The organism is Bradyrhizobium sp. Leo114, from assembly GCF_055229415.2.
This window is the reverse complement of record NZ_JBUYEN020000041.1, coordinates 1-57122: the sequence shown is the minus strand read 5'-3', so window position 1 is coordinate 57122 and position 57122 is coordinate 1. Positions and strand designations below refer to the sequence as shown.

The following is a 57122-nucleotide window of genomic DNA, read 5'->3' as shown; positions in this document are numbered from 1 at the left end:
CGAAACAGGCGGGGGGTCACGACGACTGCGGCCGGTGATGCCCTGATCCGCCATGCCCGTTTGATCCTGGACCAAGTGGAGCAGATGCGCGGAGAACTGCGCACCTATGGCGCTGGCCTGAAAGGGCGCATCAGGCTCTTGTCCAACACGGCTGGGTTGGCCGCTTTTCTACCGCCGCGACTCCGCCGATTTTTGGTCGCTTATCCGGACCTTTCCATTGATCTCTATGAACGCCCGAGCACCGAGATTGTCCGGGCCATCCTGGAAGGTCGGGCTGATCTCGGTGTTGTAACCTACATGGCTGATCTGGCAGCGTTGCAGACCCGCGTTATTGCGCAAGACCAGCTCGTCGTTGTGGCGAGCGAAACACACCGCATCAGCGATCAACAATCGATAGCTTTTGCGGACGTCGTGGGTGAGCCGTTCGTCGGTCTGGCCGACACTGCACTGGAAGCTTATCTGGGAGAACGGGCTGCCCGCCTGGGCCGCCAGATTTACTACCGCATTCAACTCAGGCGGATTGAGTACATCGCAATGTTGGTCGAGTCTGGCGTTGGGATCGCCATTTTGCCCGAGGTTTCCGCCAAAGAGTTGGGGCACCTCGGCTTGGCGATCGTGCCGCTGCAAGACCGCTGGGCGCTGAGGCAACTTCATCTTTGTGCGCGTGATTTCTCAGCGCTCACGCCGCACGCCGGCTTGCTCGCGCAACAGCTTATGGAGCCGAAGGTCGCTATCCCTTAAGTGCTTCCGGGCGTCGCTCGGTCGGGTTCAAGGCGGCGATGGCCGCCTCGAGATTGAGGCGGCCGATCCGCGCCTCGCCCGATGGCGCCGAGAAGAGTGGCTCCGGCGCCAAGAGCTGTCGTGGCGGTGTCAGGCGGGCTTTCGCAATACCGTCCCTTGATTGTTATCGATTATGAACCGCCAGCGCCCATCCGCGCCGCGGCGCACGATATCGCACGCCGTGCCTTTGAGGTGCACCTCCTTGCCGTCGCGACCCGTGCCATCGATCCACCAGTCATACACGAGCTGGGCGATATCGTCGGCGACGAAAATATGGCGCACCTTTGTCACGAGCGGCACGCCGGGCTCGACAAAGCGCTCGAGTCGGACGGTGATGTCTGCGTGACCAGTGACGGTTCGCCCGTCATCCTCGACGAACACGCACTTCGGGTCGAACATTTCAATCAACGCGCTGACCTTGCCGGAGTTGAGTCGCTCGATCAGCGACGGGACAACGCCTTCGGGTTCAGTAGGGAGTGGAAAGGACTCAGACATCATTGATCTCCTGTTCGTGCTGGTTGAAACGGTTTTTGATAGTAGGTGCTCGGCTGGCGCATATGTCAGGCGGGCTTTCGCACTGCCGTCCCTTGATTATTATCGATTATGAACCGCCAAAATCCGTCCGCACCGCGGCGCACGACATCGCATGCCGTGCCCCCGAGGTGCACGTGCTTGCCGTCGGGCCCTGTGCCATCAATTGACCAGTCCACCACGAGCTGGGCGATCTCGTTGCCGGCGAACACATGGCGCACTACGGTCTTCACCGGCAGGCCGAGCATGATATCGCGCTCGAGTTTGGCGGCGATCTCTGCGTGACCAGTGATGGTTCGCCCGTCATTCTCGACGAACACAGACTTCGGTTCGAACAAGGCCATTACCTCGCTGACCCTATCGGATTTAAACCGCTCAATCAGCGACGGGACAACGTCTTCGGGCTTAGTAGGGAGTGGAAAGGACTCAGACATCATTGATCTCCTCTTCGGGTTGTTGAACCACAATGCGGGACGAAATTTTCCAATTGCCGTATGTATGGTTCCGATTGCAGCTTCGGCGAATATGCCGTCGCACGTCGCAAGTAAGCTCGCCGGCTAGACGCCACAATTGGTCATTTCCGATGGGTGGGTTCGACAGGACCGAAGGAAAAGAATTGCGCCGCGTCGATGGCAATCGATTCAATAACCGATGGTCATTAGACATCGAGTTTCGCGTTCCTATTTTCGTCTCGTCTGCAAAGGAATTCGGAAAATTAGATTACAGTGAAATACACAACGAGATTATTTGCCGAATTTCTTGCGGTTACCTTCGTGGGGGGAATTGGGTTTGCGGTCGATACCACGGGTATATCTCTTATCCTGTTTCCCGAGATGGCCGCTTTAGCGTATGATGTATTCACGCGCCCCCGCGGAAAATGGGCAAGCCAACCAATCAGACTGATTGCTACCCCTACGATCACCGCGATCCTGGGGGTGATGATTACTCGCCACTGGGAATACAGCGCCCTCGCGGTAACTGTTGTTGCCCTCCTGAGCCTATTTGTTATTAAACTGCTCCGATCGAACATCGGAGCTGCGATCTCTGCCGGTGTGCTTCCAATGGCCCTCGGCGTGATGAGTTGGGGTTACCCCGCCGCCATTCTCGCGGGACTCGCCGTACTCGCCATTGCGTTGACGTTCTGGAAGCGCCTTGATCCCGATAGTTACCTATCTGAGGGGGGCAAGGAGAGCCGGATTATTGAGACCGCCGAAACTCCGCCGAGAGATCGGTTCTGGATCTTCGCACTGACGGCATTCGTCTTCGCGCTGGGAGCGGTGGCGCAAACAACGGGATTGCGCTTCCTGTTATTCCCTCCGCTGATCGTCGTAGCCTATGAATTATTTGGTCACCCGGACCTTCCTGGCTGGATGTCACGGCCGGTATTGTTTCCTCTCGTATGTTTCCTGACCGCATCCGTCGGCTTACTCTTGAGCACGGGCTTTCACACAGAATTTTTGGGCGTGACGGTTACCATGCTTTGCTCGATTGCTATTTTACGGATGTTTAAAGTCCATATGCCGCCTGCGCTCGCCGTTGGTTTGATACCGTTCGTCATCGACCATCCCACCTTTTGGTATCCGATCTCGGTGTTCTTGGGCGCCGCCGCACTAATCGCGGCCACCGGAACATACAGCTTTATTACTAGTAAATATTTCCGCTAACGCTTCATGCTGAACCATCAGATCGCCGGTCAGTGTCTCACGTTGTTTTCGTGAGGCTGCAATCTTATTACGCTCAGAAGGCTTACTCATTCGTGTTGCCCCTTGAGTCGGCTGCACCGGACCCGAGGCCACCAAATCGGACGGCGGCGGGAGTGGCGTTGCCGGGCTTGCCGTGGCCGCTGGTCGATTGCCTGTAACGAAAATGACGCCGATCGCTTTTCTTCATCATTTTCCGATTCTGGTTGCCCTGCCGACATGAAAAAGCTGTAGCGCGCCTTAGACGGTTATAACGTAAACGTAGTGCGCATCTTCATCGCTCCCAGCACGCCAGCCGCCGATGTTTGAGCTGGGTCTTTAGCCATCACACGCAACGACGGAACTGAGCAATCGTAGCCCACAGTGACCCCGCGCAATCCTTGCTGTGCTCGCGCGACATCTACGAAGTTCTCAGAGCTCACCGAGCGAAGTTCGCGACGTCGTTTGTGCAAGCACGACGGCATTGATTGCCGATTCAGCGACTGAACGTGGCTTACAAGTCTGTGCAGAAAAAAACGTAGGCGTCGACTGCCATGCGGCTCGTGGCATTCCTCGCTACGGCATCACGCTGCGCGGCGGCAATAACGATCGTCTATCGAGACTATGACGAGAGTTGATTTCCCTCGCCGGCGCTGCAAGGTCATTCTCGTCATGTGGTGGATAGGTATCTTTAAAACGAATGGGAGCTACGATGAAGATTCGAGTCCGCAGCCTCGCGATTGCGCCGGTGGGGAGTGCCCATGATCAGTTACGCTAAAGACATCTATCCGCTCTTCACGGACAAGGATGTCCGGGGCATGTCCAAGTTCTTCGACCTCCGCAGCTTTGGAGACGTCAAAGCGCGGTCCGAGCAGATCTCCAATCGAATTCGTGGAATTTGGCGGCTCGGTCATACCGCCGCCGCCGCCGAACGGCGATGGTCCTTGGTCGCAAGAGAAGATCGATCTATTTGAAGCGTGGGTGAAAGAAGGATGCCAGCCGTGATTGAGCAACGCTGCTGCTAATTGCGCGTCGGTTAGCCAATCCCACTGCGAGATCATGATCACCGCTTCGTTGGGGTTTTCCCAGCGGGCAAGCCGGCCGTGGAAACAGCGCTGGTTGACCGTTTACGACCCTATGAGCGCAAATCGCGGCGGCATTCGCCGGAGCAAATCGAGCAAATCGCTGCGTCAATCCGAGTTGGATCATTCCGATCTCGGCGCCGATGACGGCGCGGTTCTCGCCGCTCACGGCCGGTTAGCGGCGGGGAAATTGCTCGAGTCGCCGAGGTACCGGTCATCGTGGCGCGCGGCTGGTCGGAACAGCAGAAGCGCGCCTATGTCATCGCCGACAATCGGCTCACCGACGCGACCGATTGGGATGACGAGATGGTGCGGCTTGAGTTGACCGATCTGCTTGAGGGCGGCTTCGAGCTATCGCTGACTAGGATCACCGAGGACGAGTAGGCAAGATGAGGATAGTTTTCGCGTTAGCCGTTCTTGCAGTGTCGTCATCAGCATTTTCAAAACAATCGCCGCTAACGGGAGAGCCTTACTGACTGCATTTGCTGTGCAATAATTCTGGAGCGAAAATCTCGGGACTAACCAAGATTTGCTACTATAGCTGCGCAAATCCGAGCGTGCCATGACGGCGAGGACGTAGGAGGCCAGCCCGCGTTGGACCACACGCTGGAAGTTGAACCGAAACGCGCAATTCCGCCCAAAGGAGAATTCACAGTAGTTGAGCACGCGATTGCCACTCCACTCAAGACCGCCAAGGCATTCGGCATCGATATCCCGGCGACGTTGCTCAGTCGCGCCAACAAAGTGATCGAATTGAGATGCTGCTTGCTGCGGTGCATAAGTCTCTTGTTGGCCCTAAGCGGCGGTTGGTGGATGTCTACTATTCCGCCGCTGTTAAGGGCTAACCAGACATCCCTCGAACGGGCCGAAAACGACGCGAGTGACCCAACTCGGACATCAGAGACACTGGTTTTGACCAGATTGCTTGTGCGACATTCTTGCCAGTTTGAAGGTCTTTTGGATGAGCGTAGTGTTCTTGAGAGCGGCTTTCCGAGACGGGAGGTGCCGACGTCTCCGTCCGACGCGAATGGCAGGAATGCCATCGGCAGGCATTACACTCTCAATAAAACCGACAGTCCTTTTGTGCCGGTCTCACCGAGCGCTGGCCGTGCGCGCGGACACGCGGGTTCATTCGGGCGCAACGAGGGAGTGCTGCTCATGGTTAGAAAAACTCGTCCCGAACCAGGCGATCCGGCGGCCGGCAATGGTATTCTAAGCCGCCGACTCTTTCTCGAAGGCACGATCGTTGTCGGTGCGACCGGCGCGGGCCTATCCCGCGGATCGGCAGAACCACTTACGGTGCAGCCATGGATGAAGGTGCCGGGTCGCGGATTTGAGGGCTACGGCCAGCCCTCACCGTTCGAGAGCAAGGTCGTCAAAGTCTTTCCGCCGCCCCCCAACCCGGCCGGTGTCGGCGCATCACGCACGCCGCTGCATATGCTCGAAGGAATGATCACGCCATCCGGGCTGCATTTCGAGCGTAGCCATTCCGGCGTCCCAGAAATCGATCCCGCTCAACACCGGCTGTTGATCCACGGACTTGTGAAGCGCCCGCTTGTGTTTACGGTCGAAGCGCTGTCGCGCTATCCGATGCAATCGCGCATCGCGTTCATCGAGTGTGGCGGCAACAGCCAGGCGCTCAACGCGCCTCAGGCCCAGCCGCTCAATGTGGCGGCTATTCACGGCCTCTTGGGTTGCGCGGAATGGACCGGCGTGCGGTTCTCCACGTTGCTCGACGAAGCCGGCATCGAACCTGAGGCGCGCTGGGTGATCGCCGAGGGGGCTGACGCCGCCGCCATGAGCCGCAGCATCCCGCTCACCAAGGCGATGGATGATGCGCTCGTCTGTCTCTATCAGAACGGCGAGCGAGTGCGACCTTCGAACGGCTACCCGGTGCGGCTGCTGCTGCCTGGTTTCGAGGGCAACATGAACGTGAAGTGGCTGCGCCGGCTCAAGCTGATTGCCGGCCCCGCCATGACCAAAGACGAAACATCGAAATACACGATCCTGCTCAAGGATGAAAAAGCCTGGCAGTTCGTGTTCCCGATCGAAGTAAAATCCGTCATCACACGTCCGTCGCCGGGACTCGCGCTGAGGGGACCGGGATTCTACGAGATTTCAGGGTTGGCCTGGTCGGGCAACGGCAGCATCCGGCAGGTCGACGTGTCGGCTGACGGCGGACGAAGCTGGGCGCCGGCAGCTTTGCAGGGCCCGATCCTACCAAAGGCGCCCGTGCGTTTCCGCGCGGCGTGGCAATGGAATGGCGGTCCCGCCGTGCTGCAGAGTCGCGCCACCGACGACACGGGCATGGTGCAGCCAACGCGCGCGCAGTTCGCCGACGAGCGCGGCTTGCGTGGGGTCTACCACTACAATGCCATCGCAAGCTGGCGCATCGACGAGATGGGGGAGGCCAGCAATGTTTACGCTTAAACCCATTGCAGTAGTCTGCGTATCTATGCTGACCATTGCACTGGCGGCCCTGGCCCAAGCCCCGCAGTTCGGGCAACCGATCGCGCCCGCCGATATCGCAGCGTGGGACATCAGCATCGGACCGGATGGCGCAGGTCTGCCGCCTGGTCGTGGCACCGCAATGGAGGGGGAAGCCATCTATGTCGCGAAATGTCAGGCCTGTCACGGCGAGAAGGGAATCAGCCCCAGTGTCCCGCTCGCTGGAGCGCTCGTCGGCGGCATGGGCACACTGGCGCCGGACAAAACACCGATAAAGACTGTGGGAAGTTTCTGGCCCTATGCAACAACGCTGTTCGACTACATCCGCCGCGCAATGCCATTCCAAGAGTCGAAATCGCTCACCGCGGACGAAATCTACGCGGTATCGGCTTATATCCTCAATCTCAACGGGATCGTCGGATCGAACGATGTGATCGACGCACAGTCGCTGCCCAACGTGAAAATGCCGAACCGGGACGGGTTCATCCCGTTCCCGCGCAATCCGAAGTAAGGGGCCGGACGTTGGTCCGCTTCCGTGAAGTTTGAGACATGCCGGGCGGTCTGACGACGTCCGTTCACAGGTGTTGAACGGAAGATCACGGCACGCGGCCAAAGGGACGCGATTGACCTGAGCTGACCTCGCCCATCGGTGACGATTCCGACGACCTCTACGCGCTTAAGTGAACGATTTTGGCACGCATGACCTTGAACAAACCCCTCCAGCGGTCGAGATGCTGGCCTACACGCTACGTGCATGCTGGAATGCGCGGTGATCTTCTGGCACTCAAGGTGGCGCCCCTGCGTGATCGGGTACGCGGAGATCGCGACGCGGCTTGCATCTCGACCCGATGCGGACGCTAGGACGAATTCCTAGCGCGTGGATCGATGAGTATGCCGGCGGGCCATACCAGAAGGTCGCCGCGAAGGCGCGGGCGTCTTTGGAACATTCCGCCGATCTCTACGCCACACCGGCTCGCGAAACAGAGCTGATTGCGATCTTCAAGGAAGCCACCCGGCTCGAGGCAGGCTTCTGGGAGATGAGCTGGCGCGTGGGCCAGCGTGTTGAATCACCATCAGCAATCGTCAATCTCAAGCCCATAGGTCAAAGACTCAAATTCCGTCTTAGCGTTCCTCGATGCTATTGCGAGCCTCGTGGTCGTTTGTCCAGATTTCTAGGTTTGGGCGCCGATGTCGCCTTCTGGCCCATCGCTGCCGCCGACGCGGTAGCGCCACACGTCCTGTGTGTACCGAAAACCTCATTCGAGTTGATGACGTGATGGAATCGCCTAAGCTGGCGGAATGATCGGGCTGTTTTGCTTCGTTCTTTCCGCCCTGGCCTCTCCATTCAAGTCGAAGTTGCGGCTTGAAGCGGAGAACGCGGTGCTTCGACATCAGTTGATGGTCTTGAGGCGTAGGCTGCATGGTCGCGTCCGGCTCACGAACCATGATCGCTGGTTCTTTATCCAGCTGTATCGCTGGTTTCCATCAATCCTGAAAGTTCTTACCATCATCCGGCCCGAGACGCTCGTGCGTTGGCATCGTGCCGGCTTTCGCTGCTACTGGCGTTGGAAGTCGTGCGCACGGGGAGGGCGACCGAAGATCGACACGGAGCTCCGCGCGTTGATCCGGCGGATGAGCGGCGACAATCCGCTCTGGGGCGCACCACGTATTCACGGTGAACTGCTCAAGCTCGGGTTTCAAGTCGCACAGTCAAGTGTCGCGAAGTACATGGTCAAGCGGCGTGGGCCGCCACATCAGGGATGGCAAGCCTTTCTGCGAAACCACGCTCCGGACATCGCCGCCATGGATCTGTTCGTGGTCCCGACCATTGGCTTCAAACTGCTGTACGGCTTCGTGATCGTACGGATTGACCGTCGAGAGCTGATCTGGATCAACGTCACAACCAACCCCACGGCGGAATGGATCGCACACCAGATCACCGAAGCTTTTCCTTGGGATGGGGCCCCGGGTTATATGATCCGTGATCGCGATCGGATCTATGGCGCCGTCGTGACACGGCGATTGCGCGCCATGGGCATTCGAGACAAACCGATTGCACCGGCGTCACCTTGGCAGAATGGCTTCGCCGAACGGCTGATCGGATCGATTCGGCGGGAATCTCTGGACCACATCATTGTCCTGGGCGAGGTGCATCTGCGCCGCATTCTGAAATCTTACGCCCATTACTATAATGGTACGCACTCACCTATCCTTGAACAAGGACGCGCCGATATCACGTTCCGCCGAGGCAGCAGGACGCATTCTGTGCCGTCCGATCCTGGGTGGACTGCATCACCGATATGCTCGCGTTTGATTTGCGGTAGGCACAGGACGGGTCGTGCTCGACGGCACGCCGCGCAGACCCCGACGCGTCTTGTCCGCTAGATCTTTCAGGAACAGGGCATTCATCGTGCCCTTCAGCCCGACGTGGAGATGCGTGACGTCGCCCTCCGAAAGCGTGACGATCCGCACGCCGGCGAAGGCCATGCGCTTGAAGAGCCCTGCAATGTCCTCTTGATCGCGGCTGAGCCGGTCCGCGGCGTTATGCGCGAGGTAGGGATAGGCGTGAACGACGTTGTCATCGGCCTCAAGGATATGCTAAAATAATTCGGTCTCGCTCTGACGTTGAGCGGCTGCCATGCAGTTTCGAGTGAGCCCGGCCTTCACAGGTCGGGCTTTTGCGTTTCGAAGTTCGATAAGACAGGGGCGGGGCTCGTGCGGAGCGCCTTACCGAAAGGCAAGCACCACAGTCTCGTCGGTCAATTCGCGTCGCAACCACGAAACTCGCGGCATTCCTGTAAGCAATCTTTAAGCCGCACTGGGTACACCTTGTTCAACGAAACGATGGGCACGCCAGGACAAACAGGAGCAGGCTGATGGACACCGAGCAGAAAAACGTCGCTCTGGACGACGAGACGCTGGAGACCGTGAACGGCGCAGGCCTAAAGGAAGCCCTGGGGCGCATCGCCGAGTCGACGATGAGCGATTATCGAAAAGGCGCGGACATCGGTAGCTACGGCGGAGATCTCGGCAGAGGCATCGGCGGCTATGTCGGAGCGAACATCGGTCTGATGAAAGGCATCAAGAACGAGATTTTCTAAGCTCACTCGGCTTATGCTGAAGGAGAAGCCGAACACCGGCCTACCATTGTCAGGGTTCGACGAGGCTTGAGGTTGACGTATCTCCGCTTGCGAGAATGGGCCTAGCCGGAAGGGTGGCCGCTAAGCCTCGTCGGGCATCTTCGCTGCGTACGGCGGTCGACAACAAATAGCTCGCGCCCAAAGGAGCGGGCCTTGTGAATGGTAACAGGCGCGTGCCGCTCGCCAGCCTGCAGCCATCACTCGATGATCCGGATGATGCGGCGTGTGTTCGGATCCACCAGCACGGTGCGTTCGTTCACGACGGTATAGCGATAGCCACTCACGCCGTATCCTACGGGCACCTCACGGTAACCGGGGGCGATGGTCAGGATCGCCTCGCCAGCATCGCCGACAATCTCAAACGGTGCGCATCAGCGTCGACTTGCCGGAACCGGAGGTGCCGACGATGCCGACGAATTCGCCGGGGCTGATCCTGATCGACACGCCGTCGAGAACGGCGGGGCCGTCGGCGCGATAGATGAGGGGCTCGAGGTCATTGCGATAGTGTCCTTTGGCAAGGCGCCGCTCTCGTGCTAGGATACTAACTAATTGATATTGTTCGCATAACATTGATTATGGAATATATTCCTATTTTCCGAACGCCGAAATTCGCTGGTTAAGACCTTGGGAGAAGATATCCAGGTCAGGCACGCGGGCCGCCAGTCGCTTCGTGCGTTCGGCCCAGTCCCGTCCGCTGGTTGCCAGAGTCGCCATATCGCGCTTGATGTCCTCCATGACGGCGAACCCGTCTGGATAGCTGACCAGCACCTTGAGAACCGTCACCTGGAAGTTCACTGCCCCACCCGTACCCGGCTTCTGCGAACTTGCTTCCATTACATTTTAGGGACATTCGATAGCCCCTGTCGACCCACGACATTCATCCGCTAAGAAGTTCGGCGGCCCCGCGCGTCGTCGGCGCCGCTTCGTGATGGAAGCATTTCGATTCCGGCGCGCACGTCACCATCGACCGCCTCTATAATCGGACCTCAGATAGTCTCCGCCATTTCTAGGTACCGGTAGAATGCGTTCGCAAGCGCCATCTGACGAGGCGTACGACAGTCGACTTCGAAAAGACGAGGCGACGCCGCCACCACACAGATGCACTTCGCGCGCGAGGTCGCGACGTTCAGCCGATTGGCGCTGTAGAGGAACTCCATCCCGCGCGGCGCATCTGGGTGCTCGGACTCCGGCATGGCTACCCTGGATCGGTTGCTCGAGCTGTCTGGGATCTCCCGACAAAACGACGCTACGTGCGGCCTGTGACACGGCCAAGACGTGCGCGAGCGACATCTGCGCCGCCTCGTCGACGAAGAGCACGTCCACGCTGTCCGCGGCGTCGGGCCTCGCCCAGAACCATGCGGTCGCATCGCCGACCCGGCAGTCGGCATTCAGGGCGTTCAGGAACGCTCCGTTGTCGATCGTGAATCTGAGACCCGGCCGGTCTTCCTCCCTGTCTGAGAGCTTCTGCAGGCATTCGACGGCGAACCCTTGTTCGCGCGAAGCGACGCCCACCTCGTCGAGCAGATGTCGGATCACCTTGTGCGAGTTCGCGGCGATCCCGATGGTCCGTCCCTCTCGAGCGAGCGCCAGAATCATTCGGGCTCCCGCGAAAGTCTTACCGGCGCCGGGCGGGCCCTGCACGGGAAAGACGCTTTCATCGAGATCCAAGGCTATGCGGATCGCGGCCGCGACCGCGGGCTCACCGTCGACCTGCAATTGCCCGCTCCGCAGGCGCGGAGCGAGCGCCATCAGAAGGTGCCGCGCCGCTCTGCAATCGCCGTCGCCTTGCATTCCGTGGTCCGCGACGTACTCGCCAGTCCGCATCAGCGAGTCCGCGAGCACCTGCGTGTCGACGAAGTTAAGGGCGACGACCGCCTCGGGATGAAGTCCGGCGGTATCGGCGCGCTTCTTGATGTCGATCGTGCGGTTGTCCAAGGAGACCGCCACGACGCGTCCGAACTTGTCGCCGCCGACGCTCCTGAGATCGTCGTCAGCCCGGATGTCGGTGCCTGCAGCGCGAACCGATACCGATGCACCGGTGCCTCGGGCGTCCCGCCGCACGGCTCAAGGAACTCAAGGTCCGCCAGACCGTCCCGCTCGTGAACGGGACGGACCTCGTGAACGCATAGAGCGGTTCGAGCTTCTTGATAGAATAGCTGTCGACGCTGGCGCGAACGGCGTGATGCATGACCGAGAACAGGTCGACGAAGATCTCCGCTCGGAGCAGGTCGTCGACCTCGTTCTCACGCGTCGCGTAACGGGCCGAGTCGGTCTTTCGCCATTTTCGTCGCTGTGTGCTGCAGGGGAGGCGTGCCGTGAGTGTGGAAGCTTTCGATGGTTTTCATTCCCCAGGCCTGGCCCTTCTTGCGCTCCTCCTCGGTCCAGATGATCGGCGTCCAATCGGGCGCCAGCACCAGCCGTGCACCGGCGCTGGCAACCTCTACGCGATTGCCGCCCGGCTCGTAGACATAGAGAAAGAAGGTCTGCTGGACGGCATGCTTGTGCGGACCGGTCTCGATGAACACGCCATTCTCGAGGAAGATGTCAGCGGCACGCAAAATATCCTCGCGGCTGTCGAGCGCGTAGGTGATGTGATGGAAGCGGCCTTTCACCCCGTGCGCCTCCCGCGTGTAGGCGAAGTCGTAACTCTTGTTCGTCGCCGTGAGCCACATGCCGGCTTCGGTGCCGTCGTTCAACACGATCAATTCGGTCGGACGGAAGCCCAGAAAGTGCTGAAAGAATTCCCGGTTCTGTTTGACGTCGACGGCGAGGCAGTTGAAATGATCGAGCCGGCGCACGTTGATGCCACGCGCAGGAAACCGTTGCGCTTGATTCTTCAGGGCCGGCCGCAAAGCGGGAGGCGCTTGGTACCATTCCGTCTCGTAATAGAGCTCGATCAGGTGCCCGTCGGGATCGCGAAATTGATAAGCCGGCCCGTGGCCCAGTTCGCCCTCGTGCCAACCCACTTCGTAGCCTGATCCCTTGAGTGCGTTGACGCGACGTTCCAGTGCCTGCGGGCTGCGGGCGCGAAAGGCGGCATGACCAAGTCCCGACGTCTGCGATGCTGTCAGCTTGAGCGAGTAGCGCTCGTAGTCGTCCCAGCCGCGCAGATAGACGGAATCTCCCCGACGCCCGCTCTCGGTCATTCCCATGACATCGACAAAAAAGCGCAGGCTCGCCTCGGGCTTTGGCGTCAGCAGTTCCAGATGGCCGAGATGCGCCACGTCCATGATCGGCTCGTCGTGCATGTATAGACTCCTCGCTCAGGATCCGAAGATCGAATGACATCCGGCGCTAGGCAGGTTCAATGCCGTGCCGGCGTTTCGCCTGCTCCGCTTCGGCCGAGACCAGATAGCCCACGAACCGGCGCGCCGCCTCCGGATTGGACGACGCACTGCTGACTCCGGCCGAGAACACCGTCATTGCCTGAACCTCCGGAGGCAGCGCGTCGATCACGTCGATGCCCGGCAGATCGAGCAGTTCGCTGAGCTGCTGAAAGCCGAGATCAGCTTCGGCTCGCGCCACCATTTCGCCGACCGGCACACCCGGCGGAGCCTGCAGCGCGCGTGGCGCAATCACGTCGGCGATGCCCCATTTTGCCCAGAGGTGCTTGAGATGGTCGCCGCTCGGCCCACTCGAATAACAAATCCTGCGCGCATTCAGGATCGCCTGCTTGACGGCTTCCTCGTTGGCGACATCGGGCCGACCCGCGCCGGCGCGCACCGCCATCGCCATCGCTGAGCGCGCGAAATCAGCGCGGCTGCCGGAAACGAGATAGCCTTCCGCTTCCAGTAGCTGCATGACGTTACCGGCGAGAACGACGACATCGGCCGCGTCGCCGGCGCGGATTTTCCTCGCAACCTCCACACCGCCCATCGACGCGAGCACAACCCGGCATCCGGTGAGCCTCACCGCCTTTCACAAGTATTTCAAGCACATGACATCGCTCACGCCTGGGCAATATCAGAAGCGGCTCCGGCTAGTCGAAGCACGCCGCCTCATGCTTGAACAAGGCTTCTCGGCAAGCAGCGCCGCATTCGACGTGGGCTACGAGAGCATCTCGCAATTCACTCGCGAATATGGCCGCCTGTTCAAGGCGTCGCCGAAGCGTGACGTCCTCCGCGTGCGAGACTGGCCACAGAAGTCGAATGCAGCAATCCATCCAATTCCTGCTGCTCAACTGGTCACGGAATGGAGCAGCGACACCAATAGTCGACATGTGAGTGTCGTTCGCAGTTCCTCAAGCGCCTGGGCGCGCGGCAAGTTCGTTCGGAACCTTGGCCCATTGAGGACGCGATCGCGAAGCATCACGCGGCGGCGGTGTGTGCCAACCGGTGCGCCGAAATCGCCATCCACAGGCCAAGAGTCGCCGGGAGACCACCGATCAGGAACACGGACGAATAGCCCGAGTTGATCGGCCAGCACGCCGAGGAGCGACTGTGTGTACCGAAAACCTTATCCGAGTTGATGACGTAATGGAATCGCCTAAGCTGGCGGAATGATCGGGCTGCTCTGTTTCGTACCGGCCGTCTTGGCTTCGCCTCTCAAGTCGAAGAGCCGACTTGAAGCAGAGAATGCGGCGCTCAGACATCAGTTGATTGTCTTGAGGCGTACGATGCGGAGTCGCGTCCGGCTCACCAACGATGATCGCTGGTTCTTCGTTCAGCTGTATCGCTGGTTTCAATCGATCTTGCAGGTCCTCACGATCATCCGGCCCGAGACGGTCGTGCGTTGGCACCGGGCCGGCTTTCGCGGCTATTGGCTTGGAAGTCGCGCCCGATCGGAGGGCGGCCGCCGATCGACACGAGGCTGCGCGCGTTGATCCGGCGGATCAGCATCGAAAATCCGCTGTGGGGCGCGCCACGCATCCACGGCGAACTGCTCAAGCTCGGGTTCGAGGTCGCGCAGTCCAGCATCGCCAAGTACATGGTGAATCGACGCGGGCCACCCAGCCAGGGATGGCGGATCTTCTCGCGTAATCACGCGCCGGACATTGCCGCCATGGATTTGTTCGCTGTTCCGACCATCGGTTTCGACCTGCTCTATGCATTTGTCATCATCCGGCTCGACCGCAGAGACCTCGTCTGGATCAACGTCACAGCAAATCCGACGGCGGAATGGGTTGCACGTCAAATCACGGAGGCATTTCCTTGGGATGAGGCTCCGCACTACCTCATCCGTGATCGCGACCGGATCTATGGCAGCGTCGTCACGCGCCCATTGCGCGCCATGGGCATCCGGGACAAGCCTACCGCACCAGCCTCGCCTTGGCAGAATGGCTTTGCCGAACGGCTGATCGGATCGATCCGGCGTGAGTGTTTGGACCACGTCATTGTTTTGGGCGAGGCGCATCTGCGTCGGGTCCTGCAATCCTACGCCGACTATTACAAGAACGTGAGAACGCATCGATCCTTGAACAAGGACGCGCCGATTTCTCGCCCGGTTCAGCGAACCGGTGCGATCAGTTCACGCGCCATCCTGGGCGGACTTCATCACCACTACGCCCGAGCTTAAGTTTTCGGTACACACACGGCTCGCTTTGAGCATCGGAAAGAAGAGCTTCCAGACGACGATGGGCACCGCCCCGCCGTACGAGGTGCTCACGCGCCTTGCCGAATGGTGTTCTTCTTTAGCGCTTGAGACGTGGGCGCGACAAATCCATACAAGAACAGGTCCACGATCATATCGGCGAATTCGGTCGGAGTTATGCCGCCGGCCGGGTCGAACCAAGTGTGGCTGAAATTCAGGATGCCGAACAGCATCATCGTGTAGATCTTCTTGGTCCGCTTGACGATCTTGCCTTCCTTGTCCAGCCGGATCAGGAGATCGGAGACGATATCGACGATCTGCCGCTCGAGCGACTTGATCATGGCCTGCTCGGATTCGCTCAAGAACGACAGGTCGTTCAGAATCAGCCGCTGCTCGTTCGATGAGCGGGCATTGAGCTCGACGGTGGCGCGGATGGCGGCGCGAAACTGATCCAGCGTCGTGGACTTGCTGGCGATCGCGGCTTCGACGTCCGCGATCATCCGCCGGACATGCGCATCGAGGATCGCGAACAGGATCGCTTCCTTGGACTGGAAGTAGTGGTAGAGGGCGCCCCGCGAAAGCCGGCAGGCTTCGGCCAATTCAGCGATCGAGGCACGCATGTAACCCTGCTGAGCAAACAGCTCGCAGGCGGCGGTCAGAATGCCATGCTGGATATCGTCGTAATTCTCAGAGCGAGTCCGCGCCATCGCAACCTTTAGTTCCGTCCGTGAATTTCAGAGGAATCGAAATCAAATTCCCCTACATTTTTGGTTACTTCCGACCCCGGCGAGGCGCAATGATATTCGGCCCCGGAGAGCACGATATCCTGCGAAATCCATCCAAAAATTGTTTGAACGGCCGGTTGGATTATATTATATTGCGAGCCAATAGCAATTTGACCGGCGGATCCCACCGCAGGCGCTGCTTTGGGGAGGGATGTCGTGCGGAAACTCGAGCGAAATGCCATTGCGATCGACGCTGTGGCGGGCGGACCTGACATGGCCGCGCAACCCGCTGGCGGCGGCGATGTTTGCCGGGCGCGGCCTGCCTGCACGCTCTGATCAGGCAGCCTCCGGTCATGACGATCTCCACCCAGGCATTCCCGAGCAGCGATCCGGCCCCATTGGCGCAAGAGGGCCTGCTGGAATTCCGCAACGTCCGCGTCGTCTATGACAACGCGATCGAGGCGGTCCGCGACGTGAGCATCGCGGTGCCGGCCGGCGGCATCGTCGCCCTGCTCGGCTCGAACGGCGCCGGCAAATCGACGCTGCTCAAGGCGATGTCCGGGATCCTGTACACCGAGGAAGGCGAGCTCGAAAACGGCTCGATCAGCTTTCGCGGCGAGAGCGTGGGCCACCTTGCCCCGGACGAGCTCGTCCGGCGCGGCATCGTGCAGGTGCCGGAGGGCCGCCGCGTCTTCCCCGCGCTCACCATCGACGAAAACCTGCAGATGGGAGGGTACACGCGAAGCGCCGCCGAGACCCGCACACAGCGCGAGAAGGTGTTCGCCCTGTTTCCCCGCCTCTACGAGCGACGCGACCAGATCGCGGGCTACATGTCGGGCGGCGAGCAGCAGATGCTGGCGATCGGCCGCGCGCTGATGACAGGCCCGGTGCTGCTGGCGCTCGACGAGCCCTCGCTCGGGCTCGCGCCGCTGATCATTGACCGCATCTACGAGGTGATCGCGAAGCTGCGCAACGAGATGAAGCTGACAGTGCTGCTCGTGGAGCAGAACGCACAGCGCGCGCTCGACATCTGCGACTATGCCTACATTCTCGAAACCGGACGGGTCGTGCTCGACGGCACGCCGCGCAAACTCAGCGCCAACGAAGACGTGCAGGAATTCTATCTCGGCGTGTCGGGCTCCGGCAGGAAAAGCATGCGTGATGTCAAGCACTACAAGCGGCGCAAGAGGTGGCTCTCGTGAGCCCCCTGCTCTCGGTCGAAAACCTCAGCAAGAGCTTCGGCGGACTCAAGGCCGTCGCCGACATCAATCTGTCCGTGATGGCCGGTGAGATCTGCAGCGTGATCGGTCCCAACGGCGCCGGCAAGACGACCCTGTTCAACATGATCAGCGGCGTCCTGCGTCCGAGCGGCGGACGCGTCGTGTTCGACGGCACGGACATGTCCCGCGTATCGCCCTCGCGCTTCGCGGCCATGGGCATCGGCCGCACCTTCCAGAACCTCGCCCTGTTTAAGCACGGCACCGCCGTCGAGAACATCCTCACCGGCCGCCACACCCACCTTCGCTCCACCGTTCTTGATGCCGTGCTCTACTTCGGCCGCACGCGCAACGAGGAGATCGAGGCCCGGCGCTACGTCGAACGGATTATCGAATTCCTCGAGATCGAGCATATCCGCGACGCCGTCGTCGGCACGCTCTCCTACGGGCAGCAGAAGCGCGTCGAGCTCGCCCGCGCGCTGGCCTGCGAGCCGAAACTTCTGCTGCTGGACGAGATGGTGTCCGGCATGAACCAGGAGGAGACCGAGGACATCGCGCGTTTCGTGCTCGATATCCGCGACGAGCTCGGTATCACCGTCGTCATGATCGAGCACGAGATGCGGATCGTGATGGACATCTCCGACCGCGTCCATGTCCTGAATTTCGGCCGCAAGATCGCTGGCGGCACGCCCGACGAGGTGCGGCGCGATCCGGCCGTCGCGGAGGCCTATCTCGGCGGACATCGCTCGCAGGCGCCGGCAAAGGCGGATTCCCATGTCGGTGCTTGATATGCTGCGGACGGTTCATTCGGCGCCATCTATGGATGCAAAGTGCGGTGCCGGCGCCCGCGAGGCAACATCACTCGCAGGACTGGAGCGCGCGCTGCAGAACGCGGCCATCACCATTCCGCAATTGCTGCGCGAGCGCGCAGCGCTGCAGGGCGACGGGCTGGCGCTGCGCGAGAAGGAATACGGTATCTGGAACCGCTATTCCTGGCGCCACTATTACGAAACCGCCCGCGCGGTCGCGCTGGGCCTGCTCTCGCTGGGCATCAAGCCGGGCGACCGGGTGGCGATCGCGGGCGAGGATACGCCGGAATGGTTCTATGCCGACCTCGGCACCCAGATGATCGGCGCCATCGCGGTCGGCATCTATCCGACCAACCCGTGGGTCGAGCTGCAATATATCGTCCGGCACTCCGGCTCCCGCATCGTCGTCACCGGCGACCAGGAGCAGACCGACAAGGTGTTGGAGGCCATGGCGAAGGAGGGCGGCCTGCCCGCGCTCGAGGCGATCATCTGCATCGACATGAAGGGGCTGCGGCACTACCGCCAGGAGCAGCTCGTGTCGTTCGACAAGCTGTGCGAGCTCGGCCGGACCTATGCCGCCGAGCATCCGGAAGCGAACGCGACGCTCGAGCGCCTGATTTCGCAGGGCGCGCCCGACGACACCTGCATCCTGGTCTATACGTCCGGCACCACGGGCCCGCCGAAAGGCGCGATGCTGACCCATCGCAACCTCATCTACTCGGCCTACACCTATGCCGGCGCGGTCGGCATCGCCGACAAGCAATTCGAATCCGTCTGCTACCTGCCGCTCTGCCACGTTGCCGAGCGCTGCTACTCGGAGGTGATGCAGCTCGTGCTCGGCGGCATCGTCAGCTTCGCCGAATCGATCGACACCGTCGCGCTCAACATCCGCGAGATCGGCCCGACCATCTTCGTCGGCGTTCCCCGCATCTATGAAAAGCTGCAGCAGAACTTCCTGTTCAAGCTCGGCGAGAGCGGACCCCTGCGCCAGCGCATCACGCGCGCCTGCCTCGCGCTCGGCCGCACGCTGTCCGACCGCCGCCAGCAGGGGCAGAGCTCCTGGACCGACCGGCTGCTTTACGGCGCGCTCTACCTCCTGATGTTCCGCAACCTGCAGCGGCATCTCGGGCTTGCCTTCAGCCGCCACCGGCTTTGCGCCGGCGCCTCGATCTCGCCGGAGACGCTGCGCTTCTTCGACATCATCGGCCGGCCGGTGTCGCAGGGCTACGGCCTGACCGAATCCGGCGGCGTCGCCTTCATCCAGAACGAGACCCATCACCGCATCGGCGGCTGCGGCGTGCCGATGGTACAGACCGAATGGAAGCTCGATTCCGACGGCGAGATCCTGCTGAAGAATCCCGGCGTGTTCAAAGGCTATTTCCTCGACGAGAAGGCCTCGAGTGCGTCGATCGAGCCGGGCGGATGGCTGCGCACCGGCGACATCGTCGAGGTCATCGACAATGGCGAGATCACGGTGGTCGACCGCAAGAAGGCCATCATCATCACCGCCGGCGGCAAGAACATCGCGCCCTCTGAGATCGAGAACACGCTGAAGGATTCCGAGTTCGTCAAGGAAGCGATCGTGGTCGGCGAAGCCCGCAAGTATCTCGGCGCGATCATCCAGATCGACTACGACAATGTCGGGCGCTGGGCGCGCGATCGCGCCTTGCCCTACACCAATTACAAATCGCTGTCGCAACTGCCGGAGGTGCATGAGCTCGTGGAGCGGATCGTTAGCGAGACCAACAAGCGCTTCGCCCGTGTCGAAAACATCCGTCGCTTCGCTATCCTGGAGAAGGAGCTCGACCACGACGACGGCGAATTGACCGCAACGCAGAAGGTTCGGCGCGCCATGATCGAGAAGAAGTTCGCGCGCGAGCGCACGATCATCTATCCGGCGGAGGGCTGATGCAGTACCTGATCCAGCTTCTGATCTCCGGGCTCGCCATCGGCGCCATCTACGGGCTGATCGCGATGGGTTTTGCGGTGATCTACAAGTCGACCGGGCTCGTCAATTTCGCGCAGGGCGAGATGACGATGATCGTCGCCTATGTCGCCTGGACCATCTCGACCACGATCAGCGGCAACGTCGTCGTGGTCGCGTTCGGCGCGATCGTCGCGGCGGTCCTGCTCGGCCTCGTCATCGAGCGCGTGGTGATGCGGCCGATGCTGGGCGAGCCGGTGTTTTCGACCGTCATGGTGACGATCGGGCTCGCCGTAATCCTGCGCTCGTCGATCAACTTCATCTGGGACGCCTATCCGCACGCGCTCGATCTCGGCGTCGGCCGCGACGTCGTCCGCATCGGCTCCATCGGCGTGCGCACCGGCCAGATCGCCGTGATCGCGACCCTGCTGCTGCTGCTCGCGGGCATTTGGGCCTTCTTCCGCTACTCCAAGTTCGGCGTGGCGATGCGGGCGGTGGCGGCCGACGACCGCACCGCGCTCTTGATGGGCATCAGCGCGCCGCGCGTCCATGGCTTCGCCTGGGCAGCCTCGTCGGCGATCGCCGGCATCGCTGGCGTGTTCTTTGCGATGTCCTACGATCTGTCGCCCGCGATGTTCCAGCTCGGGCTGAAGGCCTTCCCGGCCACCATCCTCGGCGGCCTCGACGCGGTGCTCGGCTCCGGCCTCGGCGGTCTCTTGATCGGCATCACCGAGAACCTCGCCGGCGGCTATGTCAGCTCCGGCATGAAGGAGGTGGCGGGCTTCCTCATGATCATCATCGTGCTGATGATCCGCCCCTTCGGGATCTTCGGCGAACGCGACATCGAGAGGGTCTGATGCGCACCGGCGATTTCAAGCAAACCTATGGCGAGCTCGTCGCGTTGACCGATTCACCGCCGGTGTGGCTGTGGTCGGCCGTGCTGCTGCTCGCGCTCATCCTCGCACCCTACGTCCTCAACACCTACGCGCTGTCCTTCCTGATCATTATCCTGATCACGGTTGTCGGGGCGCTCGGCCTCAACATCCTGACCGGCTATACCGGGCTAATCTCGCTCGGCCATGTCGGCTTCCTCGTCACCGGCGCCTATGCCTACGCGGTCGCCGTGTCGAAATTCGGTCTGCCTCCGGCCGCGGGCTTCGTCGCCGCGGGCGTCGTCCCAGCCATCGCGAGCCTCGTCGTCGGGGCGCCCTCGCTGCGGCTGAAGGGGCTTTATCTGGCAATCACCACGCTCGCCTTTTCCTTCATCATCAACACGCTGATCCTGGAGGCGCGCTGGCTCACCAATGGCGCGCGCGGCATCTCGGTGCAGCGCCCCACCCTGTTCGGCATCAGCTTCGAGAGCGACGCCGCCTTCACCTGGCTCTGCCTCGGCTTTGCCCTGGCCGCCCTGTTCGCCACGCTCAACATCCGGCGCAGCCGTGTCGGGCGGGCCTTCGTCGCGATCCGCGACAACGACACCGCCGCGCGGGTCATGGGCATCAACCTGCATGCCTACAAGCTGCTTGCCTTCGTCACCTCGGCCTTCATCACCGGCCTCGCCGGCGCGCTCTACGGCATCTATCTGTCCTTCGTCAGTGTCGAGGGCTTTCCGTTCCTCCTGAGCATCGAGGCGCTCGCGATCCTCATCGTGGGCGGACTGGGCTCCGCGCTCGGCGCCGTGCTAGGCACCATCCTTATCGTGCTCCTGCCCGAGGCCACGCGGCTGCTCTTCAACCTGTTCAGCGCGCAGATGGACGCCATGTTCACGACCGGCGCGCAGGAGCTGAAGAGCATGCTCTACGGTCTCGTCATCATCCTGTTCCTGCGCTTTCAACCGCGCGGCCTGGTCGGCACCTGGCACGACATAAGACGGTTCTGGGTGCACTGGCCGCTGCGCTACTGAAACAACGACGCAAATCGACGAGGGAGGAAAGCATGATTAAGACATTTGCCGCAGCCATGCTGCTGGCGACCGCCATCCACGCCGGAGCCGTCGGCACCGCCGCGGCCGAGCCGGGCGTCACCGACACCGAGATCCTGATCGGCGACGTCGAGCCCCTGACCGGACCGCCCGCGCTGCTCGGGGTCGCGGCCTCGCTCGGGCACAAGATCGCGATCGCGGAGGCCAACGCGGCGGGCGGCATCAACGGCCGCAAGATCAGATACGTCCTCGAGGATGACGGCTACGTCACCGCACGGACCATCCAGGGCACACGCAAGGTCATCGACGTCGACAAGGTGTTCGCCCTGGTCGGTCTCTCCGGCTCCGGCCAATCCATCGCGGCGATGCCGGTCCTGGAGAAGGCCGGCATCCCGACGGTGATCGACGTGGCGCCGGTGAAGCCGCTCTGGGAGCCGCCGCGCAAGAACGTGTTCATCGTCGGGCAGTCCTACGAGGAAGGCATCAAGCACCTGGTCGCCTTTCTCGCCGACAAGAACCCGGGCAAGAAATGGGGCCTGATCACGCAGGACGACGATTACGGTATCGCCGTGCATGACGGCTTTGACGCCATGGTGAAGCCGAAGAAGCTGAGCGTCGTCTACAGCGGCAGCTACAAGAAGGGTCAGCAGGACTTCTCGTCCGAGATGCTCCAGCTCAAGGACGCCGGTGTCGAAGTGTTCCTGGCTGGCGGCATCATCGCGGAGAACGTGGCGATGATGAAGGAGCTGGAGAAGCTCAACGTCAAGCCGGTCACCGGCATCTTCTGGCCGGGCCGCATCGAGCCCGTGCTGAAGCTGATGGGGCCGGCCGGCGACGGCATCTACGCGGTCGACTATGTCGAGCCCTTCGCGAGCGAGGCCGGCAAGGCGTTCCTCGAAAAGGCCAGGTCGCTGGTGTCAGAGGCGGAGTTCAAAGGCATCAACCGCTACACGATGACCGGTTACGCCGCTGCCAAGGTGCTGATCGCCGCCATCGGACGCTGCGGCAAGGACCCGACCTGGGCCTGCACCGTCACTGAACTGGAGAAGACCTCGAACGTCGAAACCGGCGTGATGGCCCCCGTTAGCTTCGGTCCCGGCGTACGCTTCTCCAACCAGAAGCTGAAGATCATGCAGGCGGATTTCTCCAGCCTCAGCTTCAAGCCGGTCGACTAGGCCACCGGCCGTCGAGACCCCGGTCAGCTTCCCCGGAATTGCGGGCGACGCTTGGCGGCGAAGGCAGCTATCCCTTCCCGCGCGTCGTCCGTTCCGGCAGCGACGACGATCGAATCGACCTCGGCCAGGAGCTGCTCCGCAAGGCCGGTCTCGAACGACTGACGCAGCATGCGGCGCATGGCGCCGAAGGCCCGCGTCGGGCCGGCGGCGAGCTTGGCGGCGATGCCGGCAGCCTCCGCCTCGACCGCCTCGTCGGGAACGAGTCGCGAGACCAGCCCGTAGTCAAGAGCCTCCTGCGCGGAGAGACGGCTGTTGAGCAGGAACAATTCCTGCGCACGTCTCAGCCCGACCATCCGAGGAAGAAACCAGGTGTTGCCGCCGTCCGACGTCAGGCCCAGCGCACCATAGCCGAGCGCGAACCGCGCATCGGCCGCGGCGATAACGATGTCGGCGACATAAAGCAGACCGAGACCGCCGCCGGCCGCGGCGCCGCGAACCGCAGCGACGACCGGGGCATCCATGCTCGTCAGCCGCTCGATCGCCAGATGATACGCGTCGATCATGCGGCGAAGCTTGTGCGGCAGCCGTTCAGGAGGGGTCCCTGCGAACAGGCTGACGTCGCCGCCCATGGTGAAGTTAGACCCATTGCCCGAGATTATGACAGCACGAACACCGGGGGTCTCGACGATCTGTGACACGGCCTCGGCCAGATCCTTGGCCATCTCCTCGTTGATGGCGTTGCCCTGGTCGGGGCGATTGAGGCGCAGCGTCGCGACGCCGTCATTGACATCGAGCAGGACCGTTCGCAATGGGCTGGCGGCATCGCGCCAGCGCGCCGTATCGGTGTATTGCTCAAGCGCGCGGATCCGTCCGTCTTCGAAGGTCAGGAGATGCGCAAAGGCCGCATCGAGGGCGGTGCCGCCCTGCCTACCCTCGCCGCGATAGCGCCCCGTGACGAGCAGGCGGTCCGTTCCGATCTCGAGAAAGCGCTCGGGCTCGGCGCGCGCGGTGAAATGCCGGGCAATTCCTCCCCAGCCATTGCGCCGCATCGTAGATGGGCTCTCGTGCCGGCCGCCGATGCCGAACGGCATGCCTTCGGCGATCTGGCCGACGAACTCGGGATGAAGCAGGGCATCGAGCTGCTCCCGATCGCCCGCGGCGAGGGCCATGTAGAGAGACCGCGCCAGATCCTCGGTTGATCGTGCTTGCATTGGCGACGCCTCCTTCAATTTGACCCACTCTCCGACCGCTACATTCCGTTCACGGCGAGACCGCCGACTTGAACAGCAGGTGCGGCAGCCACAGCGACAATGACGGGAACGCCGTGATCACGACGATCAGCGCCAATATCGCGACGATAAAGGGAATGACGCCCAGCACGAGCTCCATCATCGCGATATCAGGCACGACTGATCGCAGCACGAACAGGTTGACACCGATCGGCGGATGGATGAGGCCGATCTCGATGACGAGCGCGAGCAGGACACCGAACCACACCGGATCGTAGCCGAGTGCCTTGACGATTGGAAAGAAGATCGGAACCGTCAGGAGGATCAGCGACAGGCTCTCCAGCACGCTGCCGAGGAGAATGTAGAGTCCCACCATGAGCATGATGACGCCGAACGGCGGCAGCCGGCTGCCGCCGACAATCCGCAACAGGTCTTCGTGGATCCCGGTGAGATTGACGAACTCGCCGAAGATGCCGGCGCCCAGAATGATCGCAAACAGCATGCCCGAGGTCTTCGCCGTTTCGACCAGGATGGCGTAGATCTGCGCCGGGGTCAGCGACCGGCGGATCAGCGTCAGCGCCATCGCGGAGGACGCGCCGATGCCTGAGGCTTCGACCGCGGTGAACAAGCCGCCGTAGATTCCGCCCATGACGACGGCGAAGATGAGCGCGATCGGCCACAGCGAGCGCACGAGCTTGACGCGATCCTGCTTGGCGACGGGCTCGGCGAGCGGCGCGACCGCCGGATTGCGCCAGACCGACCATTGCACCGCGAGCACATAGGCGAGCATGGCCAGCACGCCGGGCACGATGCCGGCGGCGAACAGCATGCCGATATGCGTCTGCGTCGACACGCCGTAGACCACCATGATGATGCTTGGTGGAAGCAAAACGCCCAGTGTCCCGCCGACCGCGACGGACGCTCCGGAGAGCGAATCGGCGTAGCCGAATGCGCGCATCGAGGGAATGGCGACCCGCCCCATCGTCGCCGAGGTCGCGACGCTCGAGCCGCTCATCGCTGCAAAACCGCCGCAGGCGACGATCGTGGCCATGGCGAGACCGCCCCGACGCCGGCCGATGAACATCTGCGCGGCCTGGAACAGGTCGCCCGAGATTCCCGCCGCAGCGACCAGATTGCCCATCAGCACGAACAGCGGCAGCACGATCAGCGAATAGGACAGCGTGCTGCTGGTGGTGATGGTCGCCACCATGCTCAGCGCGGGCTTCAACCCGTTGAGCGCGACATAGCCGCCAAAGCCGACCACGGACAGCGCGGTCGCGATCGGCACCTGAAACAGGATGAACGAGAAGGCGATGAGGAAGCCCACGAGTGCGGCGATCACGACCGGGTCCCCTCTGCGGCGTGGGGCTGCGTTACGAGCCACAGCGCACGCCTGACAGCGGCGGCGGCGAAACCGACGGCTGTTACCGCGGCGAGCGCGCTCATTCCGGCAAGAACATCCACCAGCGGAATGCCGAGAATCGGCGACGCCTCACCATAGTCCATGGCGCGAAGCACCTGCCTGCCGACGCACCAGGCGATCAGCGCGAAGGCGACGACGCCGAACAGTGCTCCAATGAAACGCTGCAGGCGTTGTCCCACCGGGCCGACCTGGAGGAGGTCGACCGTGATGTGCTTCTCGCGGAAGCCGAGGATCGGGTAGACCAGGAACACCATCGCAGCGACCACGATCTCCAGCACCTCGGTCGCGGCGCTCAGCGGGCGATTGAAGAGATCGCGTCCGACGACGTCGACCAGGACGATCAGCATCAGGGCAAGCAGGCACGCCGCGCTTGCGGCTTCGAGCACCTGCTCGAAGCGTCGGGCAATGGTCGTCAGCATCGCGCGCTCATTTGCTCGCGGCGGCGATGTCGGCGCGCAGGTCGTCGATCAGCTTCTGCGGATCCGCGACGCCCCGCTTGCGCGCCTTCTCGATCCAGGCCGTCTCGACCGGCTTGAGCGCCTGCCTGACCTCGGCGACGAGCTCGGGACTGGCGGTCTCGATCGACTTGCCGCCCTTGCGCATAGCCTCCCAAGTGACCCGGTCGCCATCCAGATAGGCGCGCCCGACGGCACGCGCGAACAGATCGTCCGAGATGCGCGTGATCGCGTCCTGGTTCTCCCTGGAGAGCGCGGCCCATTTGTCCTCGTTGATGCCCAACGTCAGGATGGTATTGTAGAGCGCGCCGGGCACGATCGTCGCGTAGGGCAACGAGTCGATCAGCTTGAAGGAGCCGACGGATTCGGGAACGAGCAGCGTTCCGTCGATCACGCCGGAGGAGAGCAGTTCGTAGAGCTCCGATGCCGGCTTGGAGACGGGAACGGCGCCGAGCAGGTTGAGGCTCTGGGTCACGCCGGGCTGCGGGCTGCGAAGCTTGAGGCCCTTGATGTCGGCGAGCGCACGGATCGGGCGCTTGTTGTTGAAGAGCTGTCCGGTCCCGATGACGAACACGCTGAGTGGATGCACGCCCCTGTATTCGCCGTATTGGGCAAGGTGCGTCCGGTAGAAATTGTTGACGACGGCGGCGTAGAGCTCGGCATTGTCGCACATGAAGGGAAGTTCGGCCACCTCCATCACGTCGAAGCGGCCCGGCGTGTAACCGTTGACGAAGATCGTGATGTCGGCCTGGGCGTCGCGCGCGACGTCGAACTGGGCCGGCACGGAGCCGATCACCTTGGGCAGCATTTCGATCTTGACGCTGCCATTCGTGACCTTCGCGACTTCGGCGATCCAGGGCTCGACCACCTTCTCGCGCATCACGTTCCCGACCGGCAGCCAGTTCGAATATTTGAGCACGGTCGCGGCATGGCCGGGAGCGCCGCCGGCAACCAGCAGGCTCGCAGCCGCCAGCACAAGCACAAGCACAACAAGTCGCACGAAATTCGCCAAGACCTTTCCCTCCCCGGTTCTTGTGCGCGACGGCCTTCGCTGAATGAAGGCCGCCGCGACAGGCATCATTTATAATCCGACGCGTTGGTCTATAAATGACATAGCTGTGCCGACGGTGCAAGGCGGATTTTCCGCGCAGCGGCGCAAGCGGAGATTGGCGCTTCTCTTGCGGCGCTCACGCCCGACATAGCTTCGCCTGAGCTTGCGCGCCCGCTCTCCTGCCGCATCCTTCGGGAAGGAGGCCGTTGCTCGTTTCGCAATCGGGAGATGACGCTTGGGATGGCTCGCGGATAGCGGCAATGGCTGGCGCCGCCGCGGACAGTCGGGCTGCGGCGGCACAGCCGCAATCGCGCTGCGCCACGCACATCTGTGTGCCAGCGCAGCGGCCGCCCGCGAAACGGAAGGCCTAGCCGGGATCAGCCGACGTTGCGGCTCTTGCCTTCCCAGTAGGACGCGCGCAGCTCATGCTTCAGGAGCTTGCCGGCACCGGACAGCGGCAGCGCATCGCGAAACTCGACGCTTGCCGGACACTTGTATCCGGCGATGTACTCGCGGCAGTGATCGCGCAATTCGGCGGGGGTCGCCTGCATCCCCTGGCGCAGCACGACCACGGCATGGACCTGCTCGCCCCAGCGCTCGCTCGGAATTCCGATCACGGCACAACTGGCGATGGCCGCGTGACGCGCCAGCGCATTTTCGACCTCAGCCGAGTACACATTCTCGCCACCGGAGACGATCATGTCCTTGAGGCGATCGACGATGAATAGATAGCCTTCGCTGTCGACATATCCCATGTCGCCGGATCGCAGCCAGCCGTCGCGGAACGCGTCGCGCGTTTCCTTCTCGCGATTCCAGTATCCCTGCATGACACCGACGCCACGCGCCACGATCTCGCCGACCGTTCCGACCGGAACCTCCGCGCCGTCAGCGTTGGTGATGCGCATGTCGACGCCCCAGGCCGGACGCCCTGCAGAGCGCAGGCGCGCACGCTCGGCCGGTTTCGAGGAGCGGTGACATGCCGCGGGCAGGATGGTGTACGGACCTCCCGTCTCGGTCATGCCGTAGCCCTGGTAGAAGTCGACGCTCGGTAGCGCTTCGAGAAGCCGGCCGAGCAGGCTCTCGTTGATCGGTGAGGCGCCATAGACGATCTTGCGCAGGCTGCTCGTGTCATACGTCGCGAAATCCGCATGCTCGATCAGCCGCTGCAGCATGGTGGGAACCAGCAGCGTGAAGGTCGTCCGTTCATGCGATATCGCGTGCAGCACCTTGGCGGGATCGAACGATTCGACATAGACGGATCGGCAGCCGCGCACCAGGGCACGGATGAGGATGCACATTCCGGCCTGATGGAAGATCGGCGAGACCGCGAGGATCACCTCGTCATCGGCATAGTTGACGTCAAGCAGATTGCAGATCGCGTTGCCGATAAGCGCATTGTGGCTCAGCATGACGCCTTTCGGGAAGCCCGTCGTTCCGCCCGTATAGAACACGCCAGCGAGGTCCTCACCACCGCGCCGGACGTCGGGTTGCGGTCGCGCATCCTTCATCAGTTGCCCGGCGTGCAGCGTCCCTTCCGGAGCAGTATCGCCCTCGCCCACATAGATGATGGTCCGCAGCGAGCGGCTGCGGGAGCGAAGCTCGCCGCACCAGGACGCAAAGTGATCGTCGACCAGCAGGATGCGCGTGTCGCAATCATCGAGGGAAAAGGCAACCTCGGCGGCACTCCAGCGCGTGTTGGCCGGATTGAGCGCACCCCCGCCCCACCAGACGCCGAGCATATATTCGAGATAGCGGTCGGAGTTGAGAGCGAGCATCGCGACGCGGTCGTTCTGCGCCATTCCCGCATCGCGCAGCACCGCAGCCAGGCGCGCCGTGCGATCCGCGAGCTGGCGCCAGGTCTGGCGACGATCGCCAAAGACGGTCGCCACGGCATCCGGCCCACGGCGCAACTGCCGGTGCAATCCCTCGGTTAACTGAAGCTCCATTTCTTCCCTACTCCCGCAGACATTCAGGTCGTTGGCCTGTGCCGGCCTCTGCGTTGTGATTATCTTATAACAATCCGACACGTCGGATTATTAAGTCAATGAAAAATGGTTGGTCAAGCAGGAGAGGAGCCAGTTGCGAAAGTCCTCGCGACCTCATCGAACTTGCGATCAACCAAAGCGCGCAAGCGCCAACTGCAATCGACAGCGGCAACGCTGTGTCCCGTACCGACCTATCATGCGGCGCGTCATAGAATCGCGCCGCCTTCTTGATTGCCGGGCATCCTGGTCCTGGCAGACCTCCGGAGCAGGATCAAAGCGTGCGCGCCGGAGATCGCCGTTCTCAGATGAGAAAGGAGACCGTGTAGATCGCCTTGTTGTTGTTGACGAGCACGACCTTCTTGTAAGTCATCTTCAACTCGCCCTGCACCCGACGCAGCCTGTAGACGCATCGCGCGGCCCACATCGTGTCACCGCGCAGGTTGGTCTCGAAGATCTGCGAATTGCAGGCGACGCCGATGTCCGCGCCGTCCGCACGCAGCAATTCGACGTTCGCAATGATCCTGGCAAGCTGGGATGGCGGCGTCTGGGAATGACGCCGGCCGGTCTTCAACTGACGAATGCGCAGCGCAATGCGGGAGCGGTTGTCGTAGATGAGCGACATCTCGCGCTCCGGATCGGTGTCCGTGCCGTTGGCAGGAACCCAGTACACGCCGTCGTCGGTCCAGAGGGATTCCCACGCATCATATTCGTGCGTGTCCTGAAGCCTCGCCTCCCGATAGAGAAATTGCGTCACCTCGTGATGCAGATCGTGGTCGAAGGTCGTGGCGTAGGACAATTCCTTGCCCGTCCATTCCTTCAGGATATCGGGCTGGGCGATCGTTTCGGTCATGGCATTCATGTCAGCGCGCTTCCATCAGAGAACGGTAATGCTTCCAGATTTCCCGCGACGGCAGGTCGTCGGTCGAATGGCCGATGAGATAGCCATCCTCGTCGCGCCGCTCGCGATGCTCACCGCGCTTCAGGTAGAGATATTCGGGATTCCTGATCTCGAGCCCGCGCTGGTTGCGCTCGTACATCTCGGTGTCATCCGCGAGCAGGAAACCGGCGGGCCCGACGGAGCCCATGGTCTGCTGCCGCAGCCTACGATTGATCTCCGGCGAGTCCTTGAACTGGATCGCCGTCACGTGCTGGATCGACTCGGTCGCGGACACCGGCTGGATCACGAAAATCTGGATCTCGGCGATGAACAGGTTGGGGAAGATCATGACATGGGGCATGCCGTCGATCATGATCTCCCGGGCGCGCTGCTCGCCATAGGCCGCGTTCATCTGCGCGACGTAGTCGGGCAGCTTGTCGACGGTGGTGCCGAACCAGCTCATCGGCTTGTCGCGGCGGCGGAATTCCGGGCGCGGATCGACTTCGGTGTGGCCATTGCCGAAACCGCGGGTAATGGCGACGGCATCGGCGCCATAGAGCGAGCCGATCGCGCTGTCGGCGACCGAGAAGATCGACGAATGGACGAAGCCTGGATGATAGCCATCGCACTCGTTCTCGAGGATGAACTTCCAGTTGGCGCGGGTGCGGTGATGCAGAAATCCCGCGCTAAGATCGAGCTCGCCGGTCGGTGAGTTGTCGCAGGCCTGATCGAGCGTGCGCGCAGCTCCGCCCAGATGTTCGGCCAGCGTCTGCCCTTCCGTCGCCATGGAGGCGAACACGAAGCCGCGATAGCTCGCCACCCGCGGGACCTTCGAGAGACCAAGCTTGGACTTGTCGGCGCCGTTATAGCCTTCCGGAAACGCGTAGTTCATCAACGTGCCGTCGTTGGCGAACGTCCACGAATGGTAGGGACAGGTGAACGACGTGCGGTTGCCTTTCTCTTGCACACACACCGCATTGCCCCGGTGCGGACAGCGGTTGAGCAGGAGATCGATGTCGCCCTTGCGGTTCCTCACCATCAGGACCGGCATTGGGCCGATCGACTTGGTCACGAAGTCGTTCTTGTTGGGAACCTCGCTTTCGTGGCCGACATAGACCCAGGTCTTGAACCAGATCTTCTCCAGTTCCTCCTTGAAGATCATGTCGTCATAATAGAGCGACCCGTGCACCATGCCGGGCTGGATCAGATCACCCCACCGGGTTCGACGGCTCGTCTCCATTCGCGCGCTCCTCATTGACAGCGGGCCGTTTCTGAGCCCTTTTAAAAAACCGGACAACCGGTTTATAAATCTGGACGACGCGGACTGTCAATCCCAAAGACCGACGCGTAAGACGGGCATCAAGGCAGGCGCGAGCGCCCTTCGCCATCAACCTTGTCGAGGAGATACGATTGAGCAGGATCATCATCGTCGGCGCCGGCCAGGCCGGTTTCGCCGTCGCGGCGCGGTTGCGGAGCAAAGGCTACGACGGCGAAATAGCCCTCATTGGCGACGAGTCGGATCCGCCCTATCAGCGGCCGCCGCTGTCGAAGAAATACCTCACCGGGGAGATGTCGCGCGATCGGCTCTATTTCCGGCCGCTGGACTTCTACGCCGATAACAGGATCGATCTGCGCACGGCGGCCAATGTCGAGGCGATCGATCGCCACGACCGGTCCGTGCGCGTCGAGGGCAAGCGGATGGCTTACGACGTGCTGGTGCTCGCGACCGGCGCGCGGCCGCGACGGCTACCCGCGTCGATGGGGGGCGAGCTCACGAACGTCCACTACGTGCGCACGCTCGCCGACATCGACGCGCTTGCGCCCGAATTTCGGCCCGGGGCGAAGCTGCTGATCGTGGGGGGCGGCTATATCGGGCTCGAGACGGCCGCGGTCGCCGCAAGCCTGGGCCTGACGACGACCGTGATCGAAGCGAGCCCGCGCATTCTCCAGCGTGTCGCCTCACCGGAAACAGCAGCGTTCCTGCGGCAGATGCACTGCGAGCGCGGCGTCCGGCTGATCGAAGGAACCGGGCTGAAGCGTCTGGTCGGTAACGGCCGCGCCGTCACGGCGGAGACCGATGACGATCATCGGCTCGACACCGATTTCGTCGTCGTGGGCATCGGCGTCGTTCCGGAAACACGTCTTGCCGTGGCGGCCGGACTGACGGTCGACAACGGAATCCAGGTCGATGCTCAGGGCCGCACGTCCGACCCTTCGATCTTCGCGGCCGGCGACTGCGCCTCGTTTCCGCACCGTGGCGAGTATCTTCGCCTGGAGAGCGTGCCGCACGCGATCGATCAGGGAAACGCCGTCGCCGACGCCATCATGGGCGCTTCGACGCCCTATACGGCGAAACCATGGTTCTGGTCGGATCAGTACGAGCTCAAGCTGCAGATCGCAGGCCTGAACACCGGCTACGATCGCGTAATCGAACGCGCGGGAACGAGGCCGGGCGCGGCATCATTCTGGTATTTTCGCGGGCCGCAGCTCCTTGCGGTCGACGCCGCCAACGACGCGCAGGCCTATGTGGTGGGCAAGCGATGGATCGACTCCGGCCAATCACCCGAGCCAGGCGATATTGCCGATCCGTCGAAGCCGCTGAAGGAGATCGCCGCGCGTTGAGCCGGCGGCGGAAGCACTTGCAGTCCGCCGGCTAGCTCGCGTCGTCGGCGACGAGCCGCGCGCGCGAACGGCGTCCCGGGCTGCGGGCCTGCTCCGGTTTCTCGGCCAGGAATCCGCGAAGGTACAGTCGCGAGATTCGATCGCAGAGCTCGTCCGGCTTGATCTTGCCGGAGGGCCTGTACCAATAGTCCGTCCAGTTCAGCATGCCGACCAGCAGCATCGCGTACGGCGCGTACACCTCGTCCGGCAGGCCCGGATTGAGCTCGCGGAGCAAAGCGCCGATCGCTGCCGTGACCTTGCGTTCGAGGTTCAGAATCTGCGTCTGCTTTGCCGTCGGCAGGAACTTGACGTCGTTCATTGCGCTGACATGGCGCTGACGCGACCGCGCCGATTTCGTCACGAAGACCTCGACGAAGCGATAGAAGCGCTGCTTCGGCGAGCTGGCCGCCGCGAATGCTGCCTCGACCTCGGCCAGCAGCCGCTCGAGGTGCTCGCGCAGCAGTGCCTGAAGGAGATCGTCTTTGGTCGGGAAGTAGTGATACAGCATCGACTTGGTTGCACCACAAAGCTTTGCGACATCCTGCAGCTTGGCACTGGGATATCCGACCTTGGCAAAGAGCGCTGCCGCGCTGTCCAGGATCGCCTGATACTTCGTGTCGTAATCGTCTGCACGCACCCGCGGCATCTTGATGTTCCTGTCTTCCTCGCGCTCGCCGTTGTCGCGATCGCTCCTCATTTGGTGACGATCGTCCTGCGTGCATTCGGTGTGGTCAGCACACAGCTCGCAAAACCGAACATACGGCCTTTCCTGCCCGACGCCTAACGAAGCTGCGCCTGCGCCCGTAAGCGGGCAATTCTACCACGCGTTGAGCCTCACCACCCGCGATCCTGCGCGGATCTGGAATGTTTCATATCACCCGATTCTGCCACATCGCTCCATCATAAACATGCATTGACATAATCCGTCTCGTCGGTCTTATAATTCCTGAAGCTATCAAGCGGCCAGCGGCGAGTTGAGCGTATCGTCGCGACACGAGACGAAAAATCTCGGCCTCCGCACCGGAGGCGGACCGGCTCTGGTATGAAGAAGCCTTGCACGTCAAAGGCTCCATCCGCCGGTCAGTCTCGCCAATCGGCTGGACCAAAACAACAAAGAGCACAGCATGTCGACCGACATCGTCAAGCCGGCGGAAGCTAAATTGCGGTATCCATTTCCTGAGGTGCCTTGTCCCGGAGAGGTGATCGAGGTGCGGCCCGGACTGCTGTGGCTTCGACTCCCGCTGCCTTTCCAGCTCAACCACGTAAACATCTACCTGATCAAGGATGGCGGCGGCTGGGTCATCGTGGACACCGGCATCTCGACGAGCGAGGCGAGAGCCGCCTGGGACAGTCTTTTTGCAGGGCCCCTCGCTGGTCTGAAGATCACGAAAATTCTTGTGACGCATTTTCATCCGGACCACATCGGACTTGCCGGCTGGCTGTGCGAGCGCTTTCATGCGCCACTCCTGACCAGCCTCTCCAGCTACATGAGCTGCCGCGTCATTTCGCTCGATCCGCGCGCCTTCGAATCACCGCGCAACCGGCTGTTCTACAAGAGCCACGGCATGGACGATGACGCCGCAGGGATCGTCAGCACCCAGGGCCACGAATATCTGCGGCAGGTCGACCCGCTGCCCGATACGTTCCTGCGGCTGGTGATGGGCGACGCATTGACGCTCGGTGGCAAGACGTTCCGGATCATCACCGGTGACGGCCATGTCGCGGAGCAGGTCATGCTCTATTGCGAACCCGAGAAGACCCTGCTCGCGGCCGATCAGGTGCTTGAGCATATCTCGCCCAATGTGAGCGTTTGGGCCGGTGAGCCCGATGGCGATCCGCTGGGTCACTATCTGCGCAGCCTGCGCATGTTCATCAGCGAGATGCCGGACGACATTCTCGTGCTGCCGGGTCACATGCGCCCGTTCTACGGGCTGCACGCTCGTTCGCAGGAGCTGATCGCGCATCACGAGACCCGCTGCGGCATCATTCTCGACGCCTGCCGCGACGCCGACCGCTCGGTGGCCGAGCTGGTCCCGCTGTTGTTCCACCGCGCCTTGAACCCGCATCAGATGGGCTTTGCCTTCGCCGAGACGCTCGCGCATGCCAACCGCCTCGTCCGGCGCGGCGAGCTCGACATGCTGTCCAAGGAGGAGCGGTTTCTGTTTCGCCTGGCCCGGCCGCGATCTCAGTCAAACACGTAGTCACCACGGACCGTGAACAATCCCGCGGTCATGAAGACGGCCATAGGCCGCGCCGTCGATGCCGAGAACCTCGCCGAGGACTGCTTCGGTATGCTCTCCGAGCGCCGGCGCCGTTCCGGCGGCCCGCGCATCGAACGCATCGAACCGCAGCGCGGAGCGTGGTGACAGCACGCGGCCGACGCCGGACTGGTCGACAGTGTCGAACAGGGGATTTTCGACTGAGCAGGCCGGATCGGTGTGCACCAGTTCATCGATCGTTTGATAGGGAGCCCAGCAGACACCGGCGCGATCGAAGCTTGCGGCGACATCAGCGAAGGAGCGCGCAGCGATCCAGCCGCCGATCGCGGCGCAAAGCTCGCGACGCGCCGGGAAGCGGTCCCCCTCCTTTGCGAGATCGAGCCCGAGCTGCACGCCGATCGCTTCGATCGTCTGGGCAAGACCGGTCGCTTCCACCAGCGAATTCCACTGCTTCAGCGTGAGGCCGATCGCGATCACCCGGCGTCCATCCGCGCATGCGAAATCACGACCGAACGCGCCGAAAAGATCGTTGCCGTAGCGGCCACGGGCGCAACCGAGCTGCGCCTCGGCGATGAATCCGAGGTGTCCCATCACCGAGAGGGCGACGTCTTCCAGCGCCAGCTTGACGTGTTGGCCCTGGCCCGTCCGGCTCCGATGCCGTTCCGCGGCCAAAAGACCGGTCGCAACAAGATGGCCGGTCGCAACGTCCCAGGCGGGGAGAACATGGTTGACCGGGGCGTCGTCGCTCACCGGCCCCGTAACGTAGGGAATGCCGACGCGTGCGTTGACGGTGTAATCGACCGCCGAGCCGCCCTTGTGGTCGCCTTGCAGGGTGACCTGAATGAGATCCGCCCGCCTCTTCTTCAGTTTGTCGTAATCGAGCCAGCCGCGCGGCGGGAAGTTGGTGACGAATAGACCGGCGCCCTCGCCCGGCGCTGATATCAGCGACATCGCGAGTTCACGCCCCTCGGGATCGCCAAGGTTGAGCGCCACGGATCGCTTCGACTTGTTGAGCCCGCACCAGAACAGGCTGACGTCATCGTTGGACATCGGCCAGCGGCTGAAATCCAGTCCGCCGCCGAGGGGATCGATGCGGATGACGTCCGCGCCCATCTGCGCCAGCGTCAGGCCGCCGAGGGGAGCCGCCACGAAGGCGGATGCCTCGACGATGCGCAGATCCGAGAGGATGCCCTGTGCCAGCATGTCAGGCAACTCCGGCGCGCAAGCCAAGCGCCTCTTCGAGCAGGCTTCGCGCGACGACCTTGAGCGCGAGGGTCTCCTCGGCGCCTTCAAAGATCGACAGCACGCGCGCATCGACGAAATAGCGGCTCACCGGCGTTTCCTCGGCGTAGCCCATGCCGCCGTGCAACTGCAACGCCTCGCGCGTGACGATCTCGGCGGTTCGGCAGGCCAGAAGCTTGACCAAGCTCGCCTCCATGCGCCCCTTGCCCTGATCGATCAGCCGGGCCACGGCGTGGGACAGCGTGCGGCAGGCGGCGAACCGCGCTCCCATGCGCGCAAGCTTGGCGCGCGTCAGCGCATAGGACTGCAAGCTCGCACCGAACACCCGGCGATCTCCGGTGTAGCGAATCGCGGCCCGCAAGGCGGCCCGCATCACGCCGCACGCCCGTGCCGATGTCTGAATGCGTCCGCCGACCATGCCCGACATGGTGAAATAGAATCCCCGTCCGATCCCCGCCTCACCGCCGATCATGTTGGCGTCGGGCACGAAGAAGTCCTCGAAACCGAGGTCGAAGGAATGCATGCCGCGATAGCCGATGGTCGAGATCGCGCGACCGAGGAGCCTGCCGCCTGCGGGCTGGCGAACATCGAAAGCGTGCCCGTCATCGGATGGCTTCTCGACCAGCATAAGGCTGAGGCCGCGATGACCGAGCGAACGATCCGGGTTGGTGCGGGCGACCACCATGAGGAGATCAGCCTTGCCGGCAAAGGTACACCAGGTCTTGGCGCCGTTGAGATGCCAGCCGCCATCGACGCGCGTGGCGCGCAAGCCGAGCGAGGCGACGTCGGAGCCGTAGTCGGGTTCGGTGATCGAGATCGCGCAGAGGATCTCGCCACGCGCGATCGGCGGCAGCCAGCGCTCCTTCTGCTCCGGCGTGCCGCCGGCGAGCAGAGCGCGGCACAGAATTTCCGGGCGCGTGATCAGGCTGCCCGCGGCGCCGAGCGAGGCCTCCGAAAGCGCCTCCGTGACGAGAAGCATTCTCTGGGTGTCGTCCTCCGATTGCTGGGCCGTGCCGCCGAATGCCTCGGGAATTGCGAGCCCGAAAGCGCCTATCTCGCGCAACCCGGCGAGGATATCTTCTGGCACCGTCAGGTCGTGGCGATGGATCTTTTCGGCGAGCGGAACGACGACGTCCGCAGCCAGACGGCGGACGCTGTCCTGGACCGCGAGATTGTCCTCCGAGATCAGGGAGCCGCCGAGCTCGCCGTCAGCCTCCGCCACACCAACTCCGACAGCTTCAAGCATCGCCGGAGCCGTTGCGAGACGACGCAGAGCGATGAACCTTCTGTCCGCTCGTAACGCGCCCGTCGGGTCCTGCGCGTCGAGATCGAGACCGATCGTATCGAGCCGCTCCATCGTTGCAACGATCGCGTCGACCACGAACACGAGACCCAGGGCTGTTTCGAAGCCATCGCGCGCCAGATCGAGGGAGGCGAGCACGGCTTCCGCCGCGAGCGTATCCGCCGACGTCCACGCGAGCTCGAACGCTGCGACCTGCCGAATATCGAGGCCCGTCGAGAGGCCTCCCCCGGCCGATTGGCACAGATGCGCGAGAGACCCGGTCACGCGATCGAGCGACCGGCGCCGCGACGCAATGGAGGGCGTCGTCGATCGCGGTCTTCCTCTGTTCGCGGGTCGCGAGAGCGCTCAACGCGGTCATGCCGCCCCCGCCTCCAGCAACGCCACCGCCTTCCTGACCGCCTCCCGCGCGGTGTAGGCACAAGCCTGCGTGCCACCATCGCCATAGTCCTTCACGGCGTCGCCGACATGCCAGAGATTGACCAGCGGCGTATCTTGCGGCAGGTCGAACCCGGCGCAGGAGCGTTGAGCCGGCCAGTCATTGCGCATGACGCGGATGGACAGCATCTTCGCGTCGGCAAAATCGGCGAACAGCGAGCGCAGATCAGCGAGCGAGGCCTCGATCTCAGCCATCTCGTCGAAGTCGCCGATCGCAGGCTTGGGAACGGCGTAGGCGACATATTGATACCAGCCGGGCGGCGCGAGCTCCGGGCAGGTTGCCGTCAGCTCGCCCATGTTGCAGAGCCGCTGGGTCGCGCCGAAGGTCACAAGACCGGGCGCGTCGATGAGGCGCTTCTTCGTCGCGAAGTTAATAACGATGTTCGCCGACGAGCGCATCTGCGTGCGCGCCTGGTTGATGTAATCCTCTCCGAACGCCTCGACCCCCGGCAACGCAGCGGTGGCCGCCGGACCGATATTGCTGATGACCGTCCTGGCGCCGACACGAAACCTCGTGCCATCGCGCTCGATGTCGAGCCCGATCACCCTGTCGCCTTCCACCTGCAGCCCGGCGACCGATGCATTGAGCCAGATATCGCCGCCGGCACGCCGGATGCCGTCGCCGAGGTCGTTCCATAGCCCGATCGTGCCGCGTGGGCAAAATCCGAAGCGCTTGAAGGCGCCCTTGACGGCGAAATAGGTCAGGAACGCGCGCGCCGGCAGCTCATCGGCATTCGCGGCAAAGATCGCGGCACAGAGGTTGCGGAAGATCGCGTGCACGGTGGCGTTCGACGTGTAGCTCGACAGCCATTCCGCGGTCGACAGCTTCGCTTCCGGCAGATCGCCGTTGCGTGCGTCAGCAAACTTGGTGCCGATCTTGGCCGCCTGCTTGGTGAAGGCGCCGAGCAGCATGCCCCAGCCGCCCTTGGCGGCATTGATGATCTTGCCGTCCACATAGAAGACCGTGGCCGGCTTCGGCTCGCGCAGATCGAGCGGCACACCCAATAGCGTAAAGCTCTCCTCGAAGACGCCGCCGAGCTCGATCGCGATCGCCCCGATGTTGACGATGTGGCCGTCGATCTCTTCGCTCGAGGCACGACCGCCCAACCGTCCCAGCCGCTCGACCAGCAGCGTCTTGCGACCCGCTGCCACGAGGCGCGCGGCGGCGGTCATGCCGCCGGCACCGGCGCCGATCACGACGGCGTCATAGTGATGAAGGTCGTCATTTGCGCTCATGGCAGGTTTCCTCGGTCGTTTGAATTCATCGTTGGCCACCGTGCGGTTCCGACACCTCGGCACCCGCTCGCCGGCTTCACAGGTTTCGTCAGACCGCAAGTCCTGACGTTCGCAAGCGACCGGCGGGCGCGGCGTGCTGCACGCTCATCGCGGAGCCTCCGGGGTGAGCAGGGAAACTCCGAGCGCCGCGCGTCGCGCGATCCACGGGCTTGGGCGGTATCGCGGATCGCCGGTCGCCTGCAGTTGCCCGTTCAGGATCTGCAGGATTTTGGTGGCACCCATTCGGTCGCCCCAATGCAGGGGCCCGAAGGGATAGCCGAGCCCGATGCGCACAGCCGCCTCCAGATCCTCGACCTCAGCGATCGCGCGCTGCGCGATGTTGGCCGCGATATTGACGATCGTGGCGATGACGCGTTGGGCGATGAAACCGATGCTGTCGCCGATGACGCTGACCGGGACCTCGTCGCTTGCCAGCAGGGCATGCGCGGCGTCACGGACCGCAGGCGTGGTGGTGACCGTCAACATCATGGTCCTGCGCCGGACGAACGGGGTTATCGGATCGACGGCGACCGATCGTGACGGGTCAAGTCCGAGCCGGAGCGCAGCGGACGTGGCGTCCTCTCCAATGGGCTGGACCACGCAAATATCGGCGTCGGACGCGGACAAACGCCGCCTGGCTCCTGTGTTCTGCACGAGGCCTGCGAGTGCGTCACCGTCGGGCGCATCGGGATCGACCCACACGGTCAGACCGCCCGGCAGGGACGGCGCGGACCTGCGCGCGGGCTCGACCTTCTGCCCCTTCTCGTAGCGATACCATCCCTCGCCGGTCTTGCGACCATAGAGTCCGGCCGCGACCCGCGGAGGCACCAGCGACGACGGGCGAAAGCGCGGCTCCTCCTGGAACTGCTCGTAAATCGACGTCATCACCTTGGAGGATACGTCGAGGCCCGTGAGATCGAGCAGCTCGAACGGGCCCATGCGAAAGCCCAGGCTTTCGCGCAGGACGTCGTCGACCTCCGACGGGGTCGCGACCCGCTCCTCGACAATCCGCAATCCCTCGGTGTAGAGGCCGCGGCCTGCATGATTGACCAGGAAGCCGGGCTGGTCGGCGACCACGACGGTCTTGTGCCCAGCGCCTTCGACGATGGCGCGCAAGGTGGCGACGACCAAGGGCGCCGTCCGCACCGCCGCGATAATCTCCGCCACCTTCATCAAGGGAACGGGATTGAAGAAATGGAGACCTGCGACGCGCTCGGGGTGCCGACAGGCTGACGCAATCTCCGCGACGATCAGCGACGAAGTGTTCGTGGCAAGGATGCAGTTGTCCGCGACGATACCCTCCAGCCGCCCGAACAGGTCGCGCTTGACCGCGATATCCTCGATGATGGCCTCGATGACGACGTCGCACCCTGCAAGGTCCGTGAGGGCCGCGCAGGACTTCGCGCGGGCGCGGATGCCGTCCAACGCGTCGGAAGCAAGCCTTCCCTTCGCAACAAGGCTCTCGAGCGTCGCGAACACCGCGGCAACGCCGTGAGCAGCGGCGTCGAGCTTCTCGTCGAAGCAGAGCACGGTATGTCCAGCCTGGGCGAAGAGCTGAACGATCCCGCGCCCCATTGTGCCAGCGCCGACCACGCCGATGTGCAGGGCACCGGTTCGGCGAGGCGCATCTGCTTGCCCACTCATGCGCGCTCCTTTGCCGCAATCCCCAGGAAGTCGGGGGCGCGCTTCGCCATGAAGGCGGCATAGCCTTCGGCGAATTCCGAACCGGTCAAGCACACCGCCTGGTCACGCACCTCGCGCGCCAATTCGTCCTCGAGCGACCGCGACGGATCGGTGAGCCGCTCGCGCGTCCGTCGCAGCGCCTCGATCGGAAGCTGCGAAAGGCGCAACGCCTCGATGATCGCGGCATTCATGATGTCGTCATCCGCTACGAGCTGATCGGCAAGCCCTATGGTGAAAGCTTGCTCGCCGCTCACCGCTGCCGGCGACGTCACGAGCCGCCAGGCAGTTACCTTGCTGACGCGCTGCCGCAAGGTGAAAAGCTGTCCCCAATCCGGCGCAAGCCCGAGCCGGAGGAAGGGAAACAGAATCTGCATCCGTCGCCCGGCGACGATGTGATCGCCGAGCAGGGCCATGCCGACGGCCGCGCCCGCCACCACGCCCTCGAGCGCACTGACGATCGAGAGGCCGGATTCCGCAAGGGCGCGACAGACGGCATGAACGTGCCGCATGCGTGCCTCCGCCTGCGCGTGGTCGAGATTCGCCATGGTGGGGAGGTCGCCGCCCGCCGAGAAGACGCCGTCAACACCGCCGAGCACCAGCGCGCGGACCGAGGGATCGCCCCGCAGGCCGCCGAGCGCATCGATGAATCCCTGCCGGACGGCGTGATCGATCGCATTGCGCTTGGCGGGCCTATTGATGCGCAAGCGCGCCACCGACGGCGCCGGCCTGTCGAGGAGAACGACCTGCTCCACGATCTCAGACTCCCTCGCGGCCGATGATCGAGACCGAGCACACGTTCTGCGACGGCTGGCCGCCGAGATTGTGGATCAGCCCCAGGCTCGGATCGGCGAGCTGACGGGCGCCAGCACGGCCGTTGAGCTGCAGATAGATCTCGTAGAGCATGCGAATGCCGCTCGCGCCGACCGGATGACCGAAGCACTTCAGTCCGCCGTCGATCTGGCAGGGCACGCGACCGGAGGCATCGAACTCGCCCTCGAGCACATCCCGCACCGCGCATCCTTCGTCCGACAGGAACAGGTCTTCCATCGTGACGAGCTCGGTGATGGAGAAGCAGTCGTGCACCTCGGTCATGCTGATCTGCTCGCGCGGGCGATCGATGCCGGCCTCGATATAGGCCTTCTTGGCCGCGATCCGAGTCGTGTGAAAATAGCTGCCGTCCCAGCCGTTGCCCTGGAGCTCCCATCCGTTGGAGCAGGCGATCTGGAGCGCCTTGAACGTCACCAGATTGCGCTTGCCCATACCACGCGCGATGTCGGGCGTCGTGACGATGACAGCCGCAGCCCCATCGGACACGCCGCAACAATCGAACAAGCCGAGCGGCGCGGCGATGGTCGGTGCCCGCAGGCATTGCTCTTCGGTGATCGTCTTCTGCAGATGTGCTTTCGGATTCTTGGTGCCGTTGTCGTGGCTCTTGACCGAGACGTGGGCGATGGCGCGCTTGAGCGTCTTCGGATCGACGCGGTGCTTGTAGCGGTAGGCGGCGGCGACCTGCGCGAAATTCGCGGGCGCAACCGCGTTCGGATACCATTGCGGAATATACGTTCCGACGGTGGCGACCGGCAGGCCGCCATAGCCGGTATCCTTCAGCTTCTCCACGCCGACCGCGAGGGCGATGTCGCAGGCGCCCGCGGCCACCGCATAGACCGCGGCGCGGATCGCTTCCGAGCCGCCCGCGCAGAAGTTCTCGACGCGCGTCACGCCGATATTCGGCAGCCGCAGCGCGATGCTCATCGGCGTTCCGCCGCGGCCGGTTCCGACGTCGTCCATGTGCGTGGAGAACCAGGCGGCGCCCAATTGATCGGGCGTGATCCCCGCATCCTGCATCGCCTCGCTATAGGCCTCGAGCATCAAGTCCTCGGGGCTCGCCTCCCAGCGCTCCCCGAAACGACTGCATCCCATGCCGAGGATCGCGACCTTGTCTTTGATGCCACTAGCCACGTTTGCCTGCTCCTTCAATTGCCGTTCGTGATCGCGCCCGATGCGTCGCGCGCCGGCGTTGCCTTCCAGAAATACCGCGTGTAGCCGCGGACCGTGTCGACGTCCTTGATCCTGAAGACCATCTCCATCGCCGTTCCGGAATCGACTTCGCCGACGTCGAGATCGGTGAAATCCATCAGGATGCGGCCGCCGCCCTCGAAGTCGATCTGACCGTAGTGATGCGGCGGCGACGGATGGTAGGAGAGATATTCCGCCGACCAGCTCAGGATGTGGGCCGCCCGGTCTGCGAGCTTGTAAGGCTCCTGCGTGTCCTGCAGCGGCGCGCCGGGATCATAGGATAGGCGCGATGGCGGAAAGTGGACGCTGCCGGTGACGCGGCACTTGCCGGCTACGAGGCCAAGCAGCGCCGTGCGGTTGCGCCATGCCGTGCTGAGCGCGGTCTTGCGGTCCTGCTCGCCGCGCATTCCGCGCTCGAGCTGGAGCTGGCCGCCGAACGAGAGAAAGCGGGTATAGTTGCGGTCTTCCTTGCCGCGCGAGAGCCAGCTCGAAACGCCGCGCACGGGCCTGAAGCCTGTGATCAGCGGTGTGGTCCGCAGCACGATCGCCTGGGCTCCGCTGCCGAACTGCGTGAGCACGATGATCTGGCCGGGCTGCGCGCGTTCGAGAACATGCGCAAGCATGATGAGCCCGTGCGCCGCGCCGCAGTCGCCGATGCGCTCCATCATGGACGATGCGATTGCGTTACCGCGCACGCCGCAGGCCTTGGCGACCTGCGCATCCATGCGCGAGAACGACGTCGGAAAAATGAAGTGATCGACCTTGTCGGCGGTGACCCCCGCTTCCTTCAAGGCTGCGGCCACCACGCGCGGCACGAGCTTGCTGATGCCCTCTTCGCGGACCCAGCGTTCTTCCCACTGGTAGTCGATCTCCGAGCCTGTTGCACGGAAATGGTCGACGAAATCGACCGACAGCGTCGCGGATCCGACCAGTTCCGCGAGCACATTGTTGCGGCCGATCAGGAGTGCTGCCGCGCCATCGCCATAGTCCAGCTCCTGCGTGCTCGCCGCACGCGTCCTGCGCCGGTCGGCGGCCAGTACGAGGACATCGCCCTTATAAGTGTTGCTGCGCGCGATCGCCTGCGAAATGGCGGAGAGGGCCACGCGCTGCGTTCCCCCGAGATCGGTGGCCTCGACCGTATCGTCGAGCGTCAGCGCGCCGGAAACGATCGCCGAATTCAGCCGCTCCGCGAACGGCGGCGTGTTGGTGGCGAGGAGAACGCAACGAACGTGAGATCGGTCCTCCGATGGTCCCAGACAGTCGCGTGCCGCCGCGACCGCCATGGTGACGCTGTCCTCGTCCCAGTTGGCAAAGGCGCGCTCGCCCTTCTGGCTCGCGAACTGCGGAGCGTACCAGGCGTTCGCCTGAGCTACGGCCTCGCGTGAGAGACGAAGGCGGGGGATGTAGCCCCCGAACGCGGTGATTCCGATCATGGAGGGTTGCTTCCTGTCTGTACGCTCACGAGATGAGTCGCAATGAATTTGCCGCCGGCTGCCACCGCCTCGCGGGCCTCGGGCAAGTGGTCCGGGAATTGCTGGAAGACGTGAATCATGCCGGGCCAGATCTCCGAGCGGACGGAAGCACCGGCCGCGTTGGCGCGTGCCGCAAAGTCCTCGGTGTCGCTGACAAGCGTTTCGCGCGCGCCGACCTGCATCAGCATCGGAGGCAGCGCGCGCATGATCTCCGCGCTCGCAAGCAGGGGTGACAGCCGCGGATCCTCGGTGCTCACGTCGGGTCCGAGCGCGCCGCGCGCCATCGCAAGGATCATCGGACGCTGGTGGATCGGATCGAGCGCGGCGCGCGACTGGTAGCTCTCGCCCGATGCGGTGAGGTCGGTCCATGCCGACATCAGATAGGCTGCGGCCGGAGATGGTTTACCCTGCTGCAGGCGCGCAACTATCGTCCCTAGAGCCAACGCAGCGCCGGCGGAATCTCCCGCCAGCGCGATACGATCGGCGGGAAGGCCCGACTTCTCCAGCCATTCGAGGACCGTGATCGCATCATCGAGCGCGGCCGGCAGCGGATGCTCGGGCGCCAGACGATAGTCCACCGCGAGAACCTGGATTCCGGCCTCCGCCGCCAGTCGCGCGATGATCTCCCTGTGAGACGTCGGCGAGCCAACGCGGAAGCCGCCGCCATGAAGATAGACGACCGCCGCATCGCGGCGGGCCGCAGCGGGTCGAACCCACTCGCAGGCAACCGCATCGGCCTGCACCGGCTCGATCGTCGCGGAGACAGAGGAGCTGAAGAGCTGATCCCAATCGGCACGCATTTGCGAAACGGGCGTGTCACGTCGCCAGCGCGAATAGACGCCGCGCACCCGATCGATGACGTCCTCGACGGGATCGCGGCTCACGCTCCGCACCCCATGCCGCCGGACGCGCCCAGCACCTCGCCCGTCACGTAGCCCGCATCAGCCGATGCAAGGAAGGCGATGACGGCGGCGACTTCCTGCGGCGTGCCGAGGCGCCCGACCAGCGTTGCCGAGGTCATAGCCGTCATCAGCTTCTCTCCGCCGTCCTCGACCGCACGCCGCAGCATCGGCGTGTCGATCGGTCCGGGCGCGACGACATTCGCCGTCACTCCCATGCGTCCGTTCTCACGCGCGATCGAGCGCGTGAAGGCGATGACGCCGCCCTTGGCCGCGGCATAGACAGAGCCGCCCCTGGAGCCCAGCCGGCCGGCTTCGGAGGCCACGTTGACGATGCGCCCGTAACGCGCCTGCTGCATTCCCGGCAGGACCGCATGAGTCGTGTTGAGCACCGCGCCGAGATTGAGCGCGATCAGGCGCGCCCAATCCTTCGGTTCCGTCTGCGTGAAGAAAGCATGCTGATCGGCGCCGGCGCTGTTGACGAGAATATCGAACGGATCGCTGTGCGCGAGCGCGGCTGATACCGCGGCGTGGTCCGTCAGGTCCACCGCGACGAATGTCGCGCCGATGTCGCCGGAGATCCGCGCGCCGTTGGCTGCATCGATGTCCGCGATCAGCACGTCCGCGCCGGTCGCCACAAGCCGAGCGGCCGTCGCCGCGCCGATGCCGCTTGCGCCACCTGCGACCAGAGCCCGCCGCCGCTTGACGTTGTCAGCCGCCATCGCCTCAGCGCCCCGTGAATTTCGGCTTGCGCTTCTCGATGACGGCAGCGAGGCCCTCGCGCGCGTCCGCCATGCCTGAGAGAACCTCCTGTGCCTGGTTCTCCTCAGGCATGGCTGCTTCTACTCCCTCACCGAGGCCGTTCCAGAGCAGACGCTTGGTGTTTGCGAGCGCCGCCGGCGCACCCGCGGCGAGTGTTCGCGCCAGCTCCCATGCCTGATCGAGCAATGCCGCGTCGGGCACCATGCGCGTGATGAGCCCCATCTCGAGCGCCTGCGCCGCGTCAATGACCGGGTTGAGCATCAGGATTTCCATCGCGCGGCGCAGACCGACCAGATGGGTCAGCGTCACGCTGACTCCGGCGTCCGGAACCATGGCCACGCGCGTTGCGCCTGCAATGAATTTTGCCGATTGTGCGGCGACGACGAAGTCGGATGCGCACACCAGACCCATGCCGCCACCGCCGGCCGCATAGCCGTGAACCGCCGACACCACCGGCGCTTTCAATCGGATCAGGCCGGTCGCAACCAGTCGAAGATACGCGGTCGCGACGCGAATATAGGCAGGCAAATCCGTGCCCTTGGCGAGGAAGGCGTGGACGTCGCCGCCGGCGCAGAAGTTCGTGCCCTCACCTGTCACGAGCACGGCGCGCACGCGGTCGTCGCCATGCAGCAGCATGATCACGCGATGAAGCTCGGAGAGAAGCTCGACGTTGAGACCATTGGCCTGGTCCGGTCGATTGAGTTTCACATGGGCAACGCCGTCCTTGTGCAATTCTGCAAGGACGGGACCGTCAGCACTGAGGACGTGGTGCTCTGCAATCTCTGTCATGACGCGTTCCCTCAAACCCTGGACATGGTCGCGGTCGCATGACGACCGGCTGTTATGAATTAATAGTCCGGCCATCCGGTTTATGTCAACGCTGAACGAGACTTCACGGATGGTATTTGGCTTGAGCGAGAAAGCTGCGGCGGTCTCCCGGCTCTCTCGCTCTCAAGATTTCCTCGATCTTTGTCCGGATCAGAACAGACCAACAACCGGCGTCTCAAACTCAGACAACGTTGCGCGGACAAAGCATGCTCAAGTTCCGTCAGTAGGCTGATAGGCTGCGCCGTTTCGCAGGAGATCCTCGATGGCGCCGGTCTCATAGCCGACCTCGCGCAGGATCACGCGCGTGTCGCGGCCCGTTGCCGGGGCTGGAGCAGGCAGCCCTCCCTTGGTGCTTTCAAATCGCGGCCCCGGCGCCGGTTGCGAACCGGCCTCCGTCATCGCGAATGTTGCGCGGGCGACATAGTGCGGATGAAGCGGCGCCTCGTTCATCGAGAGCACGGGCGTTACGCACGCATCCGTCCCCTCGAACCGCGCCACCCATTCGGCACGGGTTTTCGAACGAAACACGGCGGCGAGCTTGTCGCGCAGCGCCGGCCACGCCTCCGCGCGCCACTGGTCCTTGAAGGCGGGATCGCCGATGCCGCAAATATCGAGCAGGCTGCGATAGAATTGCGGCTCGATCGCCCCCACCGCGACGAACTTGCCATCGGCGCATTCGTAGGTGCCGTAGAAATGCGCGGCCCCATCGAGGAAGTTGGCGCCGCGCTGATCGCACCAATAGCCCTTCGCCGCCATGCCGTAGATCGGAGCCATCAGCAGCGCCGCGCCGTCGGCCATCGCCGCGTCGATCACCTGTCCACGTCCGGTCGCCGTCGCTGCGACAATGGCGGCCACCACGCCGAACGCAAGCAGCATTCCTCCGCCGCCGTAGTCCCCGACCAGGTTCAGCGGTGGTGGAGGCGGCCTGTCGTCCGAGCCCATGGCGTGCAGCGCGCCGCTGAGCCCGATGTAGTTGATGTCATGGCCCGCCATATTCGCGTAGGGACCGTGCTGGCCCCAGCCGGTCATCCGTCCATAGACAAGGCGCGGATTGCGGGCGAGGCAGACCTCCGGACCGAGCCCCATGCGTTCGGTCACGCCCGGGCGAAAGCCTTCGATCAGCACGTCGGCGCGTTCGATGAGGCGGAGCGCCGCCTGCACGCCGGCAGGCTGCTTCAGATCGAGCGCAAGCGATTGGCGGCCGCGATCGACGAAGCCGTCGTTGCGGAACAGGCCGTCGGCCGCGCTGCCGCGGACCGGCGGCCGATCGACCCGGATCACACGCGCGCCGGCATCCGCAAGCATCATGCAAGCGAACGGGCCCGGACCTATTCCTGCGAGCTCCACCACGGTCAAGCTAGATAGCGGACCCGACATTCGCCCTCCCTAACCACATTGCGACTTCGCGGACAGGCGTTATGAGACCGCGCCCACTACACGCCGCCCGCCTCACATGCGCTTGGCGACTTCCTCGAGCATGACCTCGGTGGCGCCGCCGCCGATGGTCAGGATGCGCGCATCCCTCACCATCCGCTCGATCGGGGTTCCCGACATGTAGCCGATCCCGCCATGGAGCTGCAGGCAGGTGTGCACCACCTCCTGCAATGTTTCTCCCGCGAGCGCCTTCAGCATGGAAACTTCGCGAACGACGTCCTGGCCTTCGTCGACCATCTGCGCACACTGATAGGTCAGTGCGCGCACGCCGGCCGCCTTCGCCGCCATCCATGACAGCTTGTTGCGCACGACCGGCTGCTCCCACAGGGTCTTGCCGAACGCCTTGCGCTGACGCAGGTAGTCGAGCGTCACCTCGATCGCCTTGGAGCACGCGCCGGACACCAGCCCGCCGATGACGAGACGCTCGTTTTGGAACGTGCTCATGATGTAGTAGAACCCGCGGCCTTCCTCGCCAAGCAACGCGTCATGCGGGACCAGCGCGTCCTGGAAGAACAGTTCCGAAGTGTCCGAGCTCAGCCAGCCATGCTTGCGAAGCTTTCCGGAGATCGAGAAGCCCGGCGTGCCGCGCTCGACGATGAAGAGTGAAAGGCCGCGCGCGCCGCGGGCGTCCGGATCGGTCCGCGCCGCCACGACATAGATGTCGCCGAGCACGCCGTTGGTGATGAAGGTCTTCGAGCCGTTGATCACCCAGCCGGCGTCGGTCCGGGTGGCGCGGGTCTTGAGCCCGGCCACATCGGACCCCGCGTTGGGCTCCGTCACGCAGACGACGCCGACCTTCTCGCCGGCGCAGGCCGCAGGAAGATAGCGCGACTTCTGCGCCTCAGTGCCGCGATGCGCGATGTGAGAGATCGACATGTCCGAATGGACGGTCAGCGAGCTCGCCACGCCGCCGAAGGACGAGCGCGAGAGCTCCTCGGCCAGGATCACCGACGACAGCGCGCCAAGGCCGCCGCCGCCGTACTCGACGGGATGGCGCATGCCGAGCACGCCGAGCGAGCCGAGGTCGCGGAACACCTGCCGGGGAATCTCGCCGGTCTGTTCCCAATCTTCCGCCTCCGGGACGATGCGCTCCTCGACATATCTGCGGATTTGGGATCTCACGAGGACCAGCTCCTCGTCCAGCATCGCAGGTTCGGCAAATTCAAACATGGTCTTCTTCCTCGGGATGCGCAGGCCAGAGCCGATGGCCATTAATAAACCGACGCGTCGGATTTGCAATAGTTCTGGTCCAATGCGGCCCTGTGGCGCAGGCGCGATGCAGGATGCAACCAGACGCGCGGCCGCGACGCTGCTGTCAGGCGCCTTCCTCGCCCGTGGCAATCTGATGCAGCATGGATTTCGGCGTCATCGCGAGCTCGACCTTGAGCTGCTCGCAGATCGATCGGCGCAGGAACAGTTCGATCTCGCGTGCAACTGCGGGATCCGCCGTCCTGGCATCTTCGCTGCTTGCCCAGAACAGGAGCTCGCCCAGGATGCGATCCCCATCGTCACGCAGGGCCTCGACGGCCGCGGAATCGGCTGTGGCGCCTTCCGCGCGCGGCAAAGCCGGGATCGGGGGATGCCTCATCTTGCCCGCCAGCCGTCCGACTTCGGCGAGAGCGGCGTCCTGGACGCGCACCTGTTCCAGCAACGGGCCGGCTTTCCAATCCGCCGTGAGCTTCAGCCCGTTCAGAGCGAAGATGGTGGAGAATATCTGGCCCCGCACGAATTCGTCGCCACTTCTCGGAAGCACGTGGCTTCGCAACGCTTCGATCATGCCGTCAATCAATCGGTCGAAGGATGCACTCATACCGCGGCCTCGAGCGCCCGGTCGAAGGCTCGCACGATCGAAGCCATCTGACTCGCCATCACGGCCATGCGCATGTCGTTGAACTTGTCCACCTCGAAGGCTCGAACGGCGCGCATTTGGATTGCCGCCGCCTGGTACAGGGCGAATGCCTCGTAATATGCTAGGCTTTTCTCGGAAATCTGCACACCGGAGGCACGCTGATAGCGTTCAATCACTTCGTTGCGCTCCACGACGCCATAGAGCTTCCTGCTTCGGCCATTGAACGTAGGCATCAGCGCCCAAGCCAGATCCTCATGAGGATCGCCGAGATGAACAAGTTCCCAATCGAGAATGGCAGTGATCCGCTGCTCGCGCTCAAGGAAATTTCCGATCCTGTAGTCGCCATGCACAATCGTCCGACGTGGCGGCGAGGGACAGTTGTCGAGCAGCCATCGCCCGCCCCAATCGAGCAGCGGATAGTAGCGCGCGGTCGGACGCGCGAGCGACGCGCACCAGCCGGCGATGGCACGGACCTCGTCGCGTTCGCCGCTCTCCGCATGCAAGGACGCAAGCTCGGTCCCGCGCCAGTCGAGTCGGTGCAGTTCGCCCAGGATCGAGATGAATTGGCCTGCGATGTCGCGCCGATGCTCTTCGCTCAGCTTGCTTCCGGCCCAGGGCGCGGGCACATCGCCTTCGACGTGCTCGCAGACGAAGAACGGACAGCCGAGCGCCGTTCCTTCCTGATCGAACGACACAAGCCCGGGAACAGGGACCTGCGTTCCGTTCAGCGATTGCAACGCATGGACCTGAGGCAGCACCGAATAGGGCGCGAACAGGCCGTTCGGTGGCCCGACCCGCAAGATCAGCCGGCGACTGGCTCCCGCTCCTGCCCGAGCACCGAAGCTGTAGGTGATCCAGGAAAAGCCGGACGACTTGCGCTCAAGGCCTTCGATCTCGACCTCGCTGCCCAACTCTTGTCGGAGATGCCGTTCCAGCGCGGACAGCACTGTAGGCTCGTCGAAGACGATGGCCGCTCGGGCGGAATCTTGCGTCGATTGCGCGGTTCGTTCCTTCTGCGTCACGGCGACCTGCATCAATTCACCGACCTCGTATACCCGCGTCATTTTTCCTCACGTAGCGCGGACTTCATGATCTTGCCCGAGCCGGTTAGCGGCAGCGGCTCACGCCTGATTTCGACCGAACGCGGGCATTTGTAGCCGGCAATCAACGTCCGGCAATGCGCAATCACGGTTTCCGCGTCGAGCGTGAGCCCGTCTTTCGGCACGACGATCGCGTGAACAGCCTCGCCCCATTGCGGGTCAGGCACGGCGATGACAGCGCATTCCCTGACATGCTCGTGCTGGAAAATCGCATTCTCGACCTCGCCGGAGTAGACGTTTTCTCCGCCCGAGACGATCATGTCCTTGATGCGGTCGACGATATAGACGAAGCCGTCCTCGTCCATCCAGGCGCCGTCGCCAGTGTGCAACCATCCATTGCGAAGGACGCGCGCAGATTCCGCGGGCTTGCGCCAGTAGCCGAGCATGACGCCGGCGCCGCGGATCGCGATCTCTCCGACGGTCCCGCGCGGCACTTCCTTGCCTGCGTCGTCGACGATGCGGACCTCGACGCCGGGCGCCGCGCGGCCGGCCGATTTCCGCTTCGCCGCCAGGGGCCCCTCGAGCGCGTGATACTCCCAGGGCAGGATGGTCGCCAGAGCAGCGCTTTCGGTCATGCCATAGCCCTGGTGAAAGCGCCAACCCGGCAGCACCTGCATCAGCTTGATGAGAAGCGCGTCCGGCATCGGCGAGGCGCCATATTCGCAATCCTTGACGCTCGAAAGATCATATCGCCCGAACGTAGGATGGTTGAGCAGCATGTTGAGCATCGTCGGCACGAACAGGCAGTAATCCACACGGTGCTCGGCGATCGCCTTCATCGCAAGCTCCGGCTCGAATTTGGGAATGAGGACATGGGTCCCGCCGATCAGTGTCAGGGCGACCATCGGCGAGGCGCCGGCAAGATGGAACATGCCCGCCGAATGAAGATAGCGGGTGTCCTCCTTGAATCGGAGTGCGTAGATCCACACCAGCGATTCATAGATGATGTTGGCATGCGACAGCATGACTCCCTTGGGGAAGCCTGTCGTTCCGCCCGTGTAGAAAATTCCGGCGAGGTCATTGTCGGCGCCAGATGCGTCCTCCATCGGATCCTCGGCTGCGAGCTCGTCGTAGCTCAGCATGTTATTCGGCGGGCGCCCCTCATCCATGAAGACGACGGAGGCGAGCAGCCTTGACTCCTGCAACGCCGTCGCAGTCTCCGCAAATGCGGAATCCACCAGGAGAATTCTAGGCTCGGAATCGTTGAGCGCATAGGCATTTTCGGCAACGGCCCAGCGCGTATTCAGCGGCACTGCGACTGCTCCGGCCCACGCGATAGCATAGAGCGCCTCGATATAGAGATCGCTGTTGAACGCCAGGATGGCGATGCGATCGCCGGGCTCGATCCCCAATCGGCGAAAGCCGGCGGCGGCGCCCGCGACCCGGCGGCAGATCTCCTTCCACGTCCGCGACCTGCCGCCGCAGATGGTGCCGACATTATCTCTGCGCAACTGTGCCGCCGAAGTCAGGGCCTGAGTAAGCTTCATGTTTCCTCCGTCAGGGCGATATTGCTCGCCCGTTTTTCCGTGCGCGATCTTTTGAAAGGTCTGCGCTGTCGCAACGGCACCACGAAATGATCCCGTCGCGCAATTGCGTCCTCCCTCGTCGCGCATCTCCAGAAAAAAGTTGATAATCCGTCTGGACGGTCTATTATTGCATGACAGCTTCGGCAGGTAAAGCGTCGAGAGAACGCAGGCCGCGGGCCGTCAGATGGTTCATCGAACGTGACGACATGGGATGGAGGAGACGATGCGAAGGGAAAGGGCAATCCTTACATTGACCGCGTGGACACTCGCGCTCTGCTGCAGCATCGGCGCAGCAACTGCGCAGAAGGCCTACGGGCCCGGTGTCAGCGACAGCGAAATCAAGCTTGGTGCCAACGCGCCCTACAGCGGCCCGGCATCGATCTATGCGAGCTTCCCGCGGACCATGCTCGCCTACTTTGCGGTGTTGAACGAGAAAGGCGGAATCAGGGGGCGGCAGATCAATTACGTGACCCGCGATGACGCCTACAGCCCGCCGAAGACGGTCGAGGTGACGAGATCGCTCGTCGAGAACGAGCAGGTCCTCGCCATCATGGCGCCGTTCGGCACGCCCACCAATGCTGCGATCCAGAAATATCTCAATTCGAAGGGCGTTCCCCAGCTCCTCGTGCAGAGCGGCGGCACGCGGTGGAACGACCCGAAGCAATTCCCCTGGACCACGCCCTACTCGCCGACCTACGTCAACGAGTCGCGCATCATCGCGCGTTACATCCTGCAGACCAAACCGGAGGCCAAGGTCGGCGTCCTCATGCAGGCCGACGACATCGGCAAGGACTTCCTGCTCGGCCTGAAGCAAGGGCTTGGCACGAAGGCCGACAAGATGATCGTGAAGGAGGAATCCTATCAATCGACCGAGCCGACGATCGATTCGCAGATCGTCAATCTGAAGGCGTCCGGCGCCGACACGATTCTGATCGCGGCTCAGAACAAGTTCGCCTCAATGGCGATCCGCAAGATCTACGAATTGGGCTGGAAGCCGCAGATCTTCCTCGGCTCGACGGCCAACTCGATCAGCGGCGTGCTGATCCCGGCTGGGCTCGAAGCCTCCACCGGCGTCCTCACCACCACATCCTACAAGACCCCGAACGATCCGAGCTGGGCCAATGACAAGGGAATGACGGACTATCTCGCCTTTACCGCGAAATATCTGCCGGGAATGGATCCCAACGACGTGATTGCCGTGACGGCATACACGACGGCGCAGTTGGGCGCGATCATCATCGAGCGCTGCGGCGACGAACTCACCCGCGAGAACGTGCTGAAGCAGGCGACCAATCTGAAGGGGATCGAGCTGCCGATGCTGTTGCCGGGAATTTCGATCCAGACGACACCCGATGACTATGCCGCGATCACGGAGCGCCAGTTCGCGCGTTTCGACGGCAAGACCTGGGTGCTGTTCGGCGACATTCTCGGCGCAGGACCGGGCAAAGACTGAGCCGGGGCGATCAATTCACGTCGAAATCGAAGCAAGGACAAGAACAATGCTGACAGCCCAGGACGACCTTATTGGCCATCAGACGCCGGCGCCATTCGCAACAGCCAGCGCGGGCGACGTACGCTTCACCGAACGCTATTGGTATACGGCCCATCCGATCGACGGCAGCGAGCTCCTTCTGGACATCGGGCTCGGCTATTATCCGAACCGTCGCGTGATGGACGGCTTCGCCGGCGTGACCATCGGCCGCAAGCAGCACAATTTTCGTGCCTCGCGCCGGCTCGGCACGCGCCCTCTGGAGACGTCGGTCGGAGGCCTGAAGATCGAGATCGTCGAGGGCATGAACCTGCACCGGCTCACGCTCGCCGATAATCCGTCCGGCATCAGCTTCGCGCTCGAATTCAGGGCAAGCTTCCCGCCGGCGCAGGAGAAGCAGAACTATCGCGAGCGCGAGGGCGTCGTCGAGGAGGATCTCGCCCGGGTCTCGCAGTTCGGGCGCTGGCGCGGCTGGATCGCGGTCGACGGCAGGCGCTTTGAGGTAACACCGGAGACCTGGTGGGGGCAGCGCGACCGCTCCTGGGGCCTTCGCTCGGAGATGCGCACCGACGAGACGCGGCCGCCGGTCGCCACACACCGCAATTTCTTCTGGACCTGGTCGATGTTCCAGTTCGAACGATCGGCGCTGTCGGTCTTCGTGAAAGAGCGAGCGCCCGGCAAAGCGCACTACCTCTCGGGCACCGAATTCCGCCGCGAAGCCGACGGCTCGATCTCTCATCGCGACGTGACCGCATTCGAGCACGCTATCGAATGGAATGACGACAAGCTCGGTCAGACCATTGCCGCCGCCGATCTCACCTTCAAGTTCGATCGCGGCGAGCCCCGCCATGTCCGGATGGTCGGCCTGCGGACCCGCTTCTATCTCAAGGCCGGCATGTATGGCGGCCTGAAGGGATGGACGCATGGCGATGATCGCGGCGAGCAGCACGCCGCGCACGATGTGTGGGACCTGGACGATGCCGCAACGCGCGCGACGGCCCGCACCCTGTCAGATCATGTCGTCAGACTCGATAGCGGCGGCGAGACTGGCTTCGGCATCAGCGAGTACGGCGTTGCCACAGGCTATCCGCTCTATCCGGCGCCGCAGAAATTCCCGGCGCTGTGACAAGCAGGCACTTCCGCAGCGCGGCCTATTGAAGCGGCGCGAGCAACCACTTTCTCCCGAGAGAGACTTGGCGAGGACGGCTCTGCCGGCCTTGCCATCTTTTGTTCGATCTCGGTCACAAGGATGATGGCGATGCACGATGAGGCCTACGAGCCGTGGGACGAAGTCAACATCGAGGCCCTGGTTTCGCTCGAACCGACCGGACCGGGTCGCTACCGTAGCTGGTTCGGTGATGGCAATTTGAATGGGCGCTCCTACGGCGGCCAGATCCTCGGGCAGGCGATGATGGCCGCCACGCTGAGCGCTCCGGACGATCGACCCGCATCCCTGCTGCAACTCCTGTTCCTGCGCGGTGCCGATCCCGGCCAGCCGGTCGAGTTCGAGGTCAACTCCCTCCAGGATGGCAAGCGGTTCTCGTCCCGCCATGTCCTTGGCGTCCAGGGTGACGGCCGTCTGGTGCTGGATGCCCATGCGACATTCTGCGCGCCACAGCCCGGGCCGCGACACGCAATCTCATCGTCGGCGTTAGCAGAAGACCCCGAGAGCCTGCCGGAATTGACGACGATTCCCGATGTCCTCATGCGGCAATTGCGGCCGCTCGGCCCCTACTCCCGCCATGTGAAGCCAAGCATGGACTTTCGCATTCCCGACATCGAACGGCAGCTCTCCGAAGCGACCGCGCAATCCCGCCTCAGATTCTGGCTGAGGGGACGGCAACCCCTAACCGCCGGCTCGCGGGCCCAGCAGGCCGTCTTTGCCTATCTCTCCGACTGGTGGCTCAATTTCAGCAGCGTCAGCGGCCACCTGCGCGACCTGCAATCGAAGGAGCCGCTCTATCTCTCGAGCCTCAACCACTGCATCTGGTTTCACCGCGCCTTCTCGCCCGATGGCTGGATGCATTTCGACACAGAGAGTCCCTGCGCCGAGGGAGGGCGCGGATTGTCCATCGCGCGTATCCATGATTTTACCGGAACGATGATTGCGACAACGATCCAGGAAACTCTCATGGTGCATCTAGCGGAGTCCTAAAGGCGAGCGACCCGCACCATCGTCTTCAAGGAGTGAATCTAGCCCACTCGGGGCGAAACGCGGCGCCCCGCCTCAAATACAAAGGATCGGTCGGAGCCAAGCTCCAGCGCAAGATTACGCGCGCGAAGTTTCAGGTGAATCAAGACTTGCGTGCACAAATACCGTTTGACCACTCTCAAACGGTTTTTCTGGCTAGGTCATTGATTTGGCTGGCGCACCAGGGCTCGAACCTGGGACCGGCTGACTATCTTTGATCTTCAGGCGCGCCGGGAGATTGGCGCATTCCAGCCCGAGTCCGGCTGGGCTAAGGACTATAGCTTTTCGCCAGATGGCCAGACCGTCACGCTCGGCTATCACGACGGCGGACGCTTTACGTATCGGACCGATGGGACATTTCTGGATCGCAACTTATGGCTGGCCAGCGGGCTTCATCTGCCCGGCGCGATCATCACCTCGTTCGGTTTCGCCATCGTCGAGGCGCTGGTCCAGTTCCTGGCCAGCGCGCGATGGGGTTTCCCTGCTCTGCTCGCCATCGTGATCCTGGTCCTCATCCGCCGGCCCGGCGGATTGTTCGGCCGGGTCGAAGTGCGGCGTCTGTGAGGTCCATGTGAAACGCGAAGATCTCGCCCATCTCCTGGTCTGTGAATAAGCGCCGAACTTTGACCCCCGTATTGCCTCATCTGAGGATGTTACTTTCGCTTGACGGACGTAGCGCCGACTGTCGGCCGGTCTGAGGTTGCGTCATTGCTCGCAGGATCGGAGGGACTGGGGACGTCGCGGAGTGCCCATCACAC

52 protein-coding genes and 4 pseudogenes (1 of these 56 running past the window's edge) are annotated in these 57122 nt (G+C 63.1%); 22 read left to right on the top strand and 34 right to left on the bottom strand.

Going from position 1 to position 57122, the window contains the following annotated elements; all coding sequences use genetic code 11:
• Positions 1 to 741, top strand: partial view of a LysR family transcriptional regulator gene (locus ACZIRK_RS34855; RefSeq protein WP_165435508.1) — the 3' portion only. The gene continues 186 nt to the left of window position 1, outside the view; only the last 741 of its 927 coding nucleotides appear in the window; the start codon falls outside the window, past its left edge; its stop codon occupies positions 739 to 741.
• Positions 742 to 870: 129 nt separating this feature from the next.
• On the opposite strand, the gene ACZIRK_RS34850 is transcribed toward ACZIRK_RS34855, so the two are convergent.
• Entirely contained in the window at positions 871 to 1275 is a 405-nt protein-coding gene (locus tag ACZIRK_RS34850) for a YybH family protein (RefSeq protein ID WP_165435509.1), read from the bottom strand.
• Between the two features lie 65 nt (positions 1276 to 1340).
• On the bottom strand, positions 1341 to 1745 hold the full coding sequence (locus ACZIRK_RS34845; RefSeq protein WP_130229280.1) for a YybH family protein: 405 nt from the start codon (positions 1743 to 1745) through the stop codon (positions 1341 to 1343).
• A 291-nt stretch (positions 1746 to 2036) separates the two neighbouring features.
• Between ACZIRK_RS34845 and ACZIRK_RS34840 the strand changes: the two genes are divergently transcribed.
• The gene (locus ACZIRK_RS34840; protein ID WP_130229281.1) at positions 2037 to 2975 is read left to right on the top strand and encodes a hypothetical protein; all 939 of its coding nucleotides are present in this window, start codon (positions 2037 to 2039) and stop codon (positions 2973 to 2975) included.
• A gap of 722 nt (positions 2976 to 3697) precedes the next feature.
• Here the strand turns inward: ACZIRK_RS34840 and ACZIRK_RS34835 are convergent.
• Positions 3698 to 4051: a hypothetical protein gene (locus ACZIRK_RS34835; RefSeq protein ID WP_456645841.1), complete on the bottom strand. Its 354-nt coding sequence runs from the start codon at positions 4049 to 4051 to the stop codon at positions 3698 to 3700.
• Positions 4052 to 4291: 240 nt separating this feature from the next.
• Here ACZIRK_RS34835 and ACZIRK_RS34830 point away from each other — a divergent pair, with 240 nt between their 5' ends.
• The 5 genes and pseudogenes from ACZIRK_RS34830 to ACZIRK_RS34810 all read left to right on the top strand — a co-directional run bounded on the left by ACZIRK_RS34830 (position 4292) and on the right by ACZIRK_RS34810 (position 8905).
• Positions 4292 to 4456 carry a ParB N-terminal domain-containing protein gene (locus tag ACZIRK_RS34830; RefSeq protein WP_165435510.1) on the top strand — a complete coding sequence of 55 codons (165 nt, stop codon included), beginning with the start codon at positions 4292 to 4294 and terminating at the stop codon, positions 4454 to 4456.
• 210 nt (positions 4457 to 4666) lie between these two features.
• Positions 4667 to 6502 carry a sulfite dehydrogenase gene (soxC, locus tag ACZIRK_RS34825; protein ID WP_245475026.1) on the top strand — a complete coding sequence of 612 codons (1836 nt, stop codon included), beginning with the start codon at positions 4667 to 4669 and terminating at the stop codon, positions 6500 to 6502.
• Positions 6489 to 7031, top strand: coding sequence for a c-type cytochrome (locus tag ACZIRK_RS34820; protein ID WP_130229283.1), 543 nt, complete (start codon positions 6489 to 6491; stop codon positions 7029 to 7031). Before soxC ends, ACZIRK_RS34820 begins: the two co-directional genes overlap by 14 nt.
• A 190-nt stretch (positions 7032 to 7221) precedes the next feature.
• Positions 7222 to 7587: pseudogene (locus tag ACZIRK_RS34815) on the top strand (thiaminase II/PqqC family protein); the annotation flags it as partial.
• A 232-nt stretch (positions 7588 to 7819) separates the two neighbouring features.
• Complete coding sequence (locus tag ACZIRK_RS34810; protein ID WP_474419011.1) at positions 7820 to 8905, top strand: integrase core domain-containing protein; 1086 nt, start codon at positions 7820 to 7822, stop codon at positions 8903 to 8905.
• Here ACZIRK_RS34810 and ACZIRK_RS34805 read toward each other — a convergent pair.
• Positions 8873 to 9028 (bottom strand): annotated as a pseudogene (locus ACZIRK_RS34805) (recombinase family protein); the annotation flags it as partial. The gene ACZIRK_RS34810 and the pseudogene ACZIRK_RS34805 overlap by 33 nt on opposite strands.
• Here ACZIRK_RS34805 and ACZIRK_RS34800 point away from each other — a divergent pair.
• Positions 8954 to 9127 (top strand): hypothetical protein, encoded by a 174-nt coding sequence (locus tag ACZIRK_RS34800; protein WP_165435511.1) that lies wholly within the window; start codon positions 8954 to 8956, stop codon positions 9125 to 9127. The pseudogene ACZIRK_RS34805 and the gene ACZIRK_RS34800 overlap by 75 nt on opposite strands.
• Positions 9128 to 9396: 269 nt before the next feature.
• Positions 9397 to 9621, top strand: coding sequence for a hypothetical protein (locus ACZIRK_RS34795; protein ID WP_130229286.1), 225 nt, complete (start codon positions 9397 to 9399; stop codon positions 9619 to 9621).
• Positions 9622 to 9857: 236 nt separating this feature from the next.
• Here ACZIRK_RS34795 and ACZIRK_RS34790 read toward each other — a convergent pair whose 3' ends face one another.
• The 6 genes and pseudogenes from ACZIRK_RS34790 to ACZIRK_RS34765 all read right to left on the bottom strand — a co-directional run bounded on the left by ACZIRK_RS34790 (position 9858) and on the right by ACZIRK_RS34765 (position 13548).
• The gene (locus ACZIRK_RS34790) at positions 9858 to 9962 is read right to left on the bottom strand and encodes a DUF1236 domain-containing protein (RefSeq protein ID WP_349645123.1); all 105 of its coding nucleotides are present in this window, start codon (positions 9960 to 9962) and stop codon (positions 9858 to 9860) included.
• Between the two features lie 55 nt (positions 9963 to 10017).
• Positions 10018 to 10230, bottom strand: a complete 213-nt coding sequence (locus ACZIRK_RS34785; protein ID WP_130229288.1) for an ATP-binding cassette domain-containing protein — start codon at positions 10228 to 10230, stop codon at positions 10018 to 10020.
• A gap of 33 nt (positions 10231 to 10263) precedes the next feature.
• Positions 10264 to 10455 (bottom strand): annotated as a pseudogene (locus ACZIRK_RS34780) (hypothetical protein); the annotation flags it as partial.
• Between the two features lie 162 nt (positions 10456 to 10617).
• Positions 10618 to 11595: an AAA family ATPase gene (locus ACZIRK_RS34775; protein ID WP_474419010.1), complete on the bottom strand. Its 978-nt coding sequence runs from the start codon at positions 11593 to 11595 to the stop codon at positions 10618 to 10620.
• 308 nt (positions 11596 to 11903) lie between these two features.
• Complete coding sequence (locus ACZIRK_RS34770) at positions 11904 to 12908, bottom strand: catechol 2,3-dioxygenase (protein ID WP_474419009.1); 1005 nt, start codon at positions 12906 to 12908, stop codon at positions 11904 to 11906.
• Positions 12909 to 12954: 46 nt separating this feature from the next.
• Positions 12955 to 13548, bottom strand: a complete 594-nt coding sequence (locus ACZIRK_RS34765; protein WP_474419008.1) for a substrate-binding domain-containing protein — start codon at positions 13546 to 13548, stop codon at positions 12955 to 12957.
• A 13-nt stretch (positions 13549 to 13561) separates the two neighbouring features.
• Between ACZIRK_RS34765 and ACZIRK_RS34760 the strand changes: the two are divergent.
• A pseudogene (locus ACZIRK_RS34760) lies at positions 13562 to 13789 on the top strand (helix-turn-helix domain-containing protein); the annotation flags it as partial.
• Positions 13790 to 14391: 602 nt separating this feature from the next.
• Positions 14392 to 15174, top strand: coding sequence for an integrase core domain-containing protein (locus ACZIRK_RS34755; RefSeq protein ID WP_474419007.1), 783 nt, complete (start codon positions 14392 to 14394; stop codon positions 15172 to 15174).
• Positions 15175 to 15260: 86 nt separating this feature from the next.
• Here ACZIRK_RS34755 and ACZIRK_RS34750 read toward each other — a convergent pair whose 3' ends face one another.
• Positions 15261 to 15896, bottom strand: a complete 636-nt coding sequence (locus ACZIRK_RS34750) for a TetR-type transcription factor C-terminal domain-containing protein (RefSeq protein ID WP_474419006.1) — start codon at positions 15894 to 15896, stop codon at positions 15261 to 15263.
• Between the two features lie 371 nt (positions 15897 to 16267).
• Here ACZIRK_RS34750 and ACZIRK_RS34745 point away from each other — a divergent pair, with 371 nt between their 5' ends.
• From ACZIRK_RS34745 to ACZIRK_RS34720, 6 genes are read left to right on the top strand one after another with little or no spacing between them, the layout of a single operon-like run.
• The gene (locus ACZIRK_RS34745) at positions 16268 to 17116 is read left to right on the top strand and encodes an ABC transporter ATP-binding protein (RefSeq protein ID WP_130231297.1); all 849 of its coding nucleotides are present in this window, start codon (positions 16268 to 16270) and stop codon (positions 17114 to 17116) included.
• Complete coding sequence (locus ACZIRK_RS34740) at positions 17113 to 17919, top strand: ABC transporter ATP-binding protein (RefSeq protein WP_130231295.1); 807 nt, start codon at positions 17113 to 17115, stop codon at positions 17917 to 17919. The genes ACZIRK_RS34745 and ACZIRK_RS34740 overlap by 4 nt, the downstream gene beginning before the upstream one ends.
• Complete coding sequence (locus ACZIRK_RS34735; protein ID WP_474419005.1) at positions 17906 to 19849, top strand: AMP-dependent synthetase/ligase; 1944 nt, start codon at positions 17906 to 17908, stop codon at positions 19847 to 19849. The genes ACZIRK_RS34740 and ACZIRK_RS34735 overlap by 14 nt, the downstream gene beginning before the upstream one ends.
• Positions 19849 to 20721 (top strand): branched-chain amino acid ABC transporter permease, encoded by an 873-nt coding sequence (locus tag ACZIRK_RS34730; RefSeq protein WP_130231291.1) that lies wholly within the window; start codon positions 19849 to 19851, stop codon positions 20719 to 20721. The genes ACZIRK_RS34735 and ACZIRK_RS34730 overlap by 1 nt, the downstream gene beginning before the upstream one ends.
• Positions 20721 to 21767 carry a branched-chain amino acid ABC transporter permease gene (locus ACZIRK_RS34725; RefSeq protein WP_130231289.1) on the top strand — a complete coding sequence of 349 codons (1047 nt, stop codon included), beginning with the start codon at positions 20721 to 20723 and terminating at the stop codon, positions 21765 to 21767. The genes ACZIRK_RS34730 and ACZIRK_RS34725 overlap by 1 nt, the downstream gene beginning before the upstream one ends.
• Before the next feature lie 32 nt (positions 21768 to 21799).
• Positions 21800 to 22960 (top strand): ABC transporter substrate-binding protein, encoded by a 1161-nt coding sequence (locus ACZIRK_RS34720; RefSeq protein WP_474419004.1) that lies wholly within the window; start codon positions 21800 to 21802, stop codon positions 22958 to 22960.
• A gap of 23 nt (positions 22961 to 22983) precedes the next feature.
• Here the strand turns inward: ACZIRK_RS34720 and ACZIRK_RS34715 are convergent, their stop codons facing one another.
• The 7 genes from ACZIRK_RS34715 to ACZIRK_RS34685 form a co-directional block, all read right to left on the bottom strand.
• Positions 22984 to 24171, bottom strand: coding sequence for an enoyl-CoA hydratase-related protein (locus tag ACZIRK_RS34715; protein ID WP_474419003.1), 1188 nt, complete (start codon positions 24169 to 24171; stop codon positions 22984 to 22986).
• 49 nt (positions 24172 to 24220) lie between these two features.
• On the bottom strand, positions 24221 to 25531 hold the full coding sequence (locus tag ACZIRK_RS34710; protein WP_130226829.1) for a TRAP transporter large permease: 1311 nt from the start codon (positions 25529 to 25531) through the stop codon (positions 24221 to 24223).
• Positions 25528 to 26031 carry a TRAP transporter small permease gene (locus ACZIRK_RS34705; RefSeq protein ID WP_130226828.1) on the bottom strand — a complete coding sequence of 168 codons (504 nt, stop codon included), beginning with the start codon at positions 26029 to 26031 and terminating at the stop codon, positions 25528 to 25530. The genes ACZIRK_RS34710 and ACZIRK_RS34705 overlap by 4 nt, the downstream gene beginning before the upstream one ends.
• A 7-nt stretch (positions 26032 to 26038) precedes the next feature.
• Positions 26039 to 27079 (bottom strand): TRAP transporter substrate-binding protein, encoded by a 1041-nt coding sequence (locus ACZIRK_RS34700; protein WP_474419002.1) that lies wholly within the window; start codon positions 27077 to 27079, stop codon positions 26039 to 26041.
• Between the two features lie 416 nt (positions 27080 to 27495).
• Entirely contained in the window at positions 27496 to 29064 is a 1569-nt protein-coding gene (locus ACZIRK_RS34695; protein ID WP_130226826.1) for an acyl-CoA synthetase, read from the bottom strand.
• Between the two features lie 340 nt (positions 29065 to 29404).
• Complete coding sequence (locus ACZIRK_RS34690; RefSeq protein ID WP_245474780.1) at positions 29405 to 29962, bottom strand: aromatic-ring-hydroxylating dioxygenase subunit beta; 558 nt, start codon at positions 29960 to 29962, stop codon at positions 29405 to 29407.
• 1 nt (position 29963) lies between these two features.
• The gene (locus ACZIRK_RS34685; protein ID WP_130226825.1) at positions 29964 to 31220 is read right to left on the bottom strand and encodes an aromatic ring-hydroxylating oxygenase subunit alpha; all 1257 of its coding nucleotides are present in this window, start codon (positions 31218 to 31220) and stop codon (positions 29964 to 29966) included.
• Positions 31221 to 31390: 170 nt separating this feature from the next.
• Between ACZIRK_RS34685 and ACZIRK_RS34680 the strand changes: the two genes are divergently transcribed.
• Positions 31391 to 32602, top strand: coding sequence for an NAD(P)/FAD-dependent oxidoreductase (locus ACZIRK_RS34680; protein ID WP_130226824.1), 1212 nt, complete (start codon positions 31391 to 31393; stop codon positions 32600 to 32602).
• A gap of 31 nt (positions 32603 to 32633) precedes the next feature.
• Here the strand turns inward: ACZIRK_RS34680 and ACZIRK_RS34675 are convergent, their stop codons facing one another.
• Positions 32634 to 33338, bottom strand: a complete 705-nt coding sequence (locus ACZIRK_RS34675; protein ID WP_474419001.1) for a TetR/AcrR family transcriptional regulator — start codon at positions 33336 to 33338, stop codon at positions 32634 to 32636.
• Between the two features lie 427 nt (positions 33339 to 33765).
• Here ACZIRK_RS34675 and ACZIRK_RS34670 point away from each other — a divergent pair, with 427 nt between their 5' ends.
• Positions 33766 to 34842 carry an MBL fold metallo-hydrolase gene (locus ACZIRK_RS34670; RefSeq protein WP_474419000.1) on the top strand — a complete coding sequence of 359 codons (1077 nt, stop codon included), beginning with the start codon at positions 33766 to 33768 and terminating at the stop codon, positions 34840 to 34842.
• Here ACZIRK_RS34670 and ACZIRK_RS34665 read toward each other — a convergent pair whose 3' ends face one another.
• From ACZIRK_RS34665 to ACZIRK_RS34595, 15 genes are all read right to left on the bottom strand, one after another.
• Positions 34843 to 36063 carry a CoA transferase gene (locus ACZIRK_RS34665; RefSeq protein ID WP_474418999.1) on the bottom strand — a complete coding sequence of 407 codons (1221 nt, stop codon included), beginning with the start codon at positions 36061 to 36063 and terminating at the stop codon, positions 34843 to 34845.
• 1 nt (position 36064) lies between these two features.
• Complete coding sequence (locus ACZIRK_RS34660) at positions 36065 to 37669, bottom strand: acyl-CoA dehydrogenase family protein (RefSeq protein WP_207231050.1); 1605 nt, start codon at positions 37667 to 37669, stop codon at positions 36065 to 36067.
• A 90-nt stretch (positions 37670 to 37759) separates the two neighbouring features.
• On the bottom strand, positions 37760 to 39076 hold the full coding sequence (locus ACZIRK_RS34655) for a phytoene desaturase family protein (RefSeq protein WP_474418998.1): 1317 nt from the start codon (positions 39074 to 39076) through the stop codon (positions 37760 to 37762).
• 144 nt (positions 39077 to 39220) lie between these two features.
• On the bottom strand, positions 39221 to 40759 hold the full coding sequence (locus tag ACZIRK_RS34650; protein WP_474418997.1) for a 3-hydroxyacyl-CoA dehydrogenase: 1539 nt from the start codon (positions 40757 to 40759) through the stop codon (positions 39221 to 39223).
• Positions 40756 to 41550: an enoyl-CoA hydratase/isomerase family protein gene (locus tag ACZIRK_RS34645; RefSeq protein WP_474418996.1), complete on the bottom strand. Its 795-nt coding sequence runs from the start codon at positions 41548 to 41550 to the stop codon at positions 40756 to 40758. The genes ACZIRK_RS34650 and ACZIRK_RS34645 overlap by 4 nt, the downstream gene beginning before the upstream one ends.
• A gap of 4 nt (positions 41551 to 41554) precedes the next feature.
• Complete coding sequence (locus ACZIRK_RS34640; protein WP_474418995.1) at positions 41555 to 42757, bottom strand: acetyl-CoA acetyltransferase; 1203 nt, start codon at positions 42755 to 42757, stop codon at positions 41555 to 41557.
• Positions 42758 to 42771: 14 nt separating this feature from the next.
• On the bottom strand, positions 42772 to 44247 hold the full coding sequence (locus ACZIRK_RS34635) for a 3-oxoacyl-[acyl-carrier-protein] synthase III C-terminal domain-containing protein (RefSeq protein ID WP_474418994.1): 1476 nt from the start codon (positions 44245 to 44247) through the stop codon (positions 42772 to 42774).
• Positions 44244 to 45170, bottom strand: a complete 927-nt coding sequence (locus ACZIRK_RS34630) for an alpha/beta hydrolase (protein WP_245474779.1) — start codon at positions 45168 to 45170, stop codon at positions 44244 to 44246. Before ACZIRK_RS34630 ends, ACZIRK_RS34635 begins: the two co-directional genes overlap by 4 nt.
• Positions 45167 to 45907 (bottom strand): SDR family NAD(P)-dependent oxidoreductase, encoded by a 741-nt coding sequence (locus ACZIRK_RS34625; protein ID WP_130226816.1) that lies wholly within the window; start codon positions 45905 to 45907, stop codon positions 45167 to 45169. The genes ACZIRK_RS34630 and ACZIRK_RS34625 overlap by 4 nt, the downstream gene beginning before the upstream one ends.
• 4 nt (positions 45908 to 45911) lie before the next feature.
• A complete protein-coding gene (locus ACZIRK_RS34620) occupies positions 45912 to 46736 on the bottom strand; it encodes an enoyl-CoA hydratase/isomerase family protein (protein ID WP_130226815.1) in 825 nt (274 codons plus the stop codon).
• 249 nt (positions 46737 to 46985) lie between these two features.
• Complete coding sequence (locus ACZIRK_RS34615; RefSeq protein ID WP_130226814.1) at positions 46986 to 48152, bottom strand: CaiB/BaiF CoA transferase family protein; 1167 nt, start codon at positions 48150 to 48152, stop codon at positions 46986 to 46988.
• 72 nt (positions 48153 to 48224) lie between these two features.
• Positions 48225 to 49379 (bottom strand): acyl-CoA dehydrogenase family protein, encoded by a 1155-nt coding sequence (locus tag ACZIRK_RS34610; protein WP_130226813.1) that lies wholly within the window; start codon positions 49377 to 49379, stop codon positions 48225 to 48227.
• 145 nt (positions 49380 to 49524) lie between these two features.
• Positions 49525 to 50019 carry a hypothetical protein gene (locus ACZIRK_RS34605; protein ID WP_130226812.1) on the bottom strand — a complete coding sequence of 165 codons (495 nt, stop codon included), beginning with the start codon at positions 50017 to 50019 and terminating at the stop codon, positions 49525 to 49527.
• Positions 50016 to 51122, bottom strand: coding sequence for a phosphotransferase family protein (locus ACZIRK_RS34600; RefSeq protein ID WP_474418993.1), 1107 nt, complete (start codon positions 51120 to 51122; stop codon positions 50016 to 50018). Before ACZIRK_RS34600 ends, ACZIRK_RS34605 begins: the two co-directional genes overlap by 4 nt.
• The gene (locus ACZIRK_RS34595) at positions 51119 to 52645 is read right to left on the bottom strand and encodes an acyl-CoA synthetase (protein WP_474418992.1); all 1527 of its coding nucleotides are present in this window, start codon (positions 52643 to 52645) and stop codon (positions 51119 to 51121) included. Before ACZIRK_RS34595 ends, ACZIRK_RS34600 begins: the two co-directional genes overlap by 4 nt.
• Positions 52646 to 52907: 262 nt before the next feature.
• Here ACZIRK_RS34595 and ACZIRK_RS34590 point away from each other — a divergent pair, with 262 nt between their 5' ends.
• The 3 genes from ACZIRK_RS34590 to ACZIRK_RS34580 all read left to right on the top strand — a co-directional run bounded on the left by ACZIRK_RS34590 (position 52908) and on the right by ACZIRK_RS34580 (position 56328).
• Positions 52908 to 54137: an ABC transporter substrate-binding protein gene (locus ACZIRK_RS34590; RefSeq protein ID WP_474418991.1), complete on the top strand. Its 1230-nt coding sequence runs from the start codon at positions 52908 to 52910 to the stop codon at positions 54135 to 54137.
• Between the two features lie 46 nt (positions 54138 to 54183).
• Positions 54184 to 55299, top strand: a complete 1116-nt coding sequence (locus ACZIRK_RS34585) for an Rv3169 family protein (protein WP_130226808.1) — start codon at positions 54184 to 54186, stop codon at positions 55297 to 55299.
• 132 nt (positions 55300 to 55431) lie between these two features.
• Positions 55432 to 56328, top strand: coding sequence for an acyl-CoA thioesterase (locus tag ACZIRK_RS34580; RefSeq protein ID WP_165435284.1), 897 nt, complete (start codon positions 55432 to 55434; stop codon positions 56326 to 56328).
• The last annotated feature ends 794 nt before the right edge of the window (positions 56329 to 57122 follow it).

Excerpts from the sequence above, each read along its gene's own strand:
- ACZIRK_RS34650 (WP_474418997.1), bottom strand. The coding sequence starts at position 40,759 with ATGAGTGGGCAAGCAGATGCGCCTCGCCGAACCGGTGCCCTGCACATC.
- ACZIRK_RS34585 (WP_130226808.1), top strand. The coding sequence starts at position 54,184 with ATGCTGACAGCCCAGGACGACCTTATTGGCCATCAGACGCCGGCGCCA.
- ACZIRK_RS34605 (WP_130226812.1), bottom strand. The coding sequence starts at position 50,019 with ATGAGTGCATCCTTCGACCGATTGATTGACGGCATGATCGAAGCGTTG.
- ACZIRK_RS34610 (WP_130226813.1), bottom strand. The coding sequence starts at position 49,379 with ATGTTTGAATTTGCCGAACCTGCGATGCTGGACGAGGAGCTGGTCCTC.
- ACZIRK_RS34835 (WP_456645841.1), bottom strand. The coding sequence starts at position 4,051 with ATGATCTCGCAGTGGGATTGGCTAACCGACGCGCAATTAGCAGCAGCG.
- ACZIRK_RS34615 (WP_130226814.1), bottom strand. The coding sequence starts at position 48,152 with ATGTCGGGTCCGCTATCTAGCTTGACCGTGGTGGAGCTCGCAGGAATA.
- ACZIRK_RS34625 (WP_130226816.1), bottom strand. The coding sequence starts at position 45,907 with ATGGCGGCTGACAACGTCAAGCGGCGGCGGGCTCTGGTCGCAGGTGGC.
- ACZIRK_RS34665 (WP_474418999.1), bottom strand. The coding sequence starts at position 36,063 with ATGCTGGCACAGGGCATCCTCTCGGATCTGCGCATCGTCGAGGCATCC.
- ACZIRK_RS34590 (WP_474418991.1), top strand. The coding sequence starts at position 52,908 with ATGCGAAGGGAAAGGGCAATCCTTACATTGACCGCGTGGACACTCGCG.
- ACZIRK_RS34670 (WP_474419000.1), top strand. The coding sequence starts at position 33,766 with ATGTCGACCGACATCGTCAAGCCGGCGGAAGCTAAATTGCGGTATCCA.
- ACZIRK_RS34715 (WP_474419003.1), bottom strand. The coding sequence starts at position 24,171 with ATGCAAGCACGATCAACCGAGGATCTGGCGCGGTCTCTCTACATGGCC.
- ACZIRK_RS34595 (WP_474418992.1), bottom strand. The coding sequence starts at position 52,645 with ATGAAGCTTACTCAGGCCCTGACTTCGGCGGCACAGTTGCGCAGAGAT.
- ACZIRK_RS34845 (WP_130229280.1), bottom strand. The coding sequence starts at position 1,745 with ATGTCTGAGTCCTTTCCACTCCCTACTAAGCCCGAAGACGTTGTCCCG.
- ACZIRK_RS34695 (WP_130226826.1), bottom strand. The coding sequence starts at position 29,064 with ATGGAGCTTCAGTTAACCGAGGGATTGCACCGGCAGTTGCGCCGTGGG.
- ACZIRK_RS34735 (WP_474419005.1), top strand. The coding sequence starts at position 17,906 with ATGTCGGTGCTTGATATGCTGCGGACGGTTCATTCGGCGCCATCTATG.
- ACZIRK_RS34820 (WP_130229283.1), top strand. The coding sequence starts at position 6,489 with ATGTTTACGCTTAAACCCATTGCAGTAGTCTGCGTATCTATGCTGACC.
- ACZIRK_RS34850 (WP_165435509.1), bottom strand. The coding sequence starts at position 1,275 with ATGTCTGAGTCCTTTCCACTCCCTACTGAACCCGAAGGCGTTGTCCCG.
- ACZIRK_RS34675 (WP_474419001.1), bottom strand. The coding sequence starts at position 33,338 with ATGAGGAGCGATCGCGACAACGGCGAGCGCGAGGAAGACAGGAACATC.
- ACZIRK_RS34655 (WP_474418998.1), bottom strand. The coding sequence starts at position 39,076 with ATGAGCGCAAATGACGACCTTCATCACTATGACGCCGTCGTGATCGGC.
- ACZIRK_RS34725 (WP_130231289.1), top strand. The coding sequence starts at position 20,721 with ATGCGCACCGGCGATTTCAAGCAAACCTATGGCGAGCTCGTCGCGTTG.
- ACZIRK_RS34750 (WP_474419006.1), bottom strand. The coding sequence starts at position 15,896 with ATGGCGCGGACTCGCTCTGAGAATTACGACGATATCCAGCATGGCATT.
- ACZIRK_RS34580 (WP_165435284.1), top strand. The coding sequence starts at position 55,432 with ATGCACGATGAGGCCTACGAGCCGTGGGACGAAGTCAACATCGAGGCC.
- ACZIRK_RS34810 (WP_474419011.1), top strand. The coding sequence starts at position 7,820 with ATGATCGGGCTGTTTTGCTTCGTTCTTTCCGCCCTGGCCTCTCCATTC.
- ACZIRK_RS34690 (WP_245474780.1), bottom strand. The coding sequence starts at position 29,962 with ATGAATGCCATGACCGAAACGATCGCCCAGCCCGATATCCTGAAGGAA.
- ACZIRK_RS34770 (WP_474419009.1), bottom strand. The coding sequence starts at position 12,908 with ATGCACGACGAGCCGATCATGGACGTGGCGCATCTCGGCCATCTGGAA.
- ACZIRK_RS34720 (WP_474419004.1), top strand. The coding sequence starts at position 21,800 with ATGATTAAGACATTTGCCGCAGCCATGCTGCTGGCGACCGCCATCCAC.
- ACZIRK_RS34730 (WP_130231291.1), top strand. The coding sequence starts at position 19,849 with ATGCAGTACCTGATCCAGCTTCTGATCTCCGGGCTCGCCATCGGCGCC.
- ACZIRK_RS34785 (WP_130229288.1), bottom strand. The coding sequence starts at position 10,230 with ATGTTATGCGAACAATATCAATTAGTTAGTATCCTAGCACGAGAGCGG.
- ACZIRK_RS34745 (WP_130231297.1), top strand. The coding sequence starts at position 16,268 with ATGACGATCTCCACCCAGGCATTCCCGAGCAGCGATCCGGCCCCATTG.
- ACZIRK_RS34620 (WP_130226815.1), bottom strand. The coding sequence starts at position 46,736 with ATGACAGAGATTGCAGAGCACCACGTCCTCAGTGCTGACGGTCCCGTC.
- ACZIRK_RS34800 (WP_165435511.1), top strand. The coding sequence starts at position 8,954 with ATGCGTGACGTCGCCCTCCGAAAGCGTGACGATCCGCACGCCGGCGAA.
- ACZIRK_RS34635 (WP_474418994.1), bottom strand. The coding sequence starts at position 44,247 with ATGATCGGAATCACCGCGTTCGGGGGCTACATCCCCCGCCTTCGTCTC.
- ACZIRK_RS34705 (WP_130226828.1), bottom strand. The coding sequence starts at position 26,031 with ATGCTGACGACCATTGCCCGACGCTTCGAGCAGGTGCTCGAAGCCGCA.
- ACZIRK_RS34600 (WP_474418993.1), bottom strand. The coding sequence starts at position 51,122 with ATGACGCGGGTATACGAGGTCGGTGAATTGATGCAGGTCGCCGTGACG.
- ACZIRK_RS34685 (WP_130226825.1), bottom strand. The coding sequence starts at position 31,220 with ATGGAGACGAGCCGTCGAACCCGGTGGGGTGATCTGATCCAGCCCGGC.
- ACZIRK_RS34795 (WP_130229286.1), top strand. The coding sequence starts at position 9,397 with ATGGACACCGAGCAGAAAAACGTCGCTCTGGACGACGAGACGCTGGAG.